The 57,671-nt window shown below is 44.3% G+C and carries 46 protein-coding genes, 2 tRNA genes and 1 pseudogene (2 of these 49 running past the window's edge); 38 read left to right on the top strand and 11 right to left on the bottom strand.

Annotation, left to right across the window (positions count from 1 at the left end; genetic code table 11):
• On the top strand, positions 1-173 hold the 3' portion of the coding sequence (locus C1712_RS01655; RefSeq protein WP_102266191.1) for an SDR family NAD(P)-dependent oxidoreductase. It extends 592 nt beyond the left edge of the window; 173 of the gene's 765 nt are visible here — the last part of the coding sequence; its start codon lies off the left edge, out of view; the stop codon is at positions 171-173.
• Between the two features lie 196 nt (positions 174-369).
• On the opposite strand, the gene C1712_RS01650 is transcribed toward C1712_RS01655, so the two are convergent.
• Positions 370-1,401 (bottom strand): HAMP domain-containing sensor histidine kinase, encoded by a 1,032-nt coding sequence (locus tag C1712_RS01650; RefSeq protein ID WP_102266189.1) that lies wholly within the window; start codon positions 1,399-1,401, stop codon positions 370-372.
• Complete coding sequence (locus C1712_RS01645; RefSeq protein ID WP_102266187.1) at positions 1,398-2,072, bottom strand: response regulator transcription factor; 675 nt, start codon at positions 2,070-2,072, stop codon at positions 1,398-1,400. The genes C1712_RS01650 and C1712_RS01645 overlap by 4 nt, the downstream gene beginning before the upstream one ends.
• Positions 2,073-2,369: 297 nt before the next feature.
• On the opposite strand from C1712_RS01645, the gene C1712_RS01640 reads away from it, so the two are divergent.
• The 6 genes and pseudogenes from C1712_RS01640 to C1712_RS01615 all read left to right on the top strand — a co-directional run bounded on the left by C1712_RS01640 (position 2,370) and on the right by C1712_RS01615 (position 13,381).
• A complete protein-coding gene (locus tag C1712_RS01640; protein WP_102266185.1) occupies positions 2,370-6,599 on the top strand; it encodes a 2-hydroxyacyl-CoA dehydratase in 4,230 nt (1,409 codons plus the stop codon).
• Positions 6,600-6,731: 132 nt separating this feature from the next.
• Positions 6,732-9,446, top strand: a pseudogene (locus C1712_RS01635) (DEAD/DEAH box helicase); the annotation flags it as partial.
• A complete protein-coding gene (locus C1712_RS12945; protein WP_342744939.1) occupies positions 9,423-10,001 on the top strand; it encodes a DEAD/DEAH box helicase in 579 nt (192 codons plus the stop codon). The pseudogene C1712_RS01635 and the gene C1712_RS12945, both read left to right, overlap by 24 nt.
• 86 nt (positions 10,002-10,087) lie before the next feature.
• Positions 10,088-11,059 (top strand): Gfo/Idh/MocA family protein, encoded by a 972-nt coding sequence (locus C1712_RS01625; RefSeq protein WP_102266181.1) that lies wholly within the window; start codon positions 10,088-10,090, stop codon positions 11,057-11,059.
• A gap of 55 nt (positions 11,060-11,114) precedes the next feature.
• Positions 11,115-12,011, top strand: coding sequence for a TIM44-like domain-containing protein (locus tag C1712_RS01620; protein ID WP_102266180.1), 897 nt, complete (start codon positions 11,115-11,117; stop codon positions 12,009-12,011).
• An 86-nt stretch (positions 12,012-12,097) separates the two neighbouring features.
• Positions 12,098-13,381: an SPFH domain-containing protein gene (locus C1712_RS01615; RefSeq protein ID WP_102266178.1), complete on the top strand. Its 1,284-nt coding sequence runs from the start codon at positions 12,098-12,100 to the stop codon at positions 13,379-13,381.
• A gap of 260 nt (positions 13,382-13,641) precedes the next feature.
• Here the strand turns inward: C1712_RS01615 and C1712_RS01610 are convergent.
• The 3 genes from C1712_RS01610 to C1712_RS01600 all read right to left on the bottom strand — a co-directional run bounded on the left by C1712_RS01610 (position 13,642) and on the right by C1712_RS01600 (position 15,014).
• Positions 13,642-13,717: transfer RNA gene (locus tag C1712_RS01610), tRNA-Glu, on the bottom strand.
• A 156-nt stretch (positions 13,718-13,873) separates the two neighbouring features.
• Positions 13,874-14,392 (bottom strand): ECF transporter S component, encoded by a 519-nt coding sequence (locus C1712_RS01605; RefSeq protein WP_102266177.1) that lies wholly within the window; start codon positions 14,390-14,392, stop codon positions 13,874-13,876.
• 37 nt (positions 14,393-14,429) lie between these two features.
• On the bottom strand, positions 14,430-15,014 hold the full coding sequence (locus tag C1712_RS01600; RefSeq protein ID WP_102266176.1) for a LexA family protein: 585 nt from the start codon (positions 15,012-15,014) through the stop codon (positions 14,430-14,432).
• A 147-nt stretch (positions 15,015-15,161) separates the two neighbouring features.
• Between C1712_RS01600 and C1712_RS01595 the strand changes: the two genes are divergently transcribed.
• The 10 genes from C1712_RS01595 (at position 15,162) to C1712_RS12525 (ending at position 26,227) form a co-directional block, all read left to right on the top strand.
• Entirely contained in the window at positions 15,162-16,415 is a 1,254-nt protein-coding gene (locus tag C1712_RS01595; protein WP_281254603.1) for a DNA polymerase Y family protein, read from the top strand.
• An 87-nt stretch (positions 16,416-16,502) separates the two neighbouring features.
• Entirely contained in the window at positions 16,503-16,763 is a 261-nt protein-coding gene (locus C1712_RS01590) for a hypothetical protein (protein ID WP_245858028.1), read from the top strand.
• 9 nt (positions 16,764-16,772) lie between these two features.
• Complete coding sequence (locus C1712_RS01585) at positions 16,773-17,219, top strand: MGMT family protein (RefSeq protein ID WP_245858027.1); 447 nt, start codon at positions 16,773-16,775, stop codon at positions 17,217-17,219.
• A 156-nt stretch (positions 17,220-17,375) separates the two neighbouring features.
• Positions 17,376-17,451: transfer RNA gene (locus C1712_RS01580), tRNA-Asn, on the top strand.
• Between the two features lie 221 nt (positions 17,452-17,672).
• Entirely contained in the window at positions 17,673-18,371 is a 699-nt protein-coding gene (locus C1712_RS01575) for a hypothetical protein (RefSeq protein WP_102266173.1), read from the top strand.
• 120 nt (positions 18,372-18,491) lie between these two features.
• On the top strand, positions 18,492-18,797 hold the full coding sequence (locus C1712_RS12605; protein ID WP_180963036.1) for a hypothetical protein: 306 nt from the start codon (positions 18,492-18,494) through the stop codon (positions 18,795-18,797).
• Positions 18,798-18,810: 13 nt separating this feature from the next.
• Positions 18,811-19,506, top strand: coding sequence for a hypothetical protein (locus C1712_RS01565; protein WP_102266170.1), 696 nt, complete (start codon positions 18,811-18,813; stop codon positions 19,504-19,506).
• A gap of 614 nt (positions 19,507-20,120) precedes the next feature.
• A complete protein-coding gene (locus tag C1712_RS01560) occupies positions 20,121-23,549 on the top strand; it encodes a SpaA isopeptide-forming pilin-related protein (RefSeq protein ID WP_102266168.1) in 3,429 nt (1,142 codons plus the stop codon).
• A 190-nt stretch (positions 23,550-23,739) separates the two neighbouring features.
• A complete protein-coding gene (gene feoB, locus C1712_RS01555) occupies positions 23,740-26,073 on the top strand; it encodes a ferrous iron transport protein B (RefSeq protein ID WP_102266167.1) in 2,334 nt (777 codons plus the stop codon).
• Between the two features lie 13 nt (positions 26,074-26,086).
• Positions 26,087-26,227 (top strand): FeoB-associated Cys-rich membrane protein, encoded by a 141-nt coding sequence (locus C1712_RS12525; protein ID WP_146003294.1) that lies wholly within the window; start codon positions 26,087-26,089, stop codon positions 26,225-26,227.
• Positions 26,228-26,404: 177 nt separating this feature from the next.
• Here C1712_RS12525 and C1712_RS01550 read toward each other — a convergent pair whose 3' ends face one another.
• Positions 26,405-27,166 (bottom strand): YdcF family protein, encoded by a 762-nt coding sequence (locus C1712_RS01550; RefSeq protein WP_245858034.1) that lies wholly within the window; start codon positions 27,164-27,166, stop codon positions 26,405-26,407.
• A 5-nt stretch (positions 27,167-27,171) separates the two neighbouring features.
• Positions 27,172-29,556, bottom strand: a complete 2,385-nt coding sequence (locus tag C1712_RS01545; protein WP_102266164.1) for an ATP-dependent DNA helicase — start codon at positions 29,554-29,556, stop codon at positions 27,172-27,174.
• A 212-nt stretch (positions 29,557-29,768) separates the two neighbouring features.
• Here C1712_RS01545 and C1712_RS01540 point away from each other — a divergent pair, with 212 nt between their 5' ends.
• The 8 genes from C1712_RS01540 (at position 29,769) to C1712_RS01505 (ending at position 37,822) form a co-directional block, all read left to right on the top strand.
• Positions 29,769-30,728: an RluA family pseudouridine synthase gene (locus C1712_RS01540; RefSeq protein ID WP_102266163.1), complete on the top strand. Its 960-nt coding sequence runs from the start codon at positions 29,769-29,771 to the stop codon at positions 30,726-30,728.
• A 274-nt stretch (positions 30,729-31,002) separates the two neighbouring features.
• Positions 31,003-31,815: a transketolase gene (locus C1712_RS01535; RefSeq protein WP_102266161.1), complete on the top strand. Its 813-nt coding sequence runs from the start codon at positions 31,003-31,005 to the stop codon at positions 31,813-31,815.
• A 2-nt stretch (positions 31,816-31,817) separates the two neighbouring features.
• The gene (locus C1712_RS01530; protein ID WP_102266160.1) at positions 31,818-32,756 is read left to right on the top strand and encodes a transketolase family protein; all 939 of its coding nucleotides are present in this window, start codon (positions 31,818-31,820) and stop codon (positions 32,754-32,756) included.
• 101 nt (positions 32,757-32,857) lie between these two features.
• A complete protein-coding gene (locus tag C1712_RS01525) occupies positions 32,858-34,204 on the top strand; it encodes a hypothetical protein (RefSeq protein ID WP_146003292.1) in 1,347 nt (448 codons plus the stop codon).
• A gap of 124 nt (positions 34,205-34,328) precedes the next feature.
• On the top strand, positions 34,329-34,598 hold the full coding sequence (locus tag C1712_RS01520) for an ACT domain-containing protein (RefSeq protein WP_102266157.1): 270 nt from the start codon (positions 34,329-34,331) through the stop codon (positions 34,596-34,598).
• Between the two features lie 11 nt (positions 34,599-34,609).
• Positions 34,610-35,968: a PFL family protein gene (locus C1712_RS01515; protein WP_102266156.1), complete on the top strand. Its 1,359-nt coding sequence runs from the start codon at positions 34,610-34,612 to the stop codon at positions 35,966-35,968.
• 196 nt (positions 35,969-36,164) lie between these two features.
• A complete protein-coding gene (locus C1712_RS01510; RefSeq protein ID WP_102266155.1) occupies positions 36,165-36,887 on the top strand; it encodes an ABC transporter ATP-binding protein in 723 nt (240 codons plus the stop codon).
• 11 nt (positions 36,888-36,898) lie between these two features.
• A complete protein-coding gene (locus C1712_RS01505) occupies positions 36,899-37,822 on the top strand; it encodes a SufB/SufD family protein (RefSeq protein ID WP_102266154.1) in 924 nt (307 codons plus the stop codon).
• A gap of 180 nt (positions 37,823-38,002) precedes the next feature.
• Here the strand turns inward: C1712_RS01505 and C1712_RS01500 are convergent, their stop codons facing one another.
• Positions 38,003-39,205, bottom strand: coding sequence for an FprA family A-type flavoprotein (locus tag C1712_RS01500; protein WP_102266152.1), 1,203 nt, complete (start codon positions 39,203-39,205; stop codon positions 38,003-38,005).
• A complete protein-coding gene (locus C1712_RS12600) occupies positions 39,202-39,378 on the bottom strand; it encodes a hypothetical protein (RefSeq protein ID WP_180963035.1) in 177 nt (58 codons plus the stop codon). Before C1712_RS12600 ends, C1712_RS01500 begins: the two co-directional genes overlap by 4 nt.
• Before the next feature lie 60 nt (positions 39,379-39,438).
• On the opposite strand from C1712_RS12600, the gene nagA reads away from it, so the two are divergent.
• Genes nagA through C1712_RS01480 form a run of 4 tightly spaced genes read left to right on the top strand, consistent with a single transcriptional unit; the run spans position 39,439 to position 42,511 of the window.
• Positions 39,439-40,578 carry an N-acetylglucosamine-6-phosphate deacetylase gene (nagA, locus tag C1712_RS01495; RefSeq protein ID WP_102266151.1) on the top strand — a complete coding sequence of 380 codons (1,140 nt, stop codon included), beginning with the start codon at positions 39,439-39,441 and terminating at the stop codon, positions 40,576-40,578.
• A gap of 53 nt (positions 40,579-40,631) precedes the next feature.
• Positions 40,632-41,432, top strand: a complete 801-nt coding sequence (locus C1712_RS01490; RefSeq protein WP_102266150.1) for an HAD family hydrolase — start codon at positions 40,632-40,634, stop codon at positions 41,430-41,432.
• On the top strand, positions 41,419-41,994 hold the full coding sequence (locus C1712_RS01485; protein WP_102266148.1) for a GrpB family protein: 576 nt from the start codon (positions 41,419-41,421) through the stop codon (positions 41,992-41,994). Before C1712_RS01490 ends, C1712_RS01485 begins: the two co-directional genes overlap by 14 nt.
• Positions 41,995-42,046: 52 nt before the next feature.
• Positions 42,047-42,511, top strand: a complete 465-nt coding sequence (locus tag C1712_RS01480; protein WP_102266146.1) for a helix-turn-helix transcriptional regulator — start codon at positions 42,047-42,049, stop codon at positions 42,509-42,511.
• A gap of 83 nt (positions 42,512-42,594) precedes the next feature.
• Here C1712_RS01480 and C1712_RS01475 read toward each other — a convergent pair whose 3' ends face one another.
• Positions 42,595-43,827, bottom strand: coding sequence for a Gfo/Idh/MocA family protein (locus tag C1712_RS01475; RefSeq protein ID WP_102266144.1), 1,233 nt, complete (start codon positions 43,825-43,827; stop codon positions 42,595-42,597).
• A gap of 407 nt (positions 43,828-44,234) precedes the next feature.
• Between C1712_RS01475 and C1712_RS01470 the strand changes: the two genes are divergently transcribed.
• From C1712_RS01470 to fic, 4 genes are all read left to right on the top strand, one after another.
• Positions 44,235-46,355, top strand: a complete 2,121-nt coding sequence (locus C1712_RS01470; RefSeq protein ID WP_102266142.1) for a PTS sugar transporter subunit IIABC — start codon at positions 44,235-44,237, stop codon at positions 46,353-46,355.
• A 19-nt stretch (positions 46,356-46,374) separates the two neighbouring features.
• Positions 46,375-47,211 (top strand): PRD domain-containing protein, encoded by an 837-nt coding sequence (locus C1712_RS01465; RefSeq protein WP_102266141.1) that lies wholly within the window; start codon positions 46,375-46,377, stop codon positions 47,209-47,211.
• Between the two features lie 580 nt (positions 47,212-47,791).
• Complete coding sequence (locus tag C1712_RS01460; RefSeq protein ID WP_342744938.1) at positions 47,792-50,113, top strand: BspA family leucine-rich repeat surface protein; 2,322 nt, start codon at positions 47,792-47,794, stop codon at positions 50,111-50,113.
• A 458-nt stretch (positions 50,114-50,571) separates the two neighbouring features.
• Positions 50,572-51,180 (top strand): protein adenylyltransferase Fic, encoded by a 609-nt coding sequence (fic, locus tag C1712_RS01450; RefSeq protein ID WP_102266138.1) that lies wholly within the window; start codon positions 50,572-50,574, stop codon positions 51,178-51,180.
• A gap of 471 nt (positions 51,181-51,651) precedes the next feature.
• On the opposite strand, the gene C1712_RS01445 is transcribed toward fic, so the two are convergent.
• Entirely contained in the window at positions 51,652-52,860 is a 1,209-nt protein-coding gene (locus C1712_RS01445) for an acetyl-CoA C-acetyltransferase (protein WP_102266137.1), read from the bottom strand.
• Positions 52,861-53,175: 315 nt separating this feature from the next.
• Here C1712_RS01445 and C1712_RS01440 point away from each other — a divergent pair, with 315 nt between their 5' ends.
• The 5 genes from C1712_RS01440 to C1712_RS01420 all read left to right on the top strand — a co-directional run.
• Entirely contained in the window at positions 53,176-54,315 is a 1,140-nt protein-coding gene (locus tag C1712_RS01440) for an acyl-CoA dehydrogenase (protein WP_102266135.1), read from the top strand.
• A 22-nt stretch (positions 54,316-54,337) separates the two neighbouring features.
• Positions 54,338-55,129, top strand: coding sequence for an electron transfer flavoprotein subunit beta/FixA family protein (locus C1712_RS01435; RefSeq protein WP_102266134.1), 792 nt, complete (start codon positions 54,338-54,340; stop codon positions 55,127-55,129).
• Positions 55,130-55,143: 14 nt separating this feature from the next.
• A complete protein-coding gene (locus C1712_RS01430) occupies positions 55,144-56,166 on the top strand; it encodes an electron transfer flavoprotein subunit alpha/FixB family protein (protein ID WP_102266132.1) in 1,023 nt (340 codons plus the stop codon).
• A gap of 69 nt (positions 56,167-56,235) precedes the next feature.
• Entirely contained in the window at positions 56,236-57,075 is an 840-nt protein-coding gene (locus tag C1712_RS01425; RefSeq protein WP_102266131.1) for a 3-hydroxyacyl-CoA dehydrogenase family protein, read from the top strand.
• A gap of 29 nt (positions 57,076-57,104) precedes the next feature.
• Positions 57,105-57,671, top strand: the 5' portion of a protein-coding gene (locus C1712_RS01420; protein ID WP_102266130.1) for a short-chain-enoyl-CoA hydratase. 213 nt of this gene lie beyond the right edge of the window; the window shows 567 of its 780 coding nt (coding positions 1-567); the start codon lies at positions 57,105-57,107; the stop codon falls past the right edge of the window.

The raw sequence follows: 57,671 nt of genomic DNA, 5'->3' as shown, positions 1-57,671 counted from the left end.
GTCCGGAAAATTTAGATCCGGATATGCTGGGACAGATGGCAAAGCACGGTGATTTGAAGATCCAGCCGTGTCTGCCCGATGATGTAGCTAATATTTTATTGTTTTTGGCAAGCGATGAATCCAGAGCGATTACCGGACAAAGCATTGCCTGTGATTTCGGCAGCACGCTGTAAGCAAAAGAGCGATTGCGTTGCAGAAACAAAGAAACGATCGATGATGTACGGTCGTTTCTTTGTTTATGCGCAGATTCGCTTTTAAGGAAAATGAAATAGCAAAGACAAAGAAGGAATCAGACAAACAGGTGCAAGCAAAAGAAAGCAAGGAAAAACAGGGTATATCGAAGCACCCTGTTTTTATCAGCTGTATGAATTATACAAGCGGCAGCGTAACTGTAAACATCGTTCCTTTTCCCTCTGCACTGGCTACTGTCAAGGTACCGTCATGCAGATCGACGATTCGTTTGGCAAGCGCCAGACCAAGTCCATTGCCGATTCCGGTCCTGGACGTATCGGCTTGATAAAACTTTTCATAGATGCGCTTTTGCACCGCTTCGCTCATGCCGATCCCATTATCGGCAACGGTTACGATCACATCATTTTTCTCGATACGCAGCGTGATGCGGATTTCTCCCTTTTGGGAGACGAATTTAACGGCGTTGCCGATGAGATTTTGCCATACCTGCATCAACAGTTCTTTGTTTCCCTTATAACGGATCGCGGAAAGATCAACCTCTAGACACAGTTCTTTCTGTGTCCACTTCGTTTCAAACAATAAGATCGCTTCTCTGATCTGTTCATCCAGCGCATAAGTTTCTTTCTGGATTTCCAGTTCCTGATGTTCAAGACGGGAAAGCAATAGGATATTGCCGCTTAGATCAGATAGACGGCGGGCATTAACAAGGATGCGTTCCGCATATTCCTGCCTTTTCTGCGTAGTCAAAGATTGATTTTGAAGCAAAGCGGCATAGCCTTCGATCGCGGAGAGCGGTGTTTGAAATTCATGTGAAACATTTTCGATGAAATCCTTGCGCAAGATTTCCGTATTAGATAATTCCCGCACCATCGTATTGAAGTTGTGCGCCATAGAATGCAGTTCTTCTGCTACGATGTCCTCATTGAGCCTTACCGTAAAATTGCCTTTAACGACTTCTTTGGTCGCATCGTCGATTTCCCGGATCACATTCAAAGGACGCTTGCCTACGGTATGCGATAAGATCGTGCCGACGATAATGCTGATAACGGCAAATAAGAGCAGTGTTAATTCTTTCGGCGGAGCGTCGATGAAATTACTTTCCGATACCAGTACCGTGATCAGACCGGTTAGCCCCATCGTCAGCAGAAGAATCAAAAACACCAGAGCGGAAAAGAGCACGGCGATGCGAAATGAACGATTGCGTATCATTTTCGTGCCACCGCCTTATAGCCTAAACCGCGCATCGTTACAATATCAAAGTCGGGATTATCTTTGCATTTTTCTCGCAGCCGGCTGATGTGGACATCCAGCGTATGGGAATCGCGCTCCTGATCTACGCCCCAGATCTCATCCATGATCTGGGTACGGGTAAAAATGCGATCAGGTGCTGACAACAGCTTAAACAGCAGTAAAAACTCCTTTTGCGGTAAAACGACTTCCTGCTCTCCACAGCGCAGCGTATAAGTGTCGCTGTTTAATTCACTGCTGCCGATCCTTACCTTACGCTGACTGATGATCTGGGAACGCCGCAGCAGCGCTTCCACCCGCCATATCATTTCATTGACATCGATCGGCTTTACCATATAATCATCGATCCCGGACTGAAACCCCTTTTGTTTATCGGCTGCCTGACCTTTTGCGGAAATGATCAGGATCGGCATCGTATAGCCGGCGTTTCGAATCGCCTGGGTCATTTCAAAGCCATTCAGTTTCGGCATCATGACATCGGAAATGATCAGATCGATGTAATGACTTTCCAGCAGATCAAACGCCTGTAATCCATCATTCGCCGCGATGGCATGATAGCCGTTTTCCTCTAAGACCGTGCAAAACAGATCACGCAGTTCACGATCATCTTCTACTACCAGCACCTGAAACATAGCAGCACCTCCATTTTATCCCTGTTATTATAACACTTCTTATGCAAATCACCTTGCACAAAGCCTAAACTTTACGATAAAAAGAAAGAAATGATCATTTTATGACAGAAGGCAGCGCTTATTTTCATGGAAAAAAGCAATCGCATAAAGACGCTGCGGCTTCATGATACATAAAAGAAGCAAAACGATCTGAGAAAGAAAAAAGGTCAAAAAAAGCTTACAAATTGAGATTTACTTGAGAATGTATTGATAATATAATATTATGCGGTTTTATTACAAGAAAGAAAGGTGATTGCGATGAATACCTACCGTGTCGGCATCGATATTGGCAGTACGACTGTGAAACTGGTGGTATTAGATCAGGAAAGCAAGATGATTTACGGGGAATACCGCCGTCACCATGCACATACACAAGAAACATTGACTGCGCTGTTACAGGAAGTCAAAGCGCAGTTAGGAGATTGTATTTTACAGGTGAAGATTACCGGATCGGGTTCGATCAATCTGGGGAAGGCATTAGGGATTGCCTTTATCCAGGAAGTGGTAGCAGTGGCGAGTGCTTTGCAATTTTATGCGCCGCAGACGGATGTGGCGATCGAGCTGGGTGGAGAGGACGCGAAGATCATTTATTTTACCGGTGGCCTGGAGGAGCGTATGAACGGCGTTTGCGCAGGCGGCACCGGATCGTTTATCGATCAGATGGCAGCTTTGTTAGAATGCGATGCGCAGGGATTAAATGAAGCGGCAAAGCATTATCAGCAGATCTATCCGATCGCGGCAAGATGCGGCGTATTTGCGAAATCCGATATTCAGCCATTGATCAACGAAGGTGCAACAAAAGCAGATCTGGCGGCTTCGATCTTTCAGGCGGTCGTCAATCAGACCATTTCCGGATTGGCATGCGGCAAGGCGATCAAGGGCTGTGTTGCTTTTTTAGGCGGTCCGCTGCATTTTTTAACCGAACTGAAAAAAGCGTTTATCCGCACTTTGCATTTGACAGAAGAAACGATCGTCGATCCGAAGCATGCGCACTTATTTGCGGCAAGCGGGGCGGCGCTGGAGGCGAAGGAAGAAAAAGGAATCGAAATTGACGTACTGCTTCGAAAATTACATGACGGGGTTGCGCTGCATTTTGAATTAAACCGACTGGCGCCGTTATTTCAGGATAAGGAAGACTATCAAAACTTTAAGGATCGCCATGCACAGGCAGTGGTAAGAAAAAGTCCGCTTTGCGATTATCACGGTGCGTGTTATTTGGGGATCGATGCCGGTTCGACGACGACCAAGGTGGCGCTCATCGGTACAGAGGGAGAATTGCTTTTTTCTTATTATGCGGGCAATCAGGGAAGTCCGATCCAAACCGCTCAAAAAGCAATCGGTATTTTGGCAGAACAGATGCCAAAGGACGCTTATATTGCCCGTGCCTGTTCCAGCGGCTATGGCGAAGAACTGTTGAAGGCGGCGTTTTGTTTAGATGAGGGAGAAGTGGAGACGATCGCACATTTTATGGCGGCTTCGTTTTTTGAACCGAAGGTAGACTGTATTCTCGATATCGGCGGTCAGGATATGAAGTGCATCAAGCTGAAAAACGGCTCAGTCGATACGATCTTATTAAATGAAGCCTGTTCTTCGGGATGCGGCTCATTCATTGAAAACTTTGCCGTTTCCCTTGGCTACAGTGCGCATGATTTTGCAAAAGAAGCCCTGTTCGCAAAGCATCCGATCGATCTGGGAACAAGATGTACGGTGTTCATGAATTCCAATGTCAAGCAGGCACAGAAGGAAGGCGCTTCGGTTTCTGATATTTCCGCAGGTCTTGCTTATTCGGTTATCAAAAATGCGCTGTTTAAGGTCATAAAACTGACCAGTGCGGAAGAATTAGGCAAACATGTGGTCGTACAGGGCGGTACTTTTTACAATCAGGCGGTCTTAAGAGCCTTTGAAAAGATTGCGGGGATCGAAGCCATTTGTCCGGATATTGCCGGCATCATGGGAGCGTTTGGGGCAGCGCTTTTGGCAAAAAAGCATGACCATGGCGGAAGAAGCACGATGCTGTCTTTTGATGAGATCGCATCACTTACTTATACGACGTCTACAACGCGCTGTCAGGGCTGTTTTAATCACTGCATGCTTACGATCAACCGCTTTGACGGCAACCGTCGCTATATCAGTGGCAACCGCTGTGAAAAAGGGTTAGGGGAAAATGCAGAAAACAAGCAGGCGCCGAATGTGATCGCCTATAAGCAGCAGCGGATGTTTGCTTATCCTCCGCTGAAGGATGCGCCAAGAGGGGTGATCGGCATCCCACGGGTATTGAATCTATATGAAAATTATCCTTTCTGGGCGACCTTCTTCTATGAGCTGGGCTTTCAAGTCGTGTTATCGCCGACTTCCAGCCGTGCGATCTATGAACGAGGGATGGCATCGATTCCATCAGAGTCGGAATGTTATCCGGCAAAGCTGTCACATGGACATGTGCAATGGCTCATCGATCAGGGAATCCAAACGATCTTTCATCCATGTGTGTTTTATGAGCGGCAGGAAACACCGAATGCCCAAAATCACTACAACTGTCCGATCGTCGTATCCTATGCGGAAAATTTGAAAAACAACGTAGAGGACATCGTCGAAGGAACAATTCGCTATCTTCGTCCGTTCATCGCTTTTACAAGTGAAAAGACCGCCGCAGATCGATTGGTGCGCTTTTGTTGGGAAGAATGGCAGATCGATGCCGGTAAAGTAAGAGCAGCGGTGCATCTTGCCTGGGAAGAACAGACAAAAGCCAAGGCGGATGTGCGGGAAGCCGGGCGAAAGGCTTTGGAATGGATGAAGGAACACGATCGTCCGGGCATCGTATTGGCGGGACGCCCTTATCACATCGATCCGGAGATCAACCATGGGATCCCCCAGATGATCGCCGGCTATGGCCTGGCAGTGCTCAGTGAGGATGCGCTGCCGATAGAAGCCTACAAGGACTTATCGCTGCGGGTCAATGATCAATGGGTATATCATTCCCGTCTGTATCAGGCTGCGGAATATGTGGCAAAACGCAATGATCTGGAGCTGATCCAGTTAAACTCTTTCGGGTGCGGCTTAGATGCGGTAACGACGGATCAGGTGAATGAAATACTGGAAAAGCATAATAAATTATATACGGTCTTAAAGATCGATGAAGTCAATAATCTAGGCGCCGCGCGGATCCGTCTGCGCAGTCTGCTGGCAGCCATGGAGATGCGAAAAGAGCAGGGCATCCAAGCGAAAACAGAACCTGTTTCTTATCAGCGTGCAGAATTTACCAAAGCGATGTTTCAGGAAGGCTATACGATTCTTGCACCGCAGATGAGCCCGATCCACTTTTCGATCTTAAAGCCGATCTTTCAGGCTTATCACTTCAACATCGAGGTATTGGACAACGACAATCGTTCGGCCATCGACACCGGATTGCGCTTTGTCAATAATGACGCCTGCTTTCCATCGATCACTACGATCGGGCAGATCATGGAAGCGGTGCTTTCAGGGCGCTATGATACCGATCGCTTAGCGATCATCATGTCGCAGACCGGAGGGTGCTGCCGTGCCAGCAACTATATCGCCTTTATTCGCCGTGCTTTAGAAAAAGTGGGACTGTCTCACATACCGGTCATTTCCTTCAATGCCAACGGCATGGAGAAAAACGAGGGCTTTCATTTACCGCCGCAGCTGCTCTTGAAAGCGGCACAGGGCGTTGTCATCGGTGATCTTCTGATGCGCTGCTTATATCGGGTGCGCCCTTATGAAAAAAACAGCGGTTCTGCCAACGCGCTGCACCGGAAATGGGAAGCGATCGTTACAGAGGCTTTTCGCGATCCAAAGAGCAAGTGGACGTATCGTAAGCTTTGTGCAGGCATTGTCGCTGATTTTGATAAACTGGAGATCTATGAGGATCTAAAAAAACCAAGAGTAGGCATCGTCGGTGAGATCTTAGTAAAATATATGCCTCTTGCCAATAATCACTTAGTGGACCTTTTGGAAAAAGAAGGCGCGGAGGCAGTCGTACCGGATCTTTTGGATTTTATGAATTACTCTTTATACAATGCGAATTATAAGCATCGTTATTTAGGAACAAAACGCCGTGGTGCGGCGCTTGCCAATCTGGGCATCAAAGCAATCGAACAGATCCGCAAGCCGGCAATCGAAGCGCTGAGAAACAGCAAACGCTTTGAAGCACCGATGCCGATTCGCGATGTGGCAATGCTTTCAAAGCCATTCCTCTCTTTGGGCAATCAGTATGGCGAAGGCTGGTTCTTGACCGGGGAAATGGCTGAACTGATCACGTCAGGCGTTACCGATATCGTATGTATTCAGCCTTTTGCCTGTCTGCCTAATCATGTAGTCGGCAAAGGCACGATCAAGCTGCTGCGCAAAACGTATCCGCAGGCCAACATCGCTGCTGTGGACTATGATCCGGGCGCTTCTGAGGTCAATCAGCTGAACCGTATCAAGCTCATGTTGTCTACTGCGAAAAAGCGTCTGTCATCAAAAGGGTAAAGCGATGAAACAGCCGGGAATGAAAGTTCTCGGCTTTTTGCTTGTATGCTTTTATTTTGCTTGGAAAAGTATTTCTTTTGTTTGGCGGCGGTTTTCGGTATAATAAGACTAATGATGAAATGAGGTGAGCACATGCGGTTATTTGATAAATTTTGTATCGAAGAGCTGATCGGCGATGTGCAGAATTATGATATTGCATGTAAATATGACACTTATGACAATGTAGAAACGATCTGTATCGAACGCTGTGATGAAAGTACATTTTTCGTGGAAGCGTGTGTCAATGTGCTGGGAAATGATTATTCCTGCACGTTTCAATATGATTCGCACTATCAGCTGAAAAACTATCGGTGCGCATGCGGCTATTGTACCTCAAAAAGCCCTTGTGCGCATATCGGGGCGGTTTTATGGAAACTGAATCAATTAACGATCGATCATTATCCTTTTCATTATGCCAAACCGGCTTTGAAAGAACAGCGGGAACAACGAGAAAAAAGCCGTCATCTGCGGGATGTGGCAAGGGAAATGCACTTACAGGCACAGCGCCGTCATCAGATCGCCGTTTCCCATGGTCTCATCTATCATCACAAACAGCTTTATCAAAAGCGGATCGATGCTTTTTTGGAAAATGAATGCTATGAGATCACCCCTTATTTTCATAAAGAGATCATGGCGTATTATTTAGATTTCAAGATCGGCAATGAAAAAAAGTACGTCATTAAAAATATCGGCGATTTTTTAAGAAACTGTGAACAGGAGCGTTCCGTACGCTATGGCAACGCCTTGACCTTTGTTCATCGCAAACAGGCATTTAACGCTTTTGCGCAGCAACAGATCCAATTCATGCACATTGCCAATAAACGCTGTCAAGAAAAAAAGCGAGAGCAGGATTACTTTTATCGCTATGATGAAAAAACGTATGTTCTGGGGCGTTATATTGATCTGGATGCTTATACGATCGACGATTTTTATGAAACGTATCATGACTATGCGTTTGACAATCTTTCTTTCCGTGAACAAAAGCAGCCGATTTCTTTACATCTGCGAAAGGAAGCCGATCACTATGTTTTGGAATTAGGTGAGGACGACTATTTTTTAGGAATGAAGCAAGTATATCGCCTGTGTGAAGAAAACTGTCATTTTACTTTGATCAAATATGAATTTGATGAACAGGGCGCGTGTTTCGATCTGTTAGCGCGCTTAAAGAAGGAAAATAATCGAATCGTGATCTTGGAGGAAGACTTTGCTGATTTTTATAAGTATGTGCTGACTTCGTTAAAAGAGCATCTGCTCATTCCTGATTTGGCCGAGCAAAGGGAAAATGATTATGACACGATCAAGATATACGGTGATGTGAACGAACAGGGACAGATCTATTTTCAAGTGATCTATGTGAATGAGTCGCATGCGCACATCCCCGCCTTTCAAAAACAATTTCCCACGACCTATGCACAGGAACTTGTGGAACAGTGCCTGTTAGCGGCCGGTACCTTAGATCGCAAGAACCATCTGGTTTATTTAGACGAAAATCGCCAACAGACTTATACTTTTTTACAAGAGGGTTTGACCTTCTTAAAAGAATATGCCCAGATCTATATTTCCGATGTGCTGAAACGGATCGGCAAACCGGTTTCCTACCATATGAATATCGGGGTCCGTATGGAAAATAATTTATTGGCGTTAGATGTGGAGAGCAGTGAAATTCCGAAGATGGAGGTTGCCGCGGTATTAGAGCAATATCGCCGCAAAAAGAAATTTTATCGCCTGCGAAACGGTGATCTGCTGTATTTGGAATCCACTCAGTTAGCGGAATTATCGAATCTGCTTGACCGTTATCATTTACATCCGAAAGATATGCGGGACGGTACGATCCATCTGGCACAAAATAGGGCGTTTTCTTTGATGAACGAAGAAGATCTGCATACGATCCAATTAAAACGCAAAGCCTCTTATGAGCAATGGCTGACGCACTTTGAGCAGAGGGCATCTGATTTTTCTCTGTCGCCGCATTATCAGAAGCTGCTGAGGGATTATCAAAAAGAAGGGTATCAATGGCTGCGTACGCTTTATGAATATGGCTTTAACGGCATCTTAGCCGATGATATGGGACTTGGCAAGACGCTGCAAGTCATTGCGCTGTTAGATGAACTGCAATTAGAGAAGCCAAGCATCGTCGTTTGTCCTTCTTCTTTGCTTTATAACTGGGAAGAGGAAGTGCATCGCTTTGCCAAACAGCTGCCGGTAACCTGTATAACGGGAAATCAGCAGCAGCGAATGGCATTGATCGAAACAGCCAAAACAGGGCTGCTTGTAACGTCCTATGATTATCTAAGACGGGATTTTACATATTATGGCGATCTTACTTTCGGCTATGTGATATTGGATGAATCACAATACATCAAAAACCCGAAAACCAAGAATGCCTTTGCGGTCAAGCAGTTAAAAGCCGAGCATAAACTGGCATAATCGGGAACACCGATTGAAAACGCACTGGCAGAATTGTGGTCGGTATTTGACTTTCTGATGCCGCAGTATTTGTTTTCCTATGCTTACTTTCAAAAGAACTTTGAAAGCAAGATCATAAAGGAACAGAAGAAAGAAACGATCAAACGCTTACAGAAGCTGGTTTCTCCTTTTATCCTGAGAAGAAATAAAAAAGCGGTTTTATCCGAACTGCCGGATAAAGTGGAAAAGACTTGGCTGATTCCTTTTTCGCAAGAAGAAAGCAAGCTGTACTATGCCAATTTGGCACAAGTGAATCAAGAATTACAAGTGCTCCTTCAAAGTGAAAAACAGGATTCTATTGCGATCTTGGCATTGCTGATGCGGTTAAGACAGATCTGTTGTGAACCGCGGATGATCTATGAGGGAATCGACGCTGTTTCCTCTAAGATGAAAGCCTGTCTGGAATTATTGCTGAATCATCGGGAGAACGGACAGAAGGTGCTGCTGTTTTCTTCTTTTACGAAGGTGTTTGATCTGCTGGAAGAGGAATTGCGGCTGAATAATATCACTTATTTTCGATTAAGCGGAGATACGCCGAAAGAAAAGCGCAAAGAACTGGTACGGAAATTTCAAGACGGCGAAGCGGATGTCTTTTTGATTTCGTTAAAGGCAGGAGGAACCGGCTTAAATTTAACGAAAGCAGAGGCGGTGATCCACTTTGATCCATGGTGGAACAGTTCGGCGCAGAATCAGGCGAGCGATCGCGCTTACCGCATCGGACAGCATAAAAATGTGCAGGTGCATCAGCTGATCATGAAAAACAGCATCGAGGAGAAGATCCAAAAGCTGCAAGAGAAGAAAAAAGAACTGGCAGATCTGTTTGTTGAACAAAGCAGCGGCAGCATCGCGTCTTTATCTAAGGAAGAGCTGCTGGCATTATTTACCCAAGAAATGTGAGCACAGCAGAGGACTGAAAAGCACGGCATGTGATAAAGGAAGCAGATCGCTTGTGAATAAAAAACAGAATAGGAGGATGATGAAAGATGTGGAATTTTGCGGTAATGGGACTTGGCGGCATAGCAAAACGGGTCATAGAGGGGATCGTATTAACACCTTCTGCGTGTCTGTATGCGGTTGCTTCTCGTGATGTTAGCAAGGCCGAAGCGATCAGGGAAAGCAGCGGTGCGAAGAAGGCATACGGTGATTATGAAGCAATGCTGGAAGATCCGCTAGTCGATGTCGTTTATATCTGTACGCCGAATTATCTGCACCATGCACATATCATGGCGGCGCTTGCACATCATAAGCATGTGATCTGTGAAAAGCCGCTTGTCAGCAATGAAGCGCAGCTGCGGGAATGTTTTGCTTATGCGAAAGAGCAGCAGTGCTTTTTGATGGAAGCGGAAAAAACGCTGTTTACACCCTTAAATCAAAAGATCAAAGAAATGATCGAGGATGGGGTGATCGGCAAGGTTTCTTACATTGAAGGCAGCTATGGCTTTTTGCTTCCAAGCGAGGGTTTATCCACTTCTTATTGGGGGTATCGGAAGGAAGACGGCGGCTGCTTTTATGATGTCGGTGTTTATCCGATCTGTTATGCCAATTATTTTGCGGACAGTGAGATCAAACAGGTGCAGTATTGTGAAACGCGGGCAGCGCGCGGCTATGTGGATTTTGCGCAGGCGCTCATCACTTATCAAAACGGGGTGATCGCCAGTGTGCGCAGCAGCTGGAAAATGGAGCTGGAGAACTGGGGCGTGATCTATGGAGAAAAGGGCTATATCAGGACGAAGCAGTTTTGGAAAAGCAAGCGGGCAGAACTGGTAACAAAAGAGCGGATCGTGCCGATCGAGGTGGAGATGGAAAGTGATTTCAGCGGGGAGATCGCGCATGTCTGCACATGCTTGACAAAAGGACTGTTACAAAGTGATCGATTGGGTGAAAAAGAGAGCATGGAAATCATGAAAGTGCTGCGCTGTCAAAATGATGTCAGTAAGAAAAGCGGAAATGAATGATGCAAAGTGAGAGGAATTTGCTATAATAGAAGTAATGAAAGAGAGGATCGACATCATGATAAAGCATAACTGGAAAAAATGGCTGGCTTGCGCATGTCTGCTGGTGCTGTGTCTGGCGCTTTTCAAAGAAGCAGCACTGGCTGATGTGGGGAATAGCTTCTCCGGGGGCGGGGGCAGCTCGGGCGGTTCTTATGGCGGTTCTTATGGTTCCGGCGGAAGTTTCTTTACTTTCCTGCCGTTTGTCATGTCGCCATCGGGATTGATCATACTGCTGGTCGTGATCGCCTTTGTCGCTTTTTTCACAAAACAGAAAGGCAATCCAAATCGCAGAACGATGGGCGGTGTAAATTCCTATTCTTCTCCGGGGTTTAGTTCCAACATCGGATTGAACGAGGATGCGGTAGTAAGCCGGATCAAGGAAAATGATCCTAATTTTGCGGCAGAGCCGTTTAAGACGTATGTCAAAGAAGTGTATATTCAGGTACAGGAGGCATGGGAGCAGAAGAAATGGAATCAGATTCGTCCATTTGAAAGCAATGCATTATTCAATGTGCATAGCCGTCAGCTGCAGGAATATATCGACATGAAGCAGACAAACTATATGAATCGTCAAAATATTCGCAGCTGTGTGATTGCCGACTATCGCATGGACGGAGAGTATGAAGTAGTTACGGTCAAACTGGATGCGAGCTTGTTGGATTATGTACTGGATGATGAAACCGGAAAGCTGATCGAAGGAAGCAAGAGCGAGTATCAGCATCGCAGCTACCGGCTGGAGTTTTTACGCAAGAATGGGGTAAAGACAAAGGCAGAGGAAGGCATCAGCACGACCAACTGTCCAAACTGCGGTGCGCCGACGGAAGTAACCTCTGCCGGACAGTGTGAATTTTGTAAATCGATCATTACGAGCGGAGATTATGGATGGGTGCTGAATCATTACGGTAAATGGTAAGACTTTTTAGGAAGGAAAAAGCGGTGTTTGAAAAGGAACGCCGATCATAGTCAGATAAGACATCATGTCGGAAAGGAACGGATACTATGGGTTTGATTAAAGCAGCAATTTCTTCTGCTTCCACTACATTAGCGGATCAGTGGATCGAATATTTTTATTGCGATTCGCTTAGCAACGATGTACTGATCGAAAAAGGGGTCAAGCAGGTAAGCGCCGGCAGCAACACCAAGGGAAGTGAAAACATCATTACCAATGGCACCGGCATTGCGGTCAATGAAGGACAGGCGATGCTGATCGTGGAAGACGGCAAGATCGTGGATTTTACCGTAGAGCCGGGAAGATTTACATGGGATCAGTCAACGGAACCGAGTTTATTTGACAATGGCTGGAAAGGGTTAAAGGATTCTTTTAAGATCTTTGGCAAACGTTTCACGATGGGCGGTACACCGGGAAAAGATCAGCGTGTGTATTTTGTGAATTTGAAGGAGATTTTTGACAATAAGTTTGGCAGTGCCACGCCGATGCCGTATAATGATCCGACTTATCGAGGCATCTATATTCGCTATTTCGGTATGTATACGTTTAAGATCACGGATCCATTGGCTTTTTATGCGCATGTTGCGGGCAATGTGGAACAGCGTTATACAAAAGCACAGTTAATGGAACAGTGCGATATGGAATTTGTCAATGCGCTGGATACGGCGTTGAGCATGTGCTCCGATGAAGGTTTCCAATATAATGAGCTGCCGAAAAAACAGCGGGAAATCGCAGCTTATATGAATGATACGCTGGATGAAGAATGGCATAAGCGGCGTGGCATGGAGATCGAATCAGTAGCGATTGCCAAAGTAACGCCTGATGATGAAAGCAGAAAGCGGATCCAAAAGATCGATGATGCGATCATGATGGGCGATGCGAGAGTGGCAGCCGGCCGTTTGGCGGAGGCACAAGCGACAGCGATGGAAAACGCGGCGAGCAATGAAGCGGGCGCCTTTACCGGTTTTTTAGGAATGGGCATGGCTGCACAGGCCGGAGGCATGCAAAATGGTGCGCTGTTTGAACAGATGAGCACACGAGAAGATAATCCATTGTTCCAAAAACCACAGCGAGCAGGTGGAACGGGCACTTGGACATGTAGCTGTGGACATGAAAACAGCGGTAAATTCTGTAGCGAATGCGGCAAGGAAAAGCCAAAGCAGGATACATGGACATGTGCGTGCGGACATGAAAACAGCGGCAAGTTCTGTAGTGAGTGCGGGAAACCTCGTCCCAAAGAAGGTTTTGTTTGTTCTAATGAGGAATGCGGTTATACCAGCGATGAGCCGATGAAGTTTTGTCCACAGTGCGGCAGTCCTAATAAAGAAGAATAAAATCGATCCGGTAAAGTAATATAAAGTGATAGGAGCATGCTCATCATGGAAGCCAATATGATGGGAAAAGAGGCTCCAGTGCAAAGCATTTCAAACTGCAATGCTTGTGTTCCTTGGCATTACTTACCGAAAAAAGGGCATCTTCTGCCCTTTTTTTGAAGCAGAAGCACGCATTTTTCAAAAAGCGTATCTGTTTCTAACATAAAAATAAATTATTTTGAAATAAAAAAAGCCCTTTCGCGGGGCTTTTATGCTTTATTTGGTGACGCGTACGGGATTCGAACCCGTGAATGCATGCGTGAAAGGCATGTGAGTTAACCGTTTCTCCAACGCGCCGTTTGCTTGTTTATAATATCATAGAGATTATATGATTGCAAGCCTTTTTTCGCAATTATCTGATAACCCTGAAGTGAAAAGTTTATTTCTGCTTTGCATAGAGAAAAGCGGCTTTTCCTCTTTCAGCATGATTTGTGCATCGGGGAAGAAATCGGTTTAGCGATGAATGACGGGAATCTTTTTCAAGATGGAAACCGCAAGCGGTACGATTACCAGTTGTAAAGCGATACCGGGAATCGCAATCAAGAAAGAGACATTGATAAATGTTTCCAAGGTATAAGGAAGCGATGCAGCGCTCAGCAATAAAGCATGTGCAATACCGCTGACCACTCTTCCGCACAGCATAGCAGCGATCAGCGCCGGATATAGGCGCAGCTTTTTTACAAGCAGGCCACTGACTGCCCCATATGTCGCTAACTCCAATGTCATCGCGATGGCAGTCGGGAAAAATACCGGCATTCCGGTCAAAAAAGAAGAAAGCAGCGGCGTCAAAATACCGACCATGCTGCCAAATATCGGCCCACAGAATAGTCCGCAGATAAAGACCGGAATGTGCATCGGCAAAAACGCCTGTCCGGATGCGGCGCCGAAAAAGTGAAAAATGCCGGGGAATAACAGTCCAAGCGCTAAAAACATGGCAGACATGACCCATCCGATGGTCTGATTGATTTTCATCTCGATCCCTCATTTCTTCTATGTATTTTATAGATGCTTAAAAATAGGTTTTACTGAAAACGACTTTCCCGATGATCTGCACCGGGAGCTCCTGTATTTCTTTTTTGGTAAAATAACGATTTTCCACGAGGGGATTGCCGGCTTCCAAGATCATGAAGTCATCTTTCCAGATCACTTTTTTTACAGTGGCTTCCTCTTGGATCATGACGATGGCGATCGTCCCGCTTTCGACATGTGTGCATTTTTTGATATAGAGCATATCGCCGTCATAAATATGCGCATAGATCATCGAATCTCCCTGTACCTGCAAAAAGAAATCACCAAGTGCATCCTCAGCCGCGCTGACTTCTTCATAGCCGAGAATATTTTGTTGCGCATAAAGATCATATCCGGCTTTTACCACACCGACGATCGGTTTTGCACGGTGCAGTTTCAATAAAGACAAAATGTCCATCTGCATCAATTCACTCAGTTTTTCAATCGTATCATCCTGGATCCTACGGATTTCACCGCTGCACCAGCGTGATACCGTCGATTTTGACACGCCGCAGAACTTGGCGATCATTTCATTAGAGCAATGCGTTGACCGCTTAAATTCAGCAAGCAGATCCTTTAGCAGCATAGTTTCACCTCATTTTCTTTATTATAACAAATGTTGCGTATATTAGCAAATCGGTGCAATAATGGAAGCATTTTACAGATTAAGTTGCGTAAAAAGTATTGAAATATGCAACTTTTGTGATATGATAGCGGTAAAGGAGGGGCTAACGTGCATACAGGTAAAGAACGGATCGTATTACACTGTGATATTAACCACTGCTATGCGCAAATCGAAGAAATGCGGCATCCGCAGCTAAGAGAAATCGCAATGGCCGTCGGCGGCAATGAAATGAGTCGGCATGGCATCATTCTGGCGAAAAATGACCTTGCCCGAGAATTTCATATCCGCACCGGTGAATCACTGCGAGAGGCAAAACAGAAATGTCCGCATTTAACGATCGTTCCTCCTGATTTTCCGGCTTATCTTTATTACAGTGAAAAAGTAAAAGATATTTATCGGGAATACAGCGATCAGGTTGAAGATTTTGGAATTGATGAGGCATGGATCGATGTCAGTGACAGTGTGCAATTATTTGGCGATGGCATGGCGATTGCCCGTTTGATCCAGAAGCGGGTAATGGAGGAAGTGGGACTGACCGTATCGATCGGTGTCAGTTTCAATAAGATATTTGCGAAATTAGGATCAGATTTAGTAAAGCCAAATGGGATCGTCAGGATCGGCAAGGACAATTTTCAAAAGATCGCATGGCCGTTGGCAATCGATCAGTTGTTTTATGTCGGACGTGCAACAAAGGAAAAACTGCATCTGCTGGGGATCGAAACGATCGGTGCGCTTGCCTGCAGCAGCCGGCTTTATCTGCGGGAACAGTTAGGCAAAATGGGAGAATTGATCTGGTGGTTTGCCAATGGTGAAAATATTTCCGATGTCGCATTGGCAGGCGCCGCAAATGAAGTGAAATCAGTGGGCAACAGCATCACTACAGCAAAAAATATGGAAAATGCGGACGATGCGAAGCTTGTTTTGTATGTGCTTGCGGAATCGGTGGCAAGCCGCTTAAAGCAGAAGGGGTTGAAAGGAAGGGTGATTTGTGTTTCTTATCGGACGAGTGAATTAAAATCTTTTTCCAGTCAGCAGAAGATCGAACAGCCAACGGATATCAGCGAGGAGATCGCGGAGATCGCGTTTCAGTTATTAAAGGTAAATTATCGTTTTACATATCCGCTGCGCAGCATCGGCATCAGTGTTTCCCATTTGCATAGGGATCGTGGTTATTCGCAAATACAGTTGTTTAAGAGTGAGAAAATACGGGAAAAGAATGAGAAATTGGATGTGGCGATGCAGCAGATCAGAGAAAAATACGGTTTTTATAAGATCAAGCGGTGCTGTTTGGAAATAGATCGAACATTAACCGCGTTTAATCCGGAAAAGGAACATGTGATTCATCCGACCGGTTATTTTTAACAAAAGAAGCAGAAATAAGGAAGGGCAAACGAGCAGGAAAAGAAGATAGGATCGATAAGGATAGAAAGGAAAAGGAAGGGATCAAAGATGCAGCGATTCAGGGAACATATGGTATTTAAGAAATATATTGATGTGATAACGTTGATTGGGAAAGATGGGAAATTGCGGCCATTAAAAATTATTTGGGATCAGGAAAACTGCTATCCGATCGATCATATATACAGTGTTAAAAACGGGACTTCGGTGGTGGGCGGCTGCGGTCTTCGTTATGAGTGCAGTATATGCGGGAATCGACGGTTATTGTTTTATGAGAGAGATCGCTGGTTTATGGAAAGTGAAAAGCCATAGATAGACGGGATGGAAAGAGGTACGGGACAGGGAAGACAGATCGTTATTTCAGTATTTGCGTTAGGAAAGCAAAGAAATAAAAATACGGTGTTTACAAAAAAGGAATCTTGTTATATGGTAAGGTGCATAAGAACTAGTTGTGAAAAGAGGCGATGGTGTATGGATGAACAGTTTGCTTATCTAGTGTTAGAGATCGTTGCGGAGATTCCTGCGGGGAAAGTGGCGACTTATCAGCAGATCGCAAGGCTGGCGGGAAAAGAACGTCATGCAAGGCAGGTAGGCAATATTATGTCGCATGCTTCTTTTTACGGTGATTATCCATGTCATCGCGTCGTGAATCACCGTGGCGAGACGGCAGTTTCTTGGCCTGAACAAAGAGGATTGCTGGAAGAGGAAGGAATTGTATTTGATAGCAAGGGAAGGATAAATATGCGGATTTATCAGTGGGAAATTTGAGTTTTGAAGCGGATGAGCATAGATAGATAAACGCTATGACAGATCGAATGGTATGCACCATCAATAGGTGTATTACAGAAAATAATATTTTTTATATTTGGGTATTGCTTTTTTGAAAATGCCATGGTATTATATGTGAGCACTCAAGGAAAAGTTGCCTAAATAGCTCAGTAGGTAGAGCATCCGGCTGTTAACCGGCAGGTCACAGGTTCGAGTCCTGTTTTAGGCGCCATATGAAGAATAAAACGAACTTTGACGATGACTGGTGTAGGAAGCAAGGTTCGTTTTTTTTTATTTCTGTATTTTATTTAGTGGATATTAGTTTGTACGAATCAGGATGATGCACATGTGCGAATGTCTGATAATAGATGAAAGAAACAAAAAGGAAGAAATGACGTGCAAAGCAATCGAAAAAGTGTAATAATAAAAATATAGAAAAGTGAGGGAAAAAAGATGAAAAAGAAAATTGTATGCGGGATGATAATTGTAATGTGCATGACATTGGCAGGCTACTCTGAAAAAGAAGAAAAGAAAGCAGCTGCTTCTCTGACATTCAAAGATGATACGGTAGAAGTGATGCAGGGAGATGAAGTGGATGTAAAAGACTTCGTAAAGAATGTGGAAGGCAAAGTGAAATATCCAAAGCTGAATACTTCTGAAGCAGGAGAACAGGTATTAAAATATGTAGTAACCGGCGAGGACGGAAAGAAGAAAACTTATGAGCTGACCGTCAATGTGAAAGCGAAGGAAGAAACCGCAAATACCCAAACTCCTGAAGAGGCACCGGCAGAGGAACAAACAGAGCCACAAACACCGACAACCCAAACGCCTACCGCTACACCACCGGCTGCTAATACCAGCGGATCCAATGGATCTACTACAACAGGATCTAGCGGAGGAAATACCACTACTTCCCCTACTCCACCGGCACAGAATGTATGTGTTCCTGATGGGACATATACAAATTTAGATAATTCTGGAATGTGGTTTAACAGTCAAGCAGAAGCAGAAGCATGGGCAGAGGCACAATTAGCAGATCCAAATAGTCCTTGGTATCAATATCGTAGATATCTTTGGACAACTGGCCTTGTTAAAGATTCATGTGGCGAAATAGCTGAAGGAATTTATACAGTACATTTTTTCAAAGAATAACATATCTCTATATTTGAAATTATAGAATAAAGCATCTTACTCTATCAGACTGAGATGCTTTTTTTATGCAAAAAAAGGAAAATCAATGATCTGGAAAAAGAAGTAAATACCTATATGAATATGCCTGATACAGAGTTTTTGCTGGAATGCATCGAAACCAAATCCCGCTACAGCCATAAAAAGTTTATGTTTACCTTTATTTTTGTAATAATCATATTTTTACTCATGTGGTTAAATGGCATGTTCTTTAGATTATCGCAGTTACACTTATCGAGTGAATACTTAAAAACTACCGTGTACTTGATTATTACAATAATGGCAAGTATAATTTTTGGTGCAGCATTATTCATTTGGGATATGGCTAAAATGCTGTTTAAGTTAAATAAAAAAAGATTTTTACTGGAAGAACTACAAAAAATAAGATGAGGGAGGAAAAACCATGAAAAAAGCAACGACACTACTATTAACACTGATGATGTGCATAACATTGGCAGGCTGCTCTGAAAAAGAGGAAAAGAAAGCAGCTGCTTCTCTGACATTCAAAGATAAAGAAGTAGAAGTGATGCAGGGCGATGAAGTGGATGTAAAAGACTTCATAAAGAGTGTAGAAGGCAAAGTGAAATATCCGAAGCTGGATACTTCTGAAGCAGGAGAACAGGTGTTGAAATATGTGGTAACCGGCGAGGACGGAAAGAAGAAAACTTATGAGCTGACCGTCAATGTAAAAGCGAAGGAAGAAACCGCAAATACCCAAACTCCTGAAGAGGCACCGGCAGAGGAACAAACAGAAACACAAACACCGACAACCCAAACGCCTGCCGTTACACCACCGGCTGCCAATACCGGCGGATCCAATGGATCTACTGCAACAGGATCTACCGGTGGAAATACTACTTCCCCTACTCCACCGGCACAGAATGTATGTGTGCCTAATGGGACATATACAAACTTAGGTAATTCCGGAATGTGGTTTAACAGTCAAGCAGAAGCAAGTGCATGGGCAGAGGCACAATTAGCAGATCCAAATAGTCCTTGGTATGGATGGCCAAGATATAGTATGGGAACTGGGACTGTACTTGATTCGTGTGGCGAAGTAGCAGAAGGAATTTGGGATGTATATTTCCCAGAGTATTAGAAGTAACAGATTTTCTTTTGTGAATAGATCATATTGAGTGCAGAAGCGATCTATGTTATGATTGCTGCGGAGGTATTAGTCATGAATGATACTTTCCTGATGTACCGCTACCTATCACTTACACATGAATTTAGAGGCAATAATCGAATTATTGATCCTCTACTTAATCGTTGTAGAGTTGAAAAAGAAAGACTAGTTATCTAGTCTTTCAAGGTAGTGGTACTAAAAAAAGAGAGAGCGCCAACTCTCTCTTTTCTTTTGGTAGTTTGCACCACCTATCACTTACACCCATATTATATGCCAGTCATATGAAAATATCAATAGTTTAATTTAGAGCAATCAGAACAGTTGCTCTTTTCTTTTACAAGAAAGGACGTGAAACAATGAAAAACAAAGATCCCCCGGAATGTGAAAGGTGTTAAGGAATGCGCAGTCCTTATGTAATACCTATGATCAGAATAAAAATATTGTTATTTGTTTTCTACGTAAAATCTATAATCCTAATACTATATTTAATAGGCAGTCTTATGGCTGCCTTTTCTACGTAGAAAAAATGAAAAAGTTTTAGGATTAAGAAAAGAAAGCACGAATAACAATGATGAGGAGGAAGAAATATGTATAAACTTAAGAAAAAAATATTCAGTATCATAAGTGTACTGCTTATGATCTTTACATGTTTTACACCAATCAGCACCAAAGCTGCTAATAACAATCAAGTCAGAACCGGTTACTATCCGGGATATACTTATCGCTTCACAATGTCAAATGGATTCCCGGCTTGGGGTGATGCTTTTTGGATGACGGCGAATGGAGAGGTTGCGTTTTGTGTGGATCCTACTACCCCATTTGCAGATGGGAATGATTATTCAGTAGAAGAATTTTCACATTCAGTAAAAGATCAGATGGAACAGATTGCATATTATGGGTGGTATAAACATAAAAATGATTCAGATTCTACTCATTGGCGTCTTACAACCCAATATATGATCTATGAGGCAATGGGACATACACCGGTATCCATTACCGGCTTTGACTACCCTACTTACAAAGCACAAGTACAAGCAGCAATCAATCGTCAAAACATTAAACCAAATTTTGATAATATAAATCCAGTAGTAAATGTTAATGAAAGTATTACCATTACCGATCTAAACGGTGTAATCTCTGACTTCGCAGAAGTAAGCAGTCAGAATGGCGTCAATGTTGTTCGCAACGGTAATTCCATTACGCTTACCCCAACTGATAGTGCTCCGGAAAATGTTACTCTAACATTTAACCGGATCGCTAAGGAATATTTGGGTACTACTATGGTTTATAGAAAATCAGGAGCACAAGACACCGCCGTATTTCATAAAATAGACCCATTATCAATTACATTGAAGTTACAGGTAAACAAAGAAGGATCTTTGAAGATCGCAAAACAGGATGAAGAAGGAAACTATGTGCCTAACACATCTTTCGCATTATCCTATAACAGCGATATGTCAGATCCGATCGGCACCTATAAAACAGGATCAGATGGTACCGTACAGATCGATGATCTGCTTCCTAAAGATCTCTATGTGCAGGAAACCAATGTCCCTGCTAATCTTGTCTTAGATAGTAAGATCTATAAGGTTACCATCATCGCAAATGATGTCGTTTCTTTCAATGCAAAAAATGCAATCCAAAAAGGTAATATCACATTGAAGAAACAAGATGCCGATACCGGAAGTACAGCACAAGGAGACGCTACCCTTGCAGGTGCCATCTATGGCCTCTATGCAAGAGAAAATATCGTCAATCCGATCTCCGGGAAGCTCTATCATGCAAAAGATACCCTCGTTGCACAAACAACGACCGATTCTTTAGGTAATACAGCAGGTTTTCTCAATCAAAACTTGGGCGCTTATTATATCCGAGAAATCCAAGCACCTACCGGCTATCAATTAGATCCAAACAAATACAATATAGATCTTACTTATGGCGGTCAAACAGTCAGCATCGTAACTCAGAATATGACCGTATCCGATCAAGTCATTACCGGTAAGATCGAAATTCATAAGTATTCCGATGAAGAAACCAGTGTATTGGAACCGGAACCTAATGCCGAGTTTACAGTCATCTTAAAGAAATATGTAGATCAATACGGATCTTTTGAGGAAGCATTAAAACATTTAGATACGTATTCTAAAAAAGAATATGCGATCTTAAAAACAGATAAAACCGGCTATGCCTCTTCAGGTGAATTGGCAGCCGGAGATTATGTCATGAGACAGACCAAGACACCGCATGTCGATCTGATCCCGATGGAAGGATCTGTGGAGTTTACGATCAGTACCCAAGATCAGTCTTTCCATTATGCCATCAAGAACGAATGGAAGAAAGCATATCTACGCTTGATCAAGCTGGATGCTGATACAGAAGAACCGATCACATTATCAAATGCTTCCTTTAAGATCTGGAACGTGAAGAAACAACAATATGTGAAACAGAAAGTAGGCGAAGATTGGATCGATACTTTCACAACCAATAAGAAAGGACAAGTAACGCTGCCATTGATGTTATTGGCAGGAGAGTATGAAGCAAGAGAGATCACCGCACCAAACGGATACCTGCTCAATACCGATCCGATCCCTTTCACAATCACAGGCAGTATCATGGAAGCAGATGATGACGGCGATCCACTCATTATCGTAAGAGTAAAAGATGAAAAGCCAACCGCAGAGATCCATATCGAGAAAGCAGACGAGGAAACAAAGGAGTTATTAAGCGGTGTGCAGTATCAGCTGAAAACGAAGTATGATATCATCGATCCACAGAACGGTAAAGTGATCCATCAAGCAGGAGATCCGGTATCGATGGATATTTCGGAAGACGGTTACTATATGACAAATGAATTAGGCGAAATCCATATCGTAGGCTTACCGCTTGGAACAGATGGAGCTTCTTATCTTTTACAGGAAACAAGAACACTGGATGGCTATGTCTTAGATGAAACGGTTTATGAGATCAAATTTGATTTGGAAGATGATCAGAAAGCAGTGTATGAAGTGCATAAACAATTCACGAACAAACAGACAGAAGTGCTTATTTCCAAAACCGATCTGACGACCGGAAAAGAGTTAGAGGGCGCAACCTTGCAGGTGCTAGATGAGAACGGAAAGGTAGTAGAAGAATGGGTCAGCACAGAGGAAGCACACCTGATCAAGGGATTAACAGTCGGAAAGGAATATACCTTAAAGGAAACGATCGCACCGTTTGGTTATATGTTAAGCGAGAAAGAGATCAAATTCACAGTAGCCAATACAACAGAAACACAGAAAGTAGAAATGACCAATGACTATACCAAAGTAGAGATCTTGAAAGTAGATGAGACAACCGGTAAGGCATTGGCAGGTGCAGATTTCATTTTGACAAGTGAAAAGACAAAGAATATCGTAGAACGCTGGACATCGACAGAGGAAGCGCATATGATCACGATGTTAGAACCGGGCATGTATCGCTTACATGAGGAAGCAGCACCTTATGGCTATCACTTAGCGGAAGATGTGATCTTCGAGGTAAAAGCCACCGGCGAGGTACAGGAAGTGGTAATGAAAGATGAACAGATCTTAACTGACATTCAAGTACAGAAAGTGGATGCACAGACAGATCAGCTCATTAGATCCAAAGACTTTGCATTCACGATGTACGAAGATGAAGATTGTAAGAAAGAAGTACGTACTGTTCATGCGGATCAGGAATCAGGAACTGCCACATTCACTGATTTGCCTTATGGAATTGTCTACATCAAGGAAACACAGGCGCCTATGGGATACTTATTATCGGATGAAGTGCTGAAGGTAGAGATCAATGAGGAAGGTGTGTTCTTCAATGACGAGCTTGTAGATCCTGATAAGGATATTTACAGTTATCGTTATCTAAATGAATTGGTACCTAGTGTTCCAACCGGAGATGATACAAACCAAGTTATGCTTTGGATGTTATTGTTTGGAGCCTTAGCAGGACTTAGCGCTACATTCTGCTATTTTAAGAACAGCAGCAATTCCTTATCAAAATAAAAATCAGAAAATAAAGTAAAATAATTACAAATTCCAGTATAGCTATTGCATGGAATCCTATTATTTGTTATGATTTCCCCTGTAAAAATAAAAACAACAGATCAAAAACGCAGTGTTTCAGCCTTGAAACACTGTAATTTCTGTGTTGTTAGTTAGTAACCGCTAACAAAAATAGAGAGGGTGAATACAGATGCGATTAAATGAATTAGCAATCGGACAGTCTGCCCAAATTGTATCGGTTGGAGGCAGCGGATCATTGCGCCAGCACTTTTTAGATATGGGGTTAATTCCGGGTATTGAAGTAAGTATCGTAAAATATGCGCCTATGGGTGATCCGATTGAATTAAAGATTCATGACTACGAATTGACGATTCGCATGGATGATGCGAAGCAGATCGAAGTAACAAAAGAATATGCCCATACACCAAAGCGATCGCTCTTGAAACAGCCTAATAAAATTCATCCTGGTTATGGTGAGGACGGGAAATATCATGATAAAAAACATGAACACCCCCTCCCTGAGGAAGAAGTGCTTACCTTCGCTTTAGTTGGTAATCAAAACTGCGGGAAAACGACCCTTTTCAATCAATTGACCGGCGCCAATCAACATGTTGGCAATTTTCCCGGCGTAACCGTCGATCGAAAAGACGGAAAAATAAAAGGGCACCCACACACATCCATTACCGATCTGCCTGGCATTTATTCCATGTCGCCTTACAGCAGTGAAGAAATCGTAACCCGTACCTTTTTATTAAAAGAGAAACCCAAAGGCATCATCAATATCATTGATGCCACTAATATTGAACGTAACCTGTACTTAACGATGCAGCTGCTGGAACTGGATATTCCTATGGTCATCGCCTTAAATATGATGGATGAACTTCGCAAAAACGACGGTTCAGTAAAAGTAAGCGAATTAGAACATTTACTAGGTGTTCCGGTCGTACCGATTTCAGCGGCAAAAAACGAGGGTGTCGATGAACTGGTTGCACATGCGATCCATGTAGCCAAATATCAGGAAAAACCAATGAAACAAGATTTTTGTGCACCGGACAGTCCGCTGCATCGAGGAATTCACGCCGTAATGGAACTCATTGAAAGCCATCACCAAGAACATGCAATACCGCTTCGTTTTGCGGCTACAAAGATCATCGAAGGCGATGCCAAGATCATCGAAATGTTACATTTGAGCGACCATGAAGTGCATATTTTAGAAGAAATTACACAGCAAATTGAAAAAGATGCAGAGCTGGATCGTTCCGCAGCCGTTGCGAAGATGCGCTTTGATTTCATTTTGGCAGTATGTGAAGCGACGATCGTGAAGCCGAAAGAGAGCGTAGAACGTCTGCGCAGCAAAAGGATCGATCATTTCTTGACCGGGAAATATACCGGTATTCCCTTATTCATTTTAATTATGGGGGCGATCTTCTGGCTGACCTTTCACTTGATCGGTGCTTTTTTTCAGGAAATATTAGAGACAGGCATTACTTCACTTACCGTATTGGTTGATGAGTGGATGAACAGTGCACAGGTCAATGAAGCTTTACATGCCTTGATCATTGACGGTATTTTCAGCGGTGTCGGCGGTGTACTTAGTTTTCTGCCGATCATCATAACCTTGTTTTTCTTCCTGTCGATCTTAGAAGACAGCGGTTATATGGCAAGAGTAGCATTTATCATGGATAAATTACTTCGTAAACTGGGATTATCCGGCCGCAGTATCGTGCCGATGCTCATTGGCTTCGGTTGTACGGTACCGGGAGTCATGGCGACCAGAACGCTTCCTTCCCAGCGTGACAGAAAAATTACCATTCTTTTGACACCGTTTATGAGCTGTACGGCAAAATTGCCGATTTATGCGTTTTTTACCGATGTATTTTTTCCAAAACATGCGGCGCTTGTAATGATTGCGCTATATGTATTAGGAATCGTCATGGGCATTATCATGGCGTTGGTATTCAAAAAGACGACATTCAAAGGAGAAGCGGTACCTTTTGTGATGGAACTGCCGAATTATCGACTGCCGGCAGCCAAAAATATCGCCCATTTGCTGTGGGATAAGTCAAAAGACTTTCTGCAGCGGGCATTTACCGTTATTTTTCTTGCGACGATCGCTATTTGGTTCTTACAGAATTTCGATTTGACCTTTAACATGGTCGATGATTCTCAGGACAGCATTTTGGCAAATGTAGCAGGAATGCTTGCGCCGCTGTTTGCACCGCTGGGATTTGGTGATTGGCGTATTGCAACGGCGCTGATTGCCGGTTTTTTGGCAAAAGAAAGTGTCGTATCCTCTTTAACGGTTTTATTTGGCAGCACCGATGTACTGCTGGCGACCTTCCAATCTGCGGCGGCCGCATCTTTGCTGGTATTTTGCTTATTATACACACCATGTGTTGCGGCAGTGGCTTCGATCAAAAGAGAGTTGAGCGGGAAATGGGCAATGGTCGTTGTGGTGGGGCAGTGCGTGATTGCATGGCTTGTTTCATGGATCGTTTATCTTTTCATGGGCTGGCTTGGATAGGAGGCTTTATAAAATGGCAACCGTTATAGTTTTGAGCTTATTGCTGCTTGGCATGATCGCGGCAATCACATCCATTAGAAAAAATAAAAAAGTACGACAGGGATGTAATGGAAGCTGTGGCTGCTGTACATCACATTGTCGCTTTTCCAAATGAAAGAGCCAGCGCATCCGATACGATGTTTATTAGATGAAGCAAAAGCAAAACAGGAGCAATACAGCTGATTCGAGCTGTCATTTTGCTCCTGTTTTATCTTATCAAAACGATACGAGAATGAGGAAAATGAGGCTTTCCTTTGACAGTCGCAGCGTGCAGGATGTCGGATCAGCCTTCTTATCGTTTTCTTTTCTTGCAGATCAAGAAAAAAAGATGGCACAGCAGTGTTTTCCACAAAGCAAAAAACTCCCTGACATAAAAATTAAAGGCAGTTGCCGTATGGACCGGTGATGCAAAGCATTCACAACGAAAGCCATGAAAAGCTCCGATCCGGGCCGCCCGGCACATATGAAAACGATTGGTAACAAGCAGGACATGCGGTGTTTGTTGGTTTAACAGCCTTTTGACAAAAGCAAAGTTTTCATCTGTGCTGCAAGAAACATCCTCCATTAAGATCATTTTCTCAGGCACACCCTGTGCAATACAGTAATCACGCATTGCCGCAGCCTCACTTCGCTCCTCATCCTTTCCCTGTCCACCGCTTACGATCATGGGAAGCGGACATTGCCGATATAAAGCGATTGCCCGATCTAAGCGCAGGCGCAGTGTCGTAGAAACCTCTCTGCCATTTAATCCTGCTCCCAGCACCATGATATAGTCGCCCTTTTTCTTGCCATCATGAAATCCATAGAAAAGGATCATTGCCTGTGTGAAAACAAACAGCAAGATGCCCATTAAGAAAACAATGCCGATCACATCTTGCCAAAGATCCGATACCTTGTTTTGATCACCACCGTTGTCCCACAGTATCGCAAAAAACAGCATTGCGATTCCCGATCCCAAAAAGAAAGACGCAAAAGCAATTCGACGATAACGGATCTTCATAAATAGATAGTAGGCGATCGAACTGCCGCCACCTAAAAACAAGAACCATTGCACCAAGGTCAATCTCCATTCCCCCGTTCTTTTTCTGTTCCCAGTTTATGCGCCGGCAGCTGCGAATCTGCCCAAAAACGCTTTAACTGCTTCATCAAGGCAATCGGTGAATGAACGACCTGATAATGACGGTAATGCGCCGGCAGCAAAGCGTTCCACTGCGGCAGGCGATAGCGATCATCGATGAGCAGCAGTAACCCTTGATCCTGTTCGCTGCGAATGACCCGCCCGCATGCCTGCAACACTTTGCTCATACCGGGGCAGATATAAGCATAGGTGAATCCCATCTCCATCGTATCATCAAAATATTCTTTCAGCAGTTCCTGCCGTTCATTTACCTGTGGAAGTCCGACCCCGACGATGATACAGCCGATCAGCGCATCGCTTTGTAGATCGATTCCTTCTCCATACATCCCGCCCAACACACAAAAGCCCAGTAAGGTCTTTTCTCGATTTTCCATGAACCGGGAAAGAAATGCTGTTTTTTCCGTTTCCGACATACCGCTTTCCTGCTTTAACAGAGGAATTTGCGGGTAGAGTTCTCGAAACAGATCATACAGTATCTGCAAATACTGATAACTTGGAAAAAAGACCATATAGTTGCCGGTTTTCATAGAAATGGCGCTGAAAATCAGTTCTGCGATCGCTGCGGAAGTGTGTAAACGGTCTTTATAGCGGGTGGAGATACGGTCTTGAATGGCGATGTGCAGATGTTCGGATGGGAAAGGGGAGCGCAGCATCAGCTTGCGGTTTTCATTATGCCCGACCAACAACTGCTCGAAATAAGAAACCGGTGTCAGCGTTGCGGAAAACAAGATCGTCGCACATACTTCATCCATGCGCTTTTTCAACAGAGAAGAAGGATCCAGACAAAAGATCTCATAAATAAAATCATCGTCTTCTTTTTCACTGAGATAGATGAAATGATCATCTGCCAGTTCCTGTATCCGCTTAAATGCCAGCAGTTCAAAGTAAAGTGTTGTAAAAGCGTCATCATTTGCCAACGGCGTTTCCTTCAAATAGTGTTCCCCCGGTTCGATTACCGCTTCATAGCTCGCCTGCAAGCTTTCCCTTATTTCCCATTCGCTATGAAAGCGGCCTTCCTGTTCCTGTTCCAGTTGTTCCATTTCCTCTTTGCATAAAGCAAGTGCTTTGCGCAGTTTGCGCTTTGCTTTTGGGACAGACGCATAAGCGCTCTGTATCATTTTTTTGCTAAGACGTTTGGTAAACATCATCCGGGCACGATCGACCAAATTATGCGCTTCATCCACCAGCAGCACGATCCGCTCCTTTTGTTCTTGAAAAAAGCGTTTCAAATAAACCTGCGGATCAAATACATAATTATAATCACCGATGATGACATCGCAATAAAGCGATAGATCCAGCGACAGTTCAAAAGGACATAACTGCCATGCTTTGCCAAAGGCGCGCAAGCCTTCTAATTCATAGTGATCCGACTGTGTCAATAGCGCATACATCGCTTCATGCAAACGATCATAATAGCCTTTCGCATAAGGACAGATTTCAGGATCACAGTTTTTTTCCTCCATCAGACAGCACTTGTCTTTGGCAGCGATCACGACGCTTTTGATCTGTAATCCCTGTGTGCGCATCTTATCCAAGGCATCCACTGCGACCTTTTGCGTAAGCGTCTTGGCGCTTACATAAAAAATACGGTCTGCCTTATCCTCTCCCAGTGCTTTCACAGCAGGAAACAGCGTAGAAATGGTCTTGCCGATCCCGGTCGGCGCTTGAGCAAACAGCACTTTTTGATCTAGGATGGTCTTGTAGGCCGCAACCGCCAGATCACGCTGTCCGCTTCGATACTGCGCAAAAGGAAATGTCAGCGTTTTGATCGAAATCTGCCGCGCCTGCTTATGCTGCTTCGCAAACAGCGCCCATTTTTGATATTGCTTTAATAAATCAAAGTAAAAAGTTTCCAGCTGCGCAAACGTAAAAGCTTTCTCAAATATCTTGGTGCGCGCTTCTGCCATTTGATAATAAGTCAAAGAGATCAAAATCGTATCGCGCGGATGCTTGACACAGTAAAAATAGGCATAGCATTTTGCCTGTGCCCAGTGTACCGGCATCCCGTCTTCCATAATTTCATCATAAGGCACATCTGTCGTTTTGATCTCATCAATGATGATCTCATCATTTCGATGAATGACACCATCAGCCCTGCCTTCCACCTCAAAGCAGATGTCGTCTAAGATCGTCGTATGACGAAATGCGACTTCTGCTTCATAATGGTCTTTGCTGCTTCTTTGCAATAAGCGATGGATCTTGGCCCCTTCCTGTGCTCTTTGCACATCATGAAAAGGACGAACGAGATCGCCGCACAAATATACAAACTCAACCAGTGTCCTGACGGAACAAGTGATCTTAAACATGGCTTTATTCTAACACATTTTCCGGCTTCTGTCAGAACCCATCGCAAGATCTGTCATGTCATCATTGTTTTTTTAATAGGATTGGGAAGCGGCTCACCGTTTGAACAATGATGCGGCAGCGTTTTCTTTATTGCCTTTTTTTGCAGAGTATGATAAATAAGTATAAGAAATGAGAACGAGAAAAAAGCAAAAGGGCAGATAAGAGGTGTGCTATGAAAGAATTGATCATTACCGCAAATGACGCAGATCAGCGTTTGGATAAATTTTTATTAAAAAGCATGGAGAAACTGCCGAAAAGCTTGCTTTATAAATCCATCCGCAATAAAAAGATCAAAGTGAACCGCAAACGCTGTGAAGCGGCGCAGCGTTTACAGATCGGTGATGTCGTACAGCTGTTTTTGCCGCCGGATGTGCTGGAAGAAACAAAGAACTATGACTTTTTGAACGCCCAGCCTCTTGATGATAAACAGATCGTTTATGAAGATTCGCACATCATCGTATTGAATAAAGCGAGCGGTGTTTTATGTCACAGCGAAAGCAAAGCAGATGAAGATACCTTGATCCAGCGTTTATGGCGCTATCTTTATGAAAAAAAGGTTTATGATCCGCAGGCGGAACAAAGCTTTCGCCCCGCTTTGGCCAATCGGATCGACCGCAATACCCAGGGCATTGTACTGGCTGCCAAAGATGCGGCGTCTTTACGGGCACTGAATGAGATCATTCGTCGTCATCGGCTGCGTAAGTTTTATCATTGTATCATCGAGGGCAGGATGAAACCGGAAGATACGCTGGTACTGTATCATCAAAAACAAAAAGAGATCAATAAAGCGACACTTTCCGCTGAAGCCGTAGAAGGCGCTAAAATGACCCGGACAAGCTATCGCGAACTGCAAAGCAATGGCCGTTATTCACTGTTGGAGGTGGAACTGCACAGCGGCAGATCCCATCAGATCCGTGCTGCTTTTGCGTATTATCAGCATCCATTATTGGGAGATGTCAAATACGGGGCGAAAAAACACCGTTATCCTTATCAGGCGTTATGCTCTTATCAAATTGCCTTTTTATCGCTGCATGATGATCCGCTCTTCGCACCGCTTGCATATCTGTCCGATCAGACGATCACGCTTCCACATTGTGAGATCGATGATCTGTATGACCGCTTGTCTTCCTGAAACAGGATGACATCCGTTAGCCTGAAGGGGCTGCATTGGCTGCTTTTTATAAAGAGAACGATCCTTTCATTCGTTTTGCCAAAGAAAGCGGGCAGGAACATTTTTTCACTGTGAAAGAGAAGGATCGGTAAAGAAAAAGCGCTGACAAAGAAAAAAATAAAGTGTTGAGAAAGCAAGGGAATTGTTTTTTGTATGACTGTCATCTGTTACAGTCATTTTTTTTGTGCTATAATCACATACAGAGTTAGAGTTGGAAAAGATCAGGAGGTATAAAATGGAAATCAAAGAATTGCAGGCACATGCGAAGCATATTCGCAGAAACATCGTCAAAACGGTTGCCGGCGCAAAAAGCGGACATCCGGGTGGATCTTTGTCAGCAGTGGAAATCTTGACGACGATCTATTTTACCCAGATGGACATTTCAAATGAAAATGTAAACAGTTTGGAACGGGACCGCTTTGTTTTATCAAAGGGACATGTAACACCGGCGCTGTATGCAGTGCTGGCAGAAAAAGGATTGATTCCCGAAAAGGAACTGGAAACCTTCCGCAAGATCAATTCTGATTTGCAGGGTCATCCTAACATGAATGATGTCGCGGCAGTCGATATGTCCACCGGTTCGCTGGGACAAGGCATTTCCGCAGCGGTCGGTATGGCTTTGTCCAACAAGCTGCACGGTCTGCCTTATCATGTGTATGCATTATTAGGCGATGGTGAGCTGCAGGAAGGACAGGTTTGGGAAGCAGCGATGGCTGCGGCGCATTATCATCTGGATCAGCTGCTGGCATTTGTCGATCATAATGGGTTACAGATCGATGGAAAAGTAGTCGATGTAATGAATCCGACGCCGATCGATGAGAAATTCAAGGCTTTCGGCTGGCATGTGCAGGTCGTGGATGGACATGATTTTGAAGCGCTGATCGAAGCGTGTGAAAAAGCAAAGGCAGTCAAAGGGCAGCCAAGCGTGATCATTGCCAAAACGATCAAAGGCAAAGGCGTTTCCTTTATGGAAAATCAGGCAAAATGGCACGGCACTGCCCCAAATGAAGAACAGCTTGCCCAGGCGCTTGCTGAGTTAGGAGAGTAAATATGGGATTAGCAACAAGAGAAGCATATGGAAAAGCATTGGCAGAAATCATTGAAAAAGATGATCATGTTGTGGTATTGGACGCAGATCTAAGCGGTTCGACAAAGACCAGCGAGGCAAGAGCAGTGCGTCCTGCTCAGCATTTTAACATGGGAATTGCGGAAGGCAATATGATGGGAGTAGCAGCCGGTTTGGCGGCGAGCGGCAATACCGTTTTCGCAAGCTCTTTTGCGATGTTTGCGGCCGGACGTGCTTATGAGCAGATCCGCAATTCGATCGGCTATCCGCATCTGAATGTCAAGATCTGCGCAACCCATGCGGGCATTACGGTCGGAGAAGATGGGGCAAGCCATCAGATGATCGAAGATTTGGCATTGATGCGGGCGATCCCGGGCATGTGCGTGGTCGTACCATGCGATGCGGCGGCGACCAAGGCTTTGCTTTATCGCGTATATGATTACAACGGTCCTTGTTATGTGCGTTTGGGACGCTCCGGTGTCGATGATGTGTATGGTGAGGACGCGGTGTTTGCATTAGGCAAAGGAAATGTCTTAAAGAAAGGCAAGAAGGTTGCGCTTGTGGCATGCGGGATGATGGTGCAGGAAGCGCTGCGGGCTGCCGCATTATTAAAAGCGCATGACATTGATGCGAGCGTAGTCGATATGTACAGCATCAAGCCGATCGATGAAGAACTGCTGATCGAACTGGCAAATGATCATGAATTATTTGTAACATGTGAGGAGCATACGGTGTATGGTGGTTTAGGCAGTGCGGTTGCCGAGGTGTTGGTCAAACATGCACCGCGTAAAGTGGCGATGGTCGGCATGCAGGATACCTTCGGGGAAAGCGGTACGCCGAAAGCGCTGTTAGAAAAATACGGTTTGACGGCGGAAGCGATCGTCGATACGGTGTTAGCGCATCATAAAGACGTGGGCAAATAGCGTCTGAATTTCTAACATTTTAGTAAGAAAGGCATGATCTATGCCTTTTTTTAACCGGTTTGTGATATGATATTAGCACAGTAAAGAGAGGTTAGATGCGAATGAAACGAAAGATCGCCGCTTATGGAAGCATTGTAGTCGCTTCTGTTTTATTGATCTTGCTTGTACTGAGCGTATGGGCGATTCAGGCAAAAGGCTATGTGTTTTTTCAAGACTATCTTCCTTATCTGATGATGGCGCTGATCGTGATTTTATATCTGGTCGGTTGGTTTTTATTGGTAGGAGATCCCGATCATAAAAAGAATCTGGTGATGCTGATCTTATTTGCTTTATTGATCTTGATGGGATTATATGGCACGCTGCGGATCAAGCGCTTGCAGAGCGTTGTGGCAAATGATACGCATACGCACAGCATCGTGCTGCGATACAGTCATAAAAAGAAACTGTTGGATCTTTATGAGCGCAAATATTTTCTATTGGCGGAAAAAATCAAAACGATCGAACAGGTGAAGTCGCTTGAGCGTCTGGAGTGGCTTGATGAGGACAGTGCGCTCTTGCGCTATGAGGATCAAAGCAATACGAAAAGGATCACGCCGATTTCTTTCCATCGACAAGAAAAAAGCGATGCCCAAAAGCAGAAACGGCTCTTATTAGAAAACTGGCATGATCAAAGCGATCAAGTCATGATGACCAGTGATGAAAAAGGCGTGGCGATCAAATGGAAAGATGTCAATGACTATTTTCTGATCGAGGAGAGCGTATGCGGAGAAGACGGTACGATCGTTTTGTATTATGCCGGCAATGCCAAATATATCTTGTTTCCAAACGCCGATCTGAAGCAGAGCAAAAGCGGTGCATGGAAAGCGGGCAGCGTACGGCTGGTGCGGATCGAAGATGAAGGCTATGACAGTATGACGCTTTTGCATAAAGATAAACAGGAAAGTGATGCGTCTAAAACTTCCAAGCGCTATGAGGAGCTGAAGGATCGCTATGGAAATTTAATGCAGCTGGAAATGCAGCAGCTTTTGTTGCGGGACCCGACCTTGACGACCTATGATGACAGCGGGGATTATTGGCAGGGGAAATTGCAGGGGACATATGCGGATCGCTTTGAAGTGGCTTTTCAGATGATGCGGCGCATCCGCGATAATCAGCTGCGTATGGAACAGGAAACCTGTTATGAGGAGATCCACATCCATCAGATGATCTTGCTTGGAGGAAGCGACAGCGATTATCTGATCCGGCTGAGCGGCACAAGGAAATCAGCGTGTGTCGAGCAGGAAATGTTTGAGGAAAGCTATCGCATCATGAAGGGCGATCAGGCATATTTAGGCAGACAGATCAATTATGATATAAACGGCGCTTATGGCCTTTCCCTTGATGAAACGCCTACGGTCGTAATTCGCGATGATCATTACACATATGGAAAAGAGCAGACAAAGCAGTGATCTTTGTCTGTTTTAGCTTGCTTTTTTTGGTTTGAACAGTCGTTGTCAAGGGGGTGGAAACAGGATATAATGATAACGATCAAAACGATTCCTTTGCATAAAGGAGTGGAACAGGAGGAAAAAAATGAGGGCGGTAATCAGTGTGATCGGCAAGGATATGGTAGGAATTTTGGCAAAGGTAAGCGGAGAATGTGAAAAAGCCAATATGAATGTGATCGAAGTATCGCAGACGATCTTGCAGGATATGTTTGCGATGATCATGTTAGTGGATATTGAAAACAGCAATGTGCCGTTTGCTTCTTTTGTAGAACATATGGAGCGCTATGGCGAACAGATACAGGTAAAGATCCATGTGATGCATGAAACGATCTTTCAGGCGATGCATCGTATTTAAGGAGGGAAACGATGTTTACTACCAATGAGATATTAGAAACGATCAAAATGATCGATGAGGACTGTTTAGATGTTCGTACCATTACGATGGGGATTTCTTTGATCGACTGCATGGATGAGAATATTGATCGTTCCTGTGAGAAGATCTATCGTAAAATTACCCGGCTGGCAAAAGATCTGGTAAAGGTAGGGGAAGCGATCGAAAAAGAATATGGCATTCCGATCATCAATAAACGGATTTCGGTAACACCGATCGCGATGCTGGTAGGTGCATCAGGCGGTGATCCGCTGCAATATGCTTTGACGCTGGATCGCTGTGCCAAAGAAGTCGGTGTGAATTTTATCGGCGGTTATTCGGCTTTGGTGCAGAAAGGTTTCTCTGCAGGCGATGAGGCTTTGATCGCTTCGATTCCCAAGGCATTGGCTGTTACGCAGCGCGTCTGTGCATCGGTCAATATCGGTTCTACGAAAGCGGGCATTCATATGGACGCAGTCAAAAAAATGGGGGAGATCGTTTTGGAATGCGCCCGTTTGAGCGCTGATGACAACTGTATCGGCGCTGCCAAGCTGGTGGTGTTCTGCAATGCACCGGAGGATAATCCGTTTATGGCCGGTGCATTCCATGGAGTAGGGGAGGCGGATTGTGTCATCAATGTCGGGGTATCCGGCCCCGGTGTGGTACGAGCGGCGTTAGCTAAAGCAGATCCATCTTTGCCAATGCACGAATTAGCGGAGATCATTAAAAAGACAGCGTTTAAGATCACCCGCATGGGACAGATGGTCGGCACCTTGGCAAGCGAGCGGCTGGGTGTGCCTTTTGGCATCGTCGATCTTTCCTTGGCACCGACGCCGGCAATCGGTGATTCCGTCGCGCATATACTGGAAGAGATGGGTTTGCGCCACTGTGGCGCTTATGGAACGACCGCATGTCTGGCGATGCTCAATGATGCGGTCAAAAAAGGCGGCGTGATGGCAAGCTCGTCAGTCGGCGGCTTATCCGGCGCGTTTATTCCGGTATCGGAGGATGCGGGGATGATCGATGCGGTAAAAGCCGGGCATCTTTGTTTGGAAAAATTAGAAGCGATGACTGCCGTTTGTTCAGTGGGATTAGATATGATCGTCGTACCGGGCGATACGAGCGCAACGATCATTTCCGGAATCATTGCCGATGAAGCGGCAATCGGCATGGTAAACAGCAAAACGACTGCCGTACGCATCATCCCTGCGATCGATCGCAAAGCCGGTGAAGAACTGGAATTCGGCGGTTTGCTTGGAAGCGGCGTGATCATGGAAATCAATCAGGCGGAATGTGCGGACATGATCAACCGCGGCGGGCGGATCCCCGCTCCGCTGCAGAGCTTGAAAAATTAACGGAGCATTTGTTGTAGATAATGCTTATAAGAACGTCCTTTTCCAAATCCAAGCGGCGTTCTTTTTTGTTGCCGGCACATGTAAAAACAGAAAGATGAAAGCAGGGGTTTAGGATGGATAAAAAAATAATCGTTTTCTTTTTTATTTCTTTTGTTTTGTGGTACAATAACGGCGGTAAAAGAAAGGATGAGCATTCATGTTAGAATTAAGGCATGTATCATTTCAAGTTACAGATAACAAAGCATGTCAAGAGATCATCAAAGATCTGAGCATGTGTATCGAAGATGATAAATTTGTGGTCATTACCGGTCCTAACGGCGGTGGAAAATCAACGCTTGCGAAGCTGATCATGGGAATTGAAAAGCCGACCGGCGGACAGATCTTATGGAATGGGATAGATATTACCGATATGAGCATTGCCAAGCGGGCAAAATTACAGATCGGCTATGCGTTTCAGCAGCCGCCTCGTTTTAAGGGCTTAAAGGTAAAAGATCTTTTGTCGATTGCGCACGGCAGTGAGCTTGCGGAAGAAAAGTGCTGTTCTTATCTGACGGATGTCGGTCTTTGTTCAAAAGATTATCTGGATCGGGATGTAGACGCTTCCTTGTCCGGCGGTGAAGTAAAGCGGATCGAGATCGCTTCTCTGCTTGCCCGTCAGGATCTGAAACTGGCGATCTTTGATGAACCGGAAGCGGGCATTGATTTATGGAGTTTTGCGAAACTGGTAGAAACCTTCCAGAAGCTGAAGGAACAAAGCTTAAAAAGCATCATTTTGATCTCTCATCAGGAACGGATCATGGAACTGGCTGATGAAATCATCGTCATCGACAACGGCAAAGTAAAAGAACGCGGTTCTAAAGCGGAAATCCTGCCGCATTTGATGGAACAGTTTTCTGATAACTGCGCGTTTAAGAAATAGAGGTGAACGGTATGCAGAATGAAATGGAGAAAAACTTATTAAAGAAGATCGCCGGCATCAGCGGTTTCTCGTTAGGCAGCGCCTTTAATTTAAGAGCCAACGGGGTCGGGGTCGAACGTCATTCCACCGATCAGGTCAAGATCGTATCTAAGGTGGATAAGCCGGGCATTGATATTTATGTAAAAGCAAACAGCAAAGGTGAACAGGTACATATTCCGGTAATCGTTACCGATACCGGGGTAAATGATCTGGTCTACAATGATTTTTATATCGGTGAAGGCGCACAGGTGGAGATCATTGCCGGATGCGGTATCCATAATGACGGCTGTAATCCATCTCAGCATGATGGGATCCATACGTTTCATATCAGAAAAAATGCCAATGTCATATATAGTGAAAAGCACTATGGAGAAGGAAACGGCAGCGGCGAGCGTATTTTGAATCCGACTACGATCGTTTATATGGAAGAAAACGCGGTTTGTCAGATGGATACGGTGCAGATCAAAGGGGTTGATTCTACGGTACGGAAAATGGATGCTTATGTCGGCGCCAATGCCAAACTGATCGTGAATGAGAAGCTGATGACGCATGGGGTACAAACCGCGCACAGTGATGTAACGGTCAATCTCAACGGAGCAGACAGCAGTGTGCAGATCGTATCCCGTTCTGTGGGGAAAGACAATTCGGTACAGGTATTTCATCCGATCGCAGTCGGCAATACCAAGTGCCGCGCCCATATCCAGTGTGATTCTATTTTGATGGGACAGGCAAAGATCAGTTCTATCCCGGAAATTGCGGCGAATCACGTTGATGCCCAGATCATTCATGAAGCGGCGATCGGCAAGATCAACTCTGATCAGCTGATCAAGCTGCAGACGCTGGGATTGGATGAAGAAGCAGCGGAAAAAGTCATCATTGACGGCTTTCTGAAATAAAGAATTGATACAGCAGGTTGTAAGAAAAGCGATATCGGCTTACGATCTGCTTTTCTTATTTCCAAGAAAGGCTTGTGCACCATCATGAAGCAGCCATATCCAGTCCTTTCCATAAACATAATAAAAAAGAATGGAAAGAAACAGCCTTGTGTCATACTTCCATTCTTTTATGCGTGTGTTTTACTGCGGCATTGCCTTGATTTCTGCTGCTAATGCTTCCCCTAGTTGTTCCAGTGTGGCAAGGTCTTGTTCAGATGGCGTATAACAAATGCTTTGCGCTTCCCCAAACAAAGCGATGCCGGCCTCCTGTAAACGGGTATTGATCTGTGCGGGGATCATCTTGAACCAGCCGTAAGAGCCAAAGCCAAGGCCTTTTTTCTTTTGGAACTTAAAAGCTTTTAATTGTTCTAAGAACCCGGCTATTTCCGCTGCCATCAAATTATTGTAGCAGCCGCTTCCCACCAGCACCGCTTTCGCGTCTAACAGTTCTTTCATGATGATCGAGCGATCTGTTTTCGAATACTGATAGATCTTTACATCAATGCCGCTTCTGCCTAATCCTTCAGCAAGTGCTTCCGCCATCGCCTGGGTGTGATGCCAAACGCTCTCATAAACGATCACCGCCTTATCTTTGCTTTGATAAGTGGCAAATTCCATATAGGCGTTTAACAATTCTTTGATATAGCGATGCCAGATGATTCCGTGAGAAGGCGCGATATGAGTGATTTCCAGATTCAGTGCCGCAATTTCTTTTAATTTGTTTTCCACCTGTTTGCCATAAGGCATGACGATATTGGCAAAATAGTCCTTTGCCTGTGATAACAGATAAGAACATGCATGTGCATCATCTAACAGCTGATAGCTGACGATGTGCTGGCCGAAGGCGTCATTAGAAAACAGTACCTGCGCTTCTTTTACGTAGGTCATCATATTGTCCGGCCAATGGATCATCGGCATTTCAATGAAAGAAAGCGTATAGCGCCCGGTACAAAGCGTATCATGGCTTTTTACTTTCTGATAGCCATGATCTTGGAAATACTGCTGCATCATGCTGGTAACACCGGCATTGGAACAATATGCTTTGGCATCAGGATAATGCCGCTTTACTTCTAAAAAGCCGCTGGAATGATCCGGTTCGCCATGCTGCACGATGATATGATCGATCTTGCGATCACCGATCACCGAACGGATCCGTTCTAATAAGATCGGCGTAAATTCTGCCTCTACTGTATCGATCAAGGTGATCTCATCGTCCACGATCAGATAAGCATTATAGCTTGCCCCCTCCTTGATCGGGAATAAAGCGCCGTGAAACTGCCGCAGCTGGAAGTCATGTACGCCTACCCAATAAATATCCTTTTTGATTTGAATCGCTTGTTTCATTTTTCCACTGCTCCTTTACTTGCTTCCATAACCATATTACTATACCATATTTCCGGATAATGATAAATGAATATGCCTGAAAAAGCGAAGGAATAGGCATCGCTCATAAAAGAATAGACAAATGCTTTGCCTTCATGAAAAAGCGTGATCTTTTCCGATCGTATTCTTTGCATATTGATGAAATTAGGGTATAATAAAACTATCTAAAACGCATACAAGGAGGGCGAATAATCATGATTATACAAAGTAAGCGTGTATGGGTGCTGGGCCATTTTATGGAAGCACAGTTAGAGGTAGAAAACGGAAAGATCCAAAAAGTACTGGGTTATAATGAGAAAGCGGTGGATGTCGATTATGGCGATAAGCGCATCGTTCCGGGATTCATTGACATTCATACGCATGGGGCATATGGGTTCGATACCAATGACGCTGAGCCGCAGGGCTTACGCAACTGGATGAAGCATATCCCGGAAGAAGGGGTAACCGGTATTTGTCCGACGACGATCACGCAGTCGGAAGAAGTATTGACCAAGGCGCTGAAAAATGTTGCGAATGTCGTGGAAGAAGGCTATGAAGGCGCGGAGATCCTGGGAATCCATTTTGAAGGACCTTATCTGGATATGGTGTATAAAGGCGCACAGCCGGAACAGTATATCTGCAAAGGTACGATCGAACAGTTTGAACGCTATCAGAAAGCGGCGAACGGTTTGATCAAGGTCATTACGATGGCAACGGAAACCGATGAGGATCTCTCTTTTGTCCGTTATCTGGCTGATCATGATGTGGTTGTAAGCATGGGGCATTCAGCCGCAACTTTCGATCAGGCAAGCATGGCGATCGCCAATGGGGCAAGATCGATGACGCATATTTTTAACGGTATGACCGCATTTAATCACCGCAATCCGGGCTTGGTCGGTGCGGCGATGCGTTTCCGTGATACGTTTGGTGAAGTGATCTGCGATGGCAATCATTCTACACCGGATGCCTTAAATAACCTGTTCATGGCAAAGGGCCGTGATTATACGGTCATGGTAACCGATGCCTTGATGGTAAAGGGACTGCCGGTCGGCACAAAGGTGCTGTTTGGCGGCAATGAGATCGAGCTTTATCCGGATGGCAGTGCGCATCTGACTTCTACTAAGGGCTTGGCCGGTTCTACCTTGAAAGTCAATGAAGGCTTAAAGGTACTGGTAGAAAAAGCGTTGGTGCCTTGGGATTATGCGATCAATGCCTGCACGATCAATCCGGCTCGTTTATTGAAGGTCGATGATCGAAAAGGCAAATTGGTAGCAGGCTATGATGCGGATATTGTCGTATTAAACGATGATTACAGCGTTGCCCAAACCTATTGCAAAGGCAAAGCATGCCTGTAAAAAAGATGCAGGGTTTCACATGGTGAAGCCCTGTTTTTGAGAGGAGTTAAAATATGAAACAGCCAAAAGCATTTTTCTTTGATCTAGATGGGACATCTTATTATCATAAATATCATGATGTGATGCCTTCTACCTTGCAAGCATGGAAAGTGCTGCAGAAGAAAGGATATCGAGTGGCGATCGCAACGAGCAGATGCTTAAAGGAAATGGAGAATTTTCGTAAAGAAGTGCGCGCTTTTCCATTTGATGCGGTAATCAGTGATGGCGGCGCATTGATTAGTGAGCGGGGTAAGGTGATCCATCGATTGCCGATCAGCAGGCAAAGCATGCACTTTCTGCAAGAATACTGTGCAGAACATGAAATCGTCTTTCGCTATTCCACGCAAAACGGCGATTATTTCTCAATGCCATGTGCGCAGGAAATCAAGGCAGTTTACTTCAAGCTGTATTTGAATGTGCCGCAGGTCAAAGCATATGCGCAAGAAGATGAGGTTTACAATGTCTTGTTATATGTGCCGGATGAACAGGCAAGAAAGGATCTGATGGCAGGGCTTGCGGACTGTGCTTTTACTGATCACAAAAGTGTTTTGGAAGTAACCGATCAAAAAGCCAATAAGATTACCGGCATTGAATGGCTATGTGCATACTGGGGCATGGATATGGAAGAAACGATGGCCTTTGGCGATGGGTTCAATGATGTGGAAATGATCAAACGTGCGGGGATCGGCGTCGCGATGGGAAATGGCGAAGCGAACTGTAAGGAGGTCGCAGATCGTGTGTGTGATCGCATCGAGCAGGACGGGATCGCAAAATTACTGAAGGAACTGGAGATCTTAGCAGATGAAGCGGGATGAGGTGCTGGTAGTTCCTTATGATTCGCGCTGGGCAAGCGCCTATGCAGAAGAAGCCGAAAAGATTGCAAAGGCTTTGGGAGAACCACTGCTTGCGATCCATCATATCGGCAGCACCGCAGTGCCTTCTTTAAGCGCAAAGCCGATCATTGACATCATGGGGATCGTAACCGATTTGGCGGAAGTAGACCGGCGGAAAGACGCCTTGCTTGCGCTTGGCTATGAATATATGGGAGAGTTCGGTATAGCGGGCAGACGCTATTTACGAAAAAGAATCGGGAATAAACGTACCCATCATGTTCATATCTTTCAAAAGGATGATCGCTTTTCGATCGAGCGGCATCTGGCAGTACGTGATTATTTGCGCGCACATGAGGATGAAGCAAAGCGCTATGCCGCATTAAAACAAGCCTTGGCAGTGCGTTATCCCAATGATCTGGGCGCATATTGCGATGGGAAAGATGCTTTTATGAAAGAACTGGAAAAGAAAGCGCTGAAATGGCAACAAGCGCAGAAGATGAAAAATGAACAGAAAACGGGCGAAAATGACAGCGATACTTGGTAGTGCTTCCTTTTTTTATCAGATATAATAAAGATGATCGTAAGGAGGGATATTGATGCGTTTAGGTAATCGTTTGTTTCAGGCGCGTAAAAAAAGCGGGCTTTCGCAGGAGGATGTAGCGGAAAAATTAGGTGTGAGCCGTCAAACTGTATCGAAATGGGAAAGTGATGAAACCCTGCCAGATATTCGTCAGTCAAAGCGCATGGCGATGCTTTATCATGTAACCTTAGATGAACTGATCGAGTTTGATATGGATGTCAAAGAAATCGAACAAGTCATTTTGACAAGTGATGAAAAGATCAATGACAAGATCGACTGGACAAAGGCATGGGGCAAGAAATATCCGATTTTACTGCGTTATCAGGAAGAAGTCAATATTGCCAAGTATGCGGAAGCGTTAAGCGTGATGCTGGATGAATTGAAGAAGGATCACGGTTACAGTGAATTAGACGCTATGCTGGTGTTGAAAGACATATTGGCGAATACTTGGAAAAAGCGCCGTTCTTCATCAAAAAAATAAAACAGGATAAAAAAAGCAGAGTACGATCACTTAGGAAAAGTGAAGCGCTCTGCTTTTTTATAAAGAAAGCTGATCGACGAAGCTTAAAAATAAATCGTCTTGCCTTCCTGTAATCTTGATTCTTCTGCCGCAAATGCCATCAGATGCGATTGGAGCGAGCGATTGGCGCTGGAGATCACATCGTGGTCTTTATCTTGCAGCACCTTGATAAATTCTTCCATGATCCCGCTGTCGCCGCCGTTATGGCCGCCTGCAACCTTGGCTACGCGGTACGTTTCTTTTTTCACTTCTTCAAAGCCGTTGGAAACAAATGACTGATAAACGACTTCACCGGCTGCGTCATTGCCGCTGACCATTCCTTTGGTACCCATGATCTTGATCGTGCGGCAGATCTGATTGGTGAATGCGGACAAATTAAAGGTTGCACTGACCCCGTTTTCAAATTCGATCAGGGTTGCCTGATGATCGCATACATTGTTGTCACAGTGGAACACACATCGCCCATATGGTCCCTGCCGCAATGCCTCCATGACTGCTGTTTCACTTTGTTCGTTGCTGATGACGGTTGTCGGCCAAGTGCCGATACAAGGCAGATACGCCTTTCTGGCATCGAAGATGCAATCTACCTTGCAGTCTACGCAACGCTTTGCGCTTCCCTTTGGCGCATGTTCTTCATTGAAGTACGCCAATGCGCCGACGCTGGAAATGCTTTTCACCTTACTGTCTACCAAATAAGTCAAGATATCCAGATCATGACAGCTTTTCTGCAAGATGATCGAACTGGTTTCATCGCTGTTGCGCCAGTTGCCGCGTACAAAGCTGTGGGCCATGTGATAGATGCCGACATTTTCATTGTGCTGGATCGATACGATGTCCCCGATTTTTCCACTGTCGATGATTTCTTTGATCTTGCGAAAGAACGTCGTATAACGCAGCACATGACAGATCATTAACAGTCTGCCGCAGGCATTCGCTTTTTCTACCATCGCAATGCATTCTTCTTTTTTCGGTGAGATCGGTTTTTCCAATAAAATATCATATCCCAGATCCAACGCCTTCATCGTATAGGTGTAGTGCGTTTCATCCATTGTCGCTAAGATCAGTGCGTCGGCCAATTTTCCTTTGGCAAAAAAGGCATCTGCATCCGCAAACACATTTTCTTCACTGATGCCGTGCATTTCTTTCATACGGCTGCGTCGGTAATCATCAATTTCACAGACTGCGACGATCTTTACCTGATCCGCATACTTTTTCAAATAATCGCTGTAAGCATACTGTCCGCGCTGCCCGGCGCCTAATACTGCTATCGTTTTCATTCTTATCCCTCATCTTTCTGTTTCTTATAACATTGTAGTGTTTGTTAAGTAAAAAGTAAATAGACAATCTTGATGATTTTCATGTATACACGATCCAGCAAAAATTTCATGTGCTGATCATGGAAATGATGGAGTTTAGGTATTGTCTGCATGGCATATTAGGGTTACAGGCAAAGCTTGCGGCACGCTGTCAGGAAGTAGAATGAATGAAAGATTTACAAAGAGATGATAAAAAGCATTGACAGTAATCGCTTACATTGGTAAAATAAGGGCAGAAATAGAGTGTTACTGGTAAAGCAGGCATGAACTATTAAAGAATTGATCTCGATAGAGATTCTTTAGTGTTTGTGCCTTTTCTTTATGGCGGGCAAAACAGTAAAGAATCATGAGAAGAAAGGAAAGAAATAATGAAAGATCAAATTTTTGGCGTTTTACAACGCATCGGACGAAGCTTTATGCTTCCCATCGCGGTTCTTCCGATCGCCGGATTATTATTAGGAATCGGAAGCTCCTTTACCAATGAGACGATGATCGCCTCCTATGGGTTACAATCTATTTTAGGAAATGGTACGCTGCTGCACGGTTTTTTAACGGTCATGAGCAAGGCGGGTAGTGCGATCTTCGACAACCTTCCGCTGATTTTCGCCGTTGGAGTCGCCATCGGTATGGCGAAGAAGGAAAAAGAGGTAGCGGCGCTTTCCGCAGTCATTGCCTTCTTTGTTATGCATGTATCGATCAATGCGGTATTGACGATCAATGGACAGATCTTAGCAGATGGCAGTATTGCACCACATGTCTTAAGCGGTACGATCGCTTCCATGTGTGGCATCCAAACGCTGCAGATGGGCGTGTTTGGCGGTATCATCGTCGGTTTGGGCGTAGCGGCGCTGCATAATAAGTTTTATAAGATCGAACTGCCGAATGCGCTCTCCTTCTTTGGCGGTACGCGTTTTGTGCCGATCATCTCTACTGCGGTCTTTGTGTTAGTCGGAATCTTGATGTTCTTTGTCTGGCCGCTGGTACAAAACGGTATTTATGCATTAGGTTCTTTGGTAACCGGAACCGGTTATCTTGGTACATTGATCTTCGGTATCATCAAGCGTGCATTGATTCCTTTTGGACTGCATCATGTGTTCTATCTGCCATTTTGGCAAACCGCAGTCGGCGGCACGATGGAAGTAGGCGGCCAGCTGATCCAAGGCGGACAAAATATCTTCTTTGCCCAGCTTGCCGATCCAAGCGTCGTACACTTCAGCGCTGATGCGACCCGCTATTTTTCCGGTGAATTTATCTTCATGATTTTCGGTCTGCCGGGAGCTGCACTGGCGATGTATCGCTGTGCAAAGCCGCAGAAGAAAAAGGTAGTTGGCGGGTTGTTATTGTCAGCGGCGCTTACCAGTATGTTTACCGGTATAACAGAACCGATTGAATTTTCCTTCTTGTTTGTGGCGCCAATGCTGTTTGTCGTACAGGTGGTATTAGCAGGTGCGGCTTACATGATCGCTCATATTTTGAATATTGCGGTAGGCTTAACATTCTCCGGCGGTCTTTTGGACTTGCTGCTATTTGGAATTTTACAGGGCAATGACAAGACCAGCTGGATGCTGATCATTCCTGTCGGTATCGTTTATTTCTTCCTGTATTATTTTATCTTCCAATTCCTCATCAAACGCTTCCAGTTAAAAACGCCGGGGCGTGAAGATGACGATGAAGAGACAAAACTTTATACAAAAGCCGATGTCAATGCCCGCAGCACGAAGCATGCGACAGATGCAACAACTGCTTTATCAGCGCTGATCGTGCAGGGGCTGGGCGGTGTAGAAAACATTAAGAATGTCGATTGCTGTGCAACTCGTTTACGCGTCGGAGTAGCAGATGGGAATCAGGTCGATGAAAGTATCTTAAAGCAATCCGGTGCAGCCGGCGTCTTGAAAAAGGGCAACAACGTGCAGGTGATTTACGGACCGCGTGTATCTGTCATCAAATCCGATCTGGAAGAATATCTGCATCATCCAAGTGCGATACAGCCGCTAGCCTCTGTGGAAATAAAGGAACCAAAAGAAGAGGAGCATGAACTGATCCAAGCAGTGTTTACATCTCCGATCAACGGAGAGGCAAAGCTGATCAATGAGACACCGGATGCGACCTTTGCCCAGAAGATGATGGGAGATGGTGTCGTCATCTTCCCACACGATGGAAATTTATATGCGCCTTGTGATGGAAAGATTCAATTTGTCTTTGATACCAAGCATGCGATCGGGTTCATCTCTGAAGAGGGCGTGGAGCTGCTGATTCATGTCGGCATCAATACGGTAGACTTAAAAGGACAAGGCTTCCATGTACTGGTAGAGAATGGTCAAACTGTGCAAAAGGGTACAAAACTGATGGAATTTGATTTACAATATATAAGAGAACAAGCATCGTCAGATGCGATTCCATTGGTATTTACCAATTTAGGCACGCATCATTTAGAATTGTTGAAATTGGGAGAAGTCAGTGTCGGTGATGCGCTGATTCGTGTAAAATAAAGATGGAAAGGAGGAGAACATGGCAAAGATCATACGGATTTTGAATCATAATGCGATCATCGTGCATGAGGCAGTGAACAATCATGTTCTCCTGCTTCTTGATAAAGGAATCGGTTTTGGACGTAAGATCAATGAACAGATCGATCCTCCCTATTCCGGTAAGGTTTATGAACTGCAAAAGGAAACAAGCAGAGGCTCGACCAAAGAGGTGTTTCGTCATTTAGAGCCAGTGTATCTGGAAATCAGCAGTGAAATACTGACGCTGGCTGAAGAGCAGTTTCAGGATATTGATCGTAATGTCCTGCTTCCTTTGGCGGATCATATCGCTTTTGCGATCACGCGGATCAAGAACGGGCTGAATATCGCCAATCCTTTTGTCAACGATATTCGTCTTTTGTATCCTAAAGAACATGAGATCGCAATGCAGGGAAAAAACATGATCCGTGAACGCTGCGGCTATGAGATCAATGATGATGAGGTCGGCTATATCACGCTGCATATTCATAGTGCAATGGGAGAGCAGGTAGATGCAGGCATGATGGTGGCAGTTATCATCAATGAGAGCATTCGGCAAGTGGAGGAGGAATGCAATCTATCTATTGATGTCAATTCGCTTTCTTATTCTCGTTTGTTGGCACACATGAAGTATTTGCTTGCCCGTTTACGCAAAGGAGAAGAATTGACGCTTGATATAGAGGCGTATGCGCAAAACAGTTTTCCATATTCCTATCAGGTTGCCCAGCATATCATTGCACGCATTGAGCGAACGCTGCATCAAAGCATCCCGAAAGTGGAAACAGGTTATTTGGCAATACACATTGAACGTGTATGTATGAGTGAACAAAAACAAGCATAAATCGTGTCTGAAAGGATGCGATTTTTTTCGTTAGCAATTATAATCATATATAAGTTATTATATAGTTTTTCTGCTTGCGCTCATCATCTTCGATTTCATAAACGGCGAAAATCTTTTCTGCCACTGTAAGGAAATAAGATTACTTTGATGAATGTTTAATGCACATGTTAAGTGTATTTGTTATCAAATGTATTGAGATAATCGTTAGCGGTTACAGTAAAAGTAGATAAATATGGGAAAATATGGTATAGTGTAAACAAGCAAAGATAGCGTCTGTAAAAGGAAACAGACGAGAAGGAGGAAAAGATGAAAAAGAAAGTATCGTTGCTTTTGGCAAGTCTATGCCTGATGCTGGGCATGACAGCAAAACCGAACATGATTTTTGCCCAGGGGGGGGGGTACTGTAAATCAGTACTCTGAAACTGAGGTTGGCGGCCTAACGCTAAGTGATTGGGATTATACAGAAACAAGTGATAAGATCACATTAACAAAATACAAAGGGGATCAAGTGAATGTTGTAATTCCTTCTGAATTTGAAGGACAGGAAGGGAAAACAGTAGAGATTAAAACCTTTGATAGAATGTTTGAGAATTTGATGCAGCCTCATCCGGATTTTCCGGAGTTTTCAGATTGGATTCTTTCTAATAAATTGACTTCTTTGAAAGTCGGAACAACTGACAAAAAGGTAAAAATGGGTACAGAGAGTCTCGATAGTGCTTTTTATTATGCAGATAATGATATTCAATGTGAGTTTATAAATCTGTTTTCTGTTGATTTAAGTGGGTTAGATACAAAAAATATGATTTCAATGGATGGTCTATTTCTTGAATGTCATAATTTGGAAACCGTGGACTTAACAGGACTTGATACAAGCAGAATATCTTATATGAAAAGATTATTTGATGGTTGTTATAATTTGAAAACAATTAAAGGATTGGATAGTCTTGATATGAGTAATGTAGAAGAAACAAATTTTATGTTTTCACATTGCCGTTCGCTTAAAAACATTGATTTTGCTATTTTTGATGGAGCGAAAATAACTGATTTTGAAGGTATGTTTTTAGGTTGTTATAGTCTAGAGAGCGTTGATCTCAGTTATTTTAATACAGAATCATTAAGACAAACAGCCAGTATGTTTAAGGGATGCGAAAATCTGAAAGAAATAAAAGGTTTAGATCAATTACATATGGAAAATGCGATATATACAAGCGCTATGTTTCAGAATTGTGATAGTCTGACTTATTTCGATTTAAGTAATTTCCAACTTGATTCAGTAAAAACATATGGTAATTTATTTGACAGTGATGCACATGTGGATGATCCGATTCCTACCATTATCATTACGGAAGATGAAAAACTGATCGAACGATATAATGATCCTGACAGTATAAAAGGGAGAATCCCTTATTTTGGCAATGTGTCTTTTGATGCCAATGGCGGTGTATTTGCAGATGGAAGCACAAAGCAATTTGCGGTTGTAAATGATGAAACCAATCACTTTATCTATGCAAATGAAGCAGAGATCGATCAAGCAAAAGCTTCTGTATCCGCAGTGCCGGGAACTGACATTCTGATGAATAACCCATCTACTAGCCTAAGCAAAGAGGGAAGCGTATTCAATGGCTGGTATTTAGATGAAGCATGTACGAAGCCATTTGATGAAGCAGCAACGATCGACTTTACGACATTAGAGAACGGTACGCTGCACTTATATGCAGGATATAGTGAACCGCTTCAAGCAGTCGAACTGATCGCATATGAAGGAGGATCGGGAACCGACGCCAGCAATCATGGCGATGCCTTGCCGGAACCGCAATGGGAAGAAGGCTTGGAAAGCTATGCGATCAGCGTAGATGGGGAAGCATGGGATCTGGAAGAAGAGGGAGTGCCATTTGCATGGGAATATCGAAACAGCGAGGGAGAGAAGGTAGAGAGCGCAGCGAAAGCGGGAAGCTATGCACTGTATGCATTACCAAGAGTAGATGATAAAGAGATCCGATTAGATGAACACTTATTGAGTATACCGGAAGAAGGGATGGCAGTAGGGGAAGTAAAGGTAAGAGAAGTAAGCGATGAAAGTGCGGAGACACTGAGCAGTGAGATCTATAAGGGAGTATATGAAGAAGAAGGAGCATGCCAGATCAAGGAAGCGCATGCACATGTAAAAGCAGGGACGCAGTTTTATAAGAACGGGAATACGATGTATCCGGTAAATGAAGATGCGAAGATCGTGCTGTTATGGGATGAATTGATCGAAGAGGTATTGGGATCAGCAGAACGGATGGAAGCGCTGCATGCAAAGGGAATGGAAGCAGTGAAAGGGATAGATGAAACGAAGGAAGTAAAAAGAGAGTTTCGGTATTTGGATCTGGTCGATCAAAATGACGGGAACTTATGGGTAGGAACAGAAAAGGAAACGGTAAGCGTATATTATCCATATCCGGAAGGAAGCGAAGAAGGGGATCGGTTTGCGGTCGTGTATTATGAGGGATTGACAAGAGATTACACGATGCAGATGAGCGAAGAGGCTTTGGATGAAGAGATCGCAAAGAGCAAAGCGAGAGAGATAGAAGTAAGAAAGACAGAGGGTGGATTGGAGTTTGAGGTAGGAAGCAAGGAGTTTGGGACATTTGAGGTGATGTGGCAGAAGGAAGAGAAGCCGACAGAGCCGGAAGAGAAACCAAGTGAACCGGAGGAGAAGCCGACAGAGCCGGAAGAAAAGCCGAATACACCAAATGAAGAGGAAAAGGGAGAAAGCAATATCGAGGAGATCAAGAAAGAGGAGAGCGAAGCAGTACATACAGGGGATGAAGTAAGCAAGGGAATGTATTATGTACTGCTAGGGGGAAGTATGATCGTATTCGCTGCAATGTTACGCAAGAACAGAAGAAGCGAGCAGTAGCATTTAGATGCTAAAATAAGATTGAGATGAGAAAGCGGAGCGTAAAAGACTTCGCTTTTTCATAAAACAAACATAAAGATACACTTTGTCCGCATATTTTCCTCGAAAGAAGGCTTTGTGTTTTGTTATTGAATTTATGATTTTTTCTTGATAATCTCGAATAACCACCTATGAAACCTTGCATCTAAATAAAGATTGCAGTATAGTATGTCTTGTAAAATTGTATTTTCGCGAAAACGAAGGATTTCACTATGGATCACAACTTTGAACTGGTATGCAATGAAAGAAATAATGGAATATTTGGGTGTTAGGCATGATACGAGCTTTCACTGGTTCGAGCGTGTAATATATGCCTGCCGCAAAAATCATCTGATTATGGAAATTCAAAATCAGCGAAGTTGATGCTTGGATGAAATCCGGTGTTGCCGCTGATCAGTGATTGATTTTGGAGGTGCATGATGCCACTTGAAAATAAATTAGGTATTACATCTTCCCCTGAACTTGCCGAAGCAGAGGAACGCATCAGCAAGAGGAAAGCGCTCGCGCTTTTTGAAAACGGCATACTTGATACATTGGATGCAGGAACATTTTCAGCTCTTAAAACGATTCATAAGTATCTCTTTGATGAGATTTATGACTTTGCCGGTGAACTTAGAACTGTTCATATTGCAAAGGGTAATTTCCGTTTTGCACCTTTGATGTATCTTGAAGCAGCTCTACAGAATATAGATAAAATGCCGCAATCCACTTTTGATGAAATCGTTGAGAAGTACGTTGAAATGAATATTGCCCACCCTTTCAGAGAAGGGAATGGGCGCAGCACACGTATTTGGCTTGATTGCATTTTCAAAAAAGAACTTGGCAAGGTCATTGACTGGAGCCGTGTTGATAAAGAAGATTATCTGCTCGCTATGGAACGCAGTCCTATTAGGGATATTGAGATCAAGCACATTTTGAAAAACGCTTTGAGCGATGATATAGACAGCCGGGAAATCTATATGAAAAGCATCGACCATAGCTATTATTATGAGGGGTATACGACCTTTAAGACAGAAGAATTAAAGTAAGAAATGAGGTATCAATATACCCAATCAGAATTGGCAATTTTGGCTGTACTTGAGAATAACTTGTGACAGTGGCTTTCATAAAAAACATCTGTGAGAAACAAACTATCCGCAAGAGCAGATGGAAAACACTGCGGCAAGCATAAAATATTGATTGATAAAAAATGAGACCCAATCGGTATCGTACCGACTGGGTTTTTCAGTTGTTTCGTGATTCTTGCTGCTTTGTTTTGAAAGGAAGGAATTGTGTATGATATCCACGATCTGAATCAATAGTGAACTTGCTTTTAGGTATTGCAAGCCGCTTGATGAAGTGTATCGAATATGAGTGGATGATCGTTTCTATTAGGGATGCTCTATACAATCATTGGTGATCTTTCCATAGAAAATCCCACCTCCATAGACACCCTTTTGTTTACTAGCATGTCTACTTTAGTGGGATTCTATCACGAATATCGTGTTTTTATTTGGTGATTAGCGTTTTACGATAACCGCAGTACCCTGTCCGCCGCCGATGCAAAGAGATGCAAGACCGATATGTTTGTCAGACTTGATCATCTCATGGATCAAAGTAACTAAGATACGGTTTCCGGAAGCACCTACCGGATGACCCAATGCGATCGCGCCGCCGTTTACGTTTGTCTTAGCCATAAATGCTTCACGGTCAATTCCGTGTTCTTCCACCAATTCGTGGATCACACCTAATGACTGTGCCGCAAATGCTTCGTTTAATTCAACCAATTCGATATCATCTAATTTCAGGTTGGCATAGTTCAAAGCGTTGCGAATTGCCGGTGTAGGACCTAAGCCCATCGTGAGCGGATCAACACCGCCCTGTCCGATACCGATGATTTCACATAATGGCGTCAGATTGTATTTCTTCAAAGCATCTTCGCTTACTACTAATACAAAGGATGCACCATCATTGATACCGGATGCGTTGCCGGCAGTAACGGTTCCGTCTTTGATGAATGCCGGACGCAGCTTTGCCAGTTTTTCCGGGTTGGATTTACGATTCGGATGTTCATCTGTATCAAATACCACATCTTCTTTGCGCAGATGTACGGTGATCGGAACGATCTCATCTTTGAATCTGCCGCTGTCTACGGCGGCGATTGCTTTCTGCTGAGATGCGTATGCGAATTCATCCTGCATTTCACGTGTGATGTTGTATTTCTTTGCAATGTTTTCAGCAGTAACGCCCATGTGGATGTTGGCGCGCGCATCCGTTAATGCGTCGTAGATCATGTGATCGGTTGCTTTCCAATCACCCATCTTATTTCCGGTACGGGTATTTGCCGGTACCAGATAAGGCGCCAATGACATAGATTCCACACCGCCGGCTACCACTACATCATTGAAGCCTGCCTGAATTGACATAACGGCTTCCATGACCGTTCTAAGACCGGATCCACACACCATGTTCGTAGAGTGGGCACATACCGTTTCAGGGATGCCTGCTTCCAATGCGATGGTACGTCCGATGTTTTGTCCAAGTCCCGCACCTAATACATTACCGCAGATCAGTTCATCTACCTGCTCCGGCTTTACGCCTGCATCTTCCAATAATGCTTTGACAACGGCAGAACCCATATCCTTTGGATGAACCGTTGCAAGCCCGCCGAGAAAACTGCCGATCGCAGTACGTTTTGCGCTTACGATATACGCTTTTTTCATTTCCATATTTTGATGTCCTTTCTGTTATGAGAATACCATAACCATTACATGAAAATGGTACTCAAAATTCATGGAAATGTCAACTACTTATTAAAAAATTCACAAGTGTTTTTATAATGTAATCGCTTACAAAAGAAATGTGGAAATGGGAGGGGAAAAAGCGGGCGGAAGCAGGGCTTTTTTAATTGTTAAATTATTAACAAAGTAGTTGACTATCCTTTCAAATAGGGATAAAATGGTGTAGGTTACAGGGTTTGTGGAACAAGCCGATTTGTTGATGTAACAGAGGACGAAACAGAATTCTTAGAGAGGAGAAAACGTATGGATTTCATGTTAACAGAACAACAAAAAATGATGAAAAAGTTATTTTCTGAGTTTGCTGAAAAAGAAGTGAAACCACTTGCGGCAGAAATTGACGAACAGGAACGTTTCCCAAGAGAAAACGTGGAGAAAATGGCTGCTTGTAAGATGCTTGGTATTCCTTACAGCAGAGAATACGGCGGAGCGGGAGCCGATTATCTCTCTTATATCTTGGCCGTAGAAGAATTAAGCAAAAAATGTGCGACGACAGGCGTTGTCTTATCTGCACATACTTCTTTAGGTACATGGCCGATCGCACAGTTCGGTACGGAAGCACAGAAGCAGAAATATCTGCCTGATCTGTGTACCGGAAAGAAGCTGGCGGCATTTGGCTTGACTGAACCGAATGCGGGAACGGATGCGGCAGGTCAGCAGACAACGGCGGTAAAAGACGGCGACGACTATATCTTAAACGGTACGAAGATCTTTATTACCAATGCCGGTGAAGCAGATGTTTATATCATCTTTGCCATGACTGACAAATCACAGGGTACACGCGGTATCTCCGCTTTCATCGTTGAAAAAGGCATGCCGGGCTTTACCGTGGGTCAGCATGAAAAGAAACTGGGTATTCGCGGCAGTGCAACCAGTGAATTGATCTTCAACAATGTGCGTTTAAGCAAGGATCAGCTGCTGGGTCAGGAAGGCAAAGGCTTCAAGATCGCGATGATGACTTTGGATGGCGGACGTATCGGTATCGCCGCACAGGCGCTTGGTATCGCACAGGGAGCGATCGATGAAACCGTTCCTTATGTAAAAGCACGTAAACAGTTCGGACGTCCGATCGCCAAATTCCAGAATACACAGTTCCAGCTGGCTGATATGCAGACGAAAGTCGATGCGGCAAGATGGCTGGTATATGATGCGGCGATGAAGAAAGAAAAAGGACTTCCTTATTCCGTAGAAGCTGCTAAGGCAAAACTGTTCGCTGCCGAAGTGGCAATGGAAGTAACGACCAAAGCGATCCAGCTGCTGGGCGGTTACGGCTATACCCGTGATTATCCGGTAGAAAGAATGTTCCGTGACGCGAAGATCACCGAGATCTATGAAGGTACATCAGAAGTACAGCGCATGGTCATCAGCGGCGCAATGCTGAAATAATAAGAGAAAGGAAACGATACTTATGAAGAAAATAGTAGTTCTAGTAAAACAGGTTCCGGATTCAACGGAAATCCGTGTTGATAAAGTAACCGGTACATTGATCCGTGCCGGCGTGCCTAGTATTATTAACCCTGATGATCTGGCAGGGGTAGAAGCCGCATTGCAGCTGAAAGAAAAATACGGTGCAACCGTAGACATCATCACGATGGGGCCGCCGCAGGCAACGGAAATGTTAAAAGAGCTGTATGCACGCGGGGTTGATAACTGCATTTTGATCACTGACCGTAAATTTGCCGGTGCCGATACCTGTGCAACCTCTTCTACACTGGCAGCGGCATTAGAGAAAAACGGCTTTGATCTGATCATCGCCGGACGTCAGGCGATCGATGGCGATACCGCGCAGGTAGGACCGCAGACCGCAGAACGTCTGAACATTCCTCAGGTAACCTATGTAGATGAAATCATCGATCTGAAAGAAAACAGCGTTGTCGTAAAGAAATCATTGGAAGACAGCGAAGAAATCTTAGAAGCGAACCTGCCTTGTGTTTTAACGACCTTGAGCGGTATGAACGAGCCTCGTTACATGAACTGCAACGATATTGTCGATTCATTTAACAAAGAAGTAAAAATCTTGACATTTGATGACTTAGGCATTGAAGAAAGCAAAGTAGGTCTGGCCGGATCTCCGACAAAAGTACATCATACTTTTACAAAAGAAGTATCTGCACAGACAGAAACATTCAATGTTTCTGCACAAGAAGCTGCTGAAATGATCGCTAAGACATTAAAAGAAAAGCAGATCATCACGAAATAGGAGGGTAAAGCAAAATGGCTAAATTTGAAGGATATAAAGACATTTACGTTTTCGTGGAACAGAAAAACGGAGAAATCGCAAATGTCGGTTATGAATTGATCTCTGAAGCACGCAAATTAGTTGCTTCTATTCCTCACATGAATTTTGAAGTAGTCGGTGTATTGTTAGGAGAAGGCATTGCTGATAAAGCACAGGATGTCATTGCCCATGGTGCGGATAAAGTGATCGTTGTCGATCATCCGTTATTAAAAGGTTATTCTACGCAGTTTTATGCAGATGCGCTGACACAGGTAATCGAAACGTATAAACCGGATTCTTTATTGACGGGAGCGACGGTATTAGGCCGTGATCTGGCGCCTCGTGTAGCGGCGCGTCTGAATGCGGGATTGACTGCCGATGCAACGAAGATCGAAATGGATCCGGAAAAAGAAGATGAAGCATTGTTATTGGTAACGCGTCCTACTTTCGGCGGAAATCTGTTCGGTACGATCATTTGTCCGGATACGCGTCCGCAGATGGCAACGATTCGTCCAAACGTATTCTCCATGGATGCACCGGATCCGACAAGAAAAGGTGAAGTGGTGATGTTTGAACCGAAATTCCAGTCTACGCAGCCGCAGGTCGTTGTAAAAGAAGTGATCGAAAAAGTGGTGGAAGGCGTAGATATTACGAAAGCGGATATTCTTGTGGCAGCAGGCCGCGGGGCAGAAGACTGCCTGGATCTAGTAAAAGCGGTTGCCGAAGAATTAGGCGGTGAACTGGCGGTTTCTCGTGCCGTAGTAGATGACGGCTATGCGGAAAAAGACATTCAGGTCGGACAGACCGGTAAGACCGTGCGTCCTTCTCTTTACATCGCATGCGGTATTTCCGGTGCCTGCCAGCACGTTGCCGGTATGGAAAAATCGGATATGATCATTGCGATCAACCGCGATCCGCAGGCAGAGATCTTCAGCATTGCCAATATGGGATTTGTCGGTGATGTCAAAGAAGTATTGCCTTTATTAAAAGAAGAAATCATCAAAGCGAAAGCGAACTAATCATAAGATAAAAAGCCAAGCATCCGTGCAGCAGCGGATGCCTTATGGCTGATAAAGGAGGATAACAATATGAAAAAAATTGGTGTAATCGGCGCAGGTACAATGGGACAGGGCATTGCCAACGCATTTGCGTCAAACGGCTATGAAGTAACAGTATGCGACATTAAGATCGAATGGGCACAGGGCGGTATCGATAAGATCGCCAAGAAGCTGGATAAGCTGGTAAGCCGTGAAAAAATGACGGCTGAGGCTGCCGACGCGGTCAAAGCAAACTTGAAAGCAGGCGAATACCAAGATTTAGCTGATGCGGATCTGATCGTGGAAGCCGTATTGGAAAAAATGGAAGTGAAGAAAGATCTGTTTACTCAGTTAGATGAAATCTGCAAAGAAGGCTGCATTTTCGGTACAAACACATCTTCTTTATCAATTACGGAAATTGCCAAGGGCATCAAGCATGATGTAATCGGTATGCACTTCTTCAACCCTGCGGATCGTATGAAACTGGTAGAAGTCATCTCCGGTATCAATACACCGGCAGCGGTAAAAGATGCGATCTTAGAAGTATCAAAATCATTAGGCAAGACACCGGTTGAAGTAAATGAAGGTCCGGGTTTTGTGGTAAATCGTATTTTGATTCCGATGATCAACGAAGCAGCCTTTATCTTACAGGAAGGCATCGCATCTGCGGAAGACATTGATACAGCGATGAAATTAGGTGCAAATCATCCGATGGGGCCTTTGGCGCTGGGTGATCTGGTCGGTCTTGACATCGTGGAAGCGATCATGGACGTGCTGTATCATGAAACCGGCGATACGAAATATCGCTGCTGTACGCTGATCCGCAAGATGGTGCGCGGCGGTATGTTGGGACAGAAGAGCGGAAAAGGTTTCTACGATTACACAAAATAACAGTGCAGCAATAGGAAAGGTGAAAAAACATGAGCAATGTACTATTAGAAATGAAGGATCATGTTGCAGTGATCACGATCAACCGTCCGAAAGCGTTAAACGCGTTGAGTACGGAAGTGCTTTCTGATTTGAACAGCGCTTTGGCAGAAGTATGCCAGACCAAGAGCATTTATGCGCTGATCATTACCGGTGCCGGAGAAAAGAGCTTCGTGGCCGGTGCGGATATTGCGGAAATGAAGGATAAGAATACGGATGAAGCCGCAACGTATGGCCGTTTCGGAAATCAGATCTTCTCTCGTATTGAAAATTTCCGCTGTCCGGTCATTGCGGCAGTCAATGGCTTCGCGTTAGGCGGCGGCTGTGAATTGGCAATGGCTTGCGATATTCGTATCGCTTCCAGCAATGCTCGCTTTGCCCAGCCGGAAACAGGACTCGGTATTACACCGGGATTTGGCGGAACACAGCGTTTACCGCGTTTGGTTGGTGCCGGCATTGCCAAAGAACTGATTTATTCCTGCCGTCAGATCAAAGCCGATGAAGCGTTGGCGATCGGTTTGGTCAATAAAGTGGTAGAACCGGAAAACTTAATGGAAGAA

It is taken from the genome of Massilicoli timonensis (genome assembly GCF_900199515.1).
Taxonomy (GTDB): domain Bacteria; phylum Bacillota_I; class Bacilli_A; order Erysipelotrichales; family Erysipelotrichaceae; genus Massilicoli; species Massilicoli timonensis.
The sequence above is the reverse complement of the archived record's forward strand: the minus strand, read 5'-3'. Positions and strand labels throughout refer to the sequence as shown.

Coding starts and splice junctions, on each gene's coding strand:
- C1712_RS01650 (WP_102266189.1), bottom strand. CDS start 1,401: ATGATACGCAATCGTTCATTTCGCATCGCCGTGCTCTTTTCCGCTCTG.
- C1712_RS01645 (WP_102266187.1), bottom strand. CDS start 2,072: ATGTTTCAGGTGCTGGTAGTAGAAGATGATCGTGAACTGCGTGATCTG.
- C1712_RS01640 (WP_102266185.1), top strand. CDS start 2,370: ATGAATACCTACCGTGTCGGCATCGATATTGGCAGTACGACTGTGAAA.
- C1712_RS12945 (WP_342744939.1), top strand. CDS start 9,423: ATGCGGTTAAGACAGATCTGTTGTGAACCGCGGATGATCTATGAGGGA.
- C1712_RS01625 (WP_102266181.1), top strand. CDS start 10,088: ATGTGGAATTTTGCGGTAATGGGACTTGGCGGCATAGCAAAACGGGTC.
- C1712_RS01620 (WP_102266180.1), top strand. CDS start 11,115: ATGATAAAGCATAACTGGAAAAAATGGCTGGCTTGCGCATGTCTGCTG.
- C1712_RS01615 (WP_102266178.1), top strand. CDS start 12,098: ATGGGTTTGATTAAAGCAGCAATTTCTTCTGCTTCCACTACATTAGCG.
- C1712_RS01605 (WP_102266177.1), bottom strand. CDS start 14,392: ATGAAAATCAATCAGACCATCGGATGGGTCATGTCTGCCATGTTTTTA.
- C1712_RS01600 (WP_102266176.1), bottom strand. CDS start 15,014: ATGCTGCTAAAGGATCTGCTTGCTGAATTTAAGCGGTCAACGCATTGC.
- C1712_RS01590 (WP_245858028.1), top strand. CDS start 16,503: ATGCAGCGATTCAGGGAACATATGGTATTTAAGAAATATATTGATGTG.
- C1712_RS01585 (WP_245858027.1), top strand. CDS start 16,773: ATGGAAAGAGGTACGGGACAGGGAAGACAGATCGTTATTTCAGTATTT.
- C1712_RS01575 (WP_102266173.1), top strand. CDS start 17,673: ATGAAAAAGAAAATTGTATGCGGGATGATAATTGTAATGTGCATGACA.
- C1712_RS12605 (WP_180963036.1), top strand. CDS start 18,492: ATGCCTGATACAGAGTTTTTGCTGGAATGCATCGAAACCAAATCCCGC.
- C1712_RS01565 (WP_102266170.1), top strand. CDS start 18,811: ATGAAAAAAGCAACGACACTACTATTAACACTGATGATGTGCATAACA.
- C1712_RS01560 (WP_102266168.1), top strand. CDS start 20,121: ATGTATAAACTTAAGAAAAAAATATTCAGTATCATAAGTGTACTGCTT.
- feoB (WP_102266167.1), top strand. CDS start 23,740: ATGCGATTAAATGAATTAGCAATCGGACAGTCTGCCCAAATTGTATCG.
- C1712_RS12525 (WP_146003294.1), top strand. CDS start 26,087: ATGGCAACCGTTATAGTTTTGAGCTTATTGCTGCTTGGCATGATCGCG.
- C1712_RS01545 (WP_102266164.1), bottom strand. CDS start 29,556: ATGTTTAAGATCACTTGTTCCGTCAGGACACTGGTTGAGTTTGTATAT.
- C1712_RS01540 (WP_102266163.1), top strand. CDS start 29,769: ATGAAAGAATTGATCATTACCGCAAATGACGCAGATCAGCGTTTGGAT.
- C1712_RS01535 (WP_102266161.1), top strand. CDS start 31,003: ATGGAAATCAAAGAATTGCAGGCACATGCGAAGCATATTCGCAGAAAC.
- C1712_RS01530 (WP_102266160.1), top strand. CDS start 31,818: ATGGGATTAGCAACAAGAGAAGCATATGGAAAAGCATTGGCAGAAATC.
- C1712_RS01525 (WP_146003292.1), top strand. CDS start 32,858: ATGAAACGAAAGATCGCCGCTTATGGAAGCATTGTAGTCGCTTCTGTT.
- C1712_RS01520 (WP_102266157.1), top strand. CDS start 34,329: ATGAGGGCGGTAATCAGTGTGATCGGCAAGGATATGGTAGGAATTTTG.
- C1712_RS01515 (WP_102266156.1), top strand. CDS start 34,610: ATGTTTACTACCAATGAGATATTAGAAACGATCAAAATGATCGATGAG.
- C1712_RS01510 (WP_102266155.1), top strand. CDS start 36,165: ATGTTAGAATTAAGGCATGTATCATTTCAAGTTACAGATAACAAAGCA.
- C1712_RS01505 (WP_102266154.1), top strand. CDS start 36,899: ATGCAGAATGAAATGGAGAAAAACTTATTAAAGAAGATCGCCGGCATC.
- C1712_RS01500 (WP_102266152.1), bottom strand. CDS start 39,205: ATGAAACAAGCGATTCAAATCAAAAAGGATATTTATTGGGTAGGCGTA.
- C1712_RS12600 (WP_180963035.1), bottom strand. CDS start 39,378: ATGCAAAGAATACGATCGGAAAAGATCACGCTTTTTCATGAAGGCAAA.
- nagA (WP_102266151.1), top strand. CDS start 39,439: ATGATTATACAAAGTAAGCGTGTATGGGTGCTGGGCCATTTTATGGAA.
- C1712_RS01490 (WP_102266150.1), top strand. CDS start 40,632: ATGAAACAGCCAAAAGCATTTTTCTTTGATCTAGATGGGACATCTTAT.
- C1712_RS01485 (WP_102266148.1), top strand. CDS start 41,419: ATGAAGCGGGATGAGGTGCTGGTAGTTCCTTATGATTCGCGCTGGGCA.
- C1712_RS01480 (WP_102266146.1), top strand. CDS start 42,047: ATGCGTTTAGGTAATCGTTTGTTTCAGGCGCGTAAAAAAAGCGGGCTT.
- C1712_RS01475 (WP_102266144.1), bottom strand. CDS start 43,827: ATGAAAACGATAGCAGTATTAGGCGCCGGGCAGCGCGGACAGTATGCT.
- C1712_RS01470 (WP_102266142.1), top strand. CDS start 44,235: ATGAAAGATCAAATTTTTGGCGTTTTACAACGCATCGGACGAAGCTTT.
- C1712_RS01465 (WP_102266141.1), top strand. CDS start 46,375: ATGGCAAAGATCATACGGATTTTGAATCATAATGCGATCATCGTGCAT.
- C1712_RS01460 (WP_342744938.1), top strand. CDS start 47,792: ATGTTTGAGAATTTGATGCAGCCTCATCCGGATTTTCCGGAGTTTTCA.
- fic (WP_102266138.1), top strand. CDS start 50,572: ATGCCACTTGAAAATAAATTAGGTATTACATCTTCCCCTGAACTTGCC.
- C1712_RS01445 (WP_102266137.1), bottom strand. CDS start 52,860: ATGGAAATGAAAAAAGCGTATATCGTAAGCGCAAAACGTACTGCGATC.
- C1712_RS01440 (WP_102266135.1), top strand. CDS start 53,176: ATGGATTTCATGTTAACAGAACAACAAAAAATGATGAAAAAGTTATTT.
- C1712_RS01435 (WP_102266134.1), top strand. CDS start 54,338: ATGAAGAAAATAGTAGTTCTAGTAAAACAGGTTCCGGATTCAACGGAA.
- C1712_RS01430 (WP_102266132.1), top strand. CDS start 55,144: ATGGCTAAATTTGAAGGATATAAAGACATTTACGTTTTCGTGGAACAG.
- C1712_RS01425 (WP_102266131.1), top strand. CDS start 56,236: ATGAAAAAAATTGGTGTAATCGGCGCAGGTACAATGGGACAGGGCATT.